Origin of the sequence: Devosia rhizoryzae (assembly GCF_016698665.1) — a bacterium.
Taxonomy (GTDB): domain Bacteria; phylum Pseudomonadota; class Alphaproteobacteria; order Rhizobiales; family Devosiaceae; genus Devosia; species Devosia rhizoryzae.
Map to the genome: position 1 here is coordinate 3,432,505 of NZ_CP068046.1, position 54,021 is coordinate 3,486,525.

At 62.4% G+C, this 54,021-nt stretch carries 64 protein-coding genes and 1 pseudogene (2 of these 65 cut by a window edge); 31 read left to right on the plus strand and 34 right to left on the minus strand.

Annotated elements, in window-relative coordinates:
- From JI748_RS16825 to fumC, 5 genes are all read left to right on the plus strand, one after another.
- A protein-coding gene (locus JI748_RS16825) for a transglycosylase domain-containing protein (protein WP_201633379.1) crosses the window boundary here: on the plus strand, nt 1-103 show its final stretch. 605 nt of this gene lie to the left of the window's left edge; only the last 103 of its 708 coding nucleotides appear in the window; the start codon falls outside the window, past its left edge; the stop codon is at nt 101-103.
- A 53-nt stretch (nt 104-156) separates the two neighbouring features.
- Nucleotides 157-396, plus strand: coding sequence for a type II toxin-antitoxin system VapB family antitoxin (locus JI748_RS16830; RefSeq protein ID WP_201633382.1), 240 nt, complete (start codon nt 157-159; stop codon nt 394-396).
- Nucleotides 396-791, plus strand: a complete 396-nt coding sequence (locus tag JI748_RS16835) for a type II toxin-antitoxin system VapC family toxin (protein ID WP_201633385.1) — start codon at nt 396-398, stop codon at nt 789-791. Before JI748_RS16830 ends, JI748_RS16835 begins: the two co-directional genes overlap by 1 nt.
- Nucleotides 792-912: 121 nt before the next feature.
- A complete protein-coding gene (rpmF, locus tag JI748_RS16840; protein ID WP_092425495.1) occupies nt 913-1,092 on the plus strand; it encodes a 50S ribosomal protein L32 in 180 nt (59 codons plus the stop codon).
- Nucleotides 1,093-1,206: 114 nt separating this feature from the next.
- Complete coding sequence (gene fumC / locus JI748_RS16845) at nt 1,207-2,607, plus strand: class II fumarate hydratase (RefSeq protein ID WP_201633387.1); 1,401 nt, start codon at nt 1,207-1,209, stop codon at nt 2,605-2,607.
- A gap of 189 nt (nt 2,608-2,796) precedes the next feature.
- On the opposite strand, the gene JI748_RS16850 is transcribed toward fumC, so the two are convergent.
- Entirely contained in the window at nt 2,797-3,270 is a 474-nt protein-coding gene (locus tag JI748_RS16850; RefSeq protein ID WP_201637467.1) for a VOC family protein, read from the minus strand.
- Nucleotides 3,271-3,431: 161 nt separating this feature from the next.
- Here JI748_RS16850 and JI748_RS16855 point away from each other — a divergent pair, with 161 nt between their 5' ends.
- Nucleotides 3,432-3,881, plus strand: coding sequence for a hypothetical protein (locus tag JI748_RS16855; protein WP_164532639.1), 450 nt, complete (start codon nt 3,432-3,434; stop codon nt 3,879-3,881).
- On the opposite strand, the gene JI748_RS16860 is transcribed toward JI748_RS16855, so the two are convergent.
- Both JI748_RS16860 and gloB read right to left on the minus strand, forming a co-directional pair.
- Nucleotides 3,878-4,135: a hypothetical protein gene (locus tag JI748_RS16860; protein WP_201633390.1), complete on the minus strand. Its 258-nt coding sequence runs from the start codon at nt 4,133-4,135 to the stop codon at nt 3,878-3,880. The two genes, JI748_RS16855 and JI748_RS16860, sit on opposite strands and share 4 nt — an antisense overlap.
- 151 nt (nt 4,136-4,286) lie before the next feature.
- On the minus strand, nt 4,287-5,054 hold the full coding sequence (gloB, locus tag JI748_RS16865; protein ID WP_201633393.1) for a hydroxyacylglutathione hydrolase: 768 nt from the start codon (nt 5,052-5,054) through the stop codon (nt 4,287-4,289).
- Between the two features lie 96 nt (nt 5,055-5,150).
- Here gloB and JI748_RS16870 point away from each other — a divergent pair, with 96 nt between their 5' ends.
- From JI748_RS16870 to JI748_RS16880, 3 genes are all read left to right on the plus strand, one after another.
- Nucleotides 5,151-5,882, plus strand: a complete 732-nt coding sequence (locus JI748_RS16870; protein ID WP_201633396.1) for a class I SAM-dependent methyltransferase — start codon at nt 5,151-5,153, stop codon at nt 5,880-5,882.
- A 184-nt stretch (nt 5,883-6,066) separates the two neighbouring features.
- Nucleotides 6,067-7,161 (plus strand): histidinol-phosphate transaminase, encoded by a 1,095-nt coding sequence (gene hisC / locus JI748_RS16875; protein ID WP_201633399.1) that lies wholly within the window; start codon nt 6,067-6,069, stop codon nt 7,159-7,161.
- Complete coding sequence (locus JI748_RS16880; RefSeq protein ID WP_201633401.1) at nt 7,158-8,108, plus strand: prephenate/arogenate dehydrogenase family protein; 951 nt, start codon at nt 7,158-7,160, stop codon at nt 8,106-8,108. The genes hisC and JI748_RS16880 overlap by 4 nt, the downstream gene beginning before the upstream one ends.
- A 140-nt stretch (nt 8,109-8,248) precedes the next feature.
- Here JI748_RS16880 and JI748_RS16885 read toward each other — a convergent pair whose 3' ends face one another.
- Complete coding sequence (locus JI748_RS16885) at nt 8,249-9,220, minus strand: DUF2125 domain-containing protein (protein ID WP_201633405.1); 972 nt, start codon at nt 9,218-9,220, stop codon at nt 8,249-8,251.
- Between the two features lie 129 nt (nt 9,221-9,349).
- Between JI748_RS16885 and JI748_RS16890 the strand changes: the two genes are divergently transcribed.
- The gene (locus tag JI748_RS16890; protein WP_201633408.1) at nt 9,350-9,904 is read left to right on the plus strand and encodes a gamma-glutamylcyclotransferase; all 555 of its coding nucleotides are present in this window, start codon (nt 9,350-9,352) and stop codon (nt 9,902-9,904) included.
- On the opposite strand, the gene JI748_RS16895 is transcribed toward JI748_RS16890, so the two are convergent.
- From JI748_RS16895 to ftsE, 4 genes are read right to left on the minus strand one after another with little or no spacing between them, the layout of a single operon-like run.
- Nucleotides 9,892-10,236, minus strand: a complete 345-nt coding sequence (locus JI748_RS16895) for a hypothetical protein (RefSeq protein WP_201633411.1) — start codon at nt 10,234-10,236, stop codon at nt 9,892-9,894. The two genes, JI748_RS16890 and JI748_RS16895, sit on opposite strands and share 13 nt — an antisense overlap.
- A 50-nt stretch (nt 10,237-10,286) precedes the next feature.
- The gene (locus JI748_RS16900; RefSeq protein WP_201633414.1) at nt 10,287-11,105 is read right to left on the minus strand and encodes a lysophospholipid acyltransferase family protein; all 819 of its coding nucleotides are present in this window, start codon (nt 11,103-11,105) and stop codon (nt 10,287-10,289) included.
- A gap of 1 nt (nt 11,106) precedes the next feature.
- Nucleotides 11,107-12,036, minus strand: a complete 930-nt coding sequence (locus tag JI748_RS16905; protein WP_201633417.1) for a cell division protein FtsX — start codon at nt 12,034-12,036, stop codon at nt 11,107-11,109.
- Complete coding sequence (ftsE, locus tag JI748_RS16910) at nt 12,029-12,691, minus strand: cell division ATP-binding protein FtsE (protein WP_201633420.1); 663 nt, start codon at nt 12,689-12,691, stop codon at nt 12,029-12,031. Before ftsE ends, JI748_RS16905 begins: the two co-directional genes overlap by 8 nt.
- A gap of 212 nt (nt 12,692-12,903) precedes the next feature.
- Here ftsE and JI748_RS16915 point away from each other — a divergent pair, with 212 nt between their 5' ends.
- Nucleotides 12,904-13,818, plus strand: a complete 915-nt coding sequence (locus JI748_RS16915; protein ID WP_201633423.1) for an MJ0042-type zinc finger domain-containing protein — start codon at nt 12,904-12,906, stop codon at nt 13,816-13,818.
- A gap of 11 nt (nt 13,819-13,829) precedes the next feature.
- Nucleotides 13,830-14,240, plus strand: a complete 411-nt coding sequence (locus JI748_RS16920; protein ID WP_201633425.1) for a response regulator — start codon at nt 13,830-13,832, stop codon at nt 14,238-14,240.
- A 118-nt stretch (nt 14,241-14,358) separates the two neighbouring features.
- On the opposite strand, the gene lysA is transcribed toward JI748_RS16920, so the two are convergent.
- The 3 genes from lysA to argH form a co-directional block, all read right to left on the minus strand.
- Nucleotides 14,359-15,618, minus strand: coding sequence for a diaminopimelate decarboxylase (lysA, locus tag JI748_RS16925; RefSeq protein WP_201633428.1), 1,260 nt, complete (start codon nt 15,616-15,618; stop codon nt 14,359-14,361).
- 167 nt (nt 15,619-15,785) lie between these two features.
- Nucleotides 15,786-16,478: a gamma-glutamylcyclotransferase gene (locus tag JI748_RS16930; RefSeq protein WP_201633431.1), complete on the minus strand. Its 693-nt coding sequence runs from the start codon at nt 16,476-16,478 to the stop codon at nt 15,786-15,788.
- Between the two features lie 72 nt (nt 16,479-16,550).
- Complete coding sequence (gene argH / locus JI748_RS16935) at nt 16,551-17,999, minus strand: argininosuccinate lyase (protein WP_201633434.1); 1,449 nt, start codon at nt 17,997-17,999, stop codon at nt 16,551-16,553.
- 25 nt (nt 18,000-18,024) lie between these two features.
- Between argH and JI748_RS16940 the strand changes: the two genes are divergently transcribed.
- Complete coding sequence (locus JI748_RS16940; RefSeq protein WP_233280569.1) at nt 18,025-18,684, plus strand: TlpA disulfide reductase family protein; 660 nt, start codon at nt 18,025-18,027, stop codon at nt 18,682-18,684.
- A gap of 124 nt (nt 18,685-18,808) precedes the next feature.
- On the opposite strand, the gene JI748_RS16945 is transcribed toward JI748_RS16940, so the two are convergent.
- The 5 genes from JI748_RS16945 to JI748_RS16965 form a co-directional block, all read right to left on the minus strand.
- Nucleotides 18,809-18,991: a putative motility protein gene (locus tag JI748_RS16945; protein ID WP_164532624.1), complete on the minus strand. Its 183-nt coding sequence runs from the start codon at nt 18,989-18,991 to the stop codon at nt 18,809-18,811.
- Between the two features lie 34 nt (nt 18,992-19,025).
- A complete protein-coding gene (locus tag JI748_RS16950) occupies nt 19,026-19,670 on the minus strand; it encodes a rhomboid family intramembrane serine protease (RefSeq protein ID WP_201633437.1) in 645 nt (214 codons plus the stop codon).
- Between the two features lie 65 nt (nt 19,671-19,735).
- Nucleotides 19,736-20,326 carry a cob(I)yrinic acid a,c-diamide adenosyltransferase gene (locus JI748_RS16955; RefSeq protein ID WP_201633439.1) on the minus strand — a complete coding sequence of 197 codons (591 nt, stop codon included), beginning with the start codon at nt 20,324-20,326 and terminating at the stop codon, nt 19,736-19,738.
- A gap of 12 nt (nt 20,327-20,338) precedes the next feature.
- Nucleotides 20,339-20,539: a twin transmembrane helix small protein gene (locus JI748_RS16960; RefSeq protein ID WP_164532622.1), complete on the minus strand. Its 201-nt coding sequence runs from the start codon at nt 20,537-20,539 to the stop codon at nt 20,339-20,341.
- 6 nt (nt 20,540-20,545) lie between these two features.
- Nucleotides 20,546-21,460 (minus strand): LysR family transcriptional regulator, encoded by a 915-nt coding sequence (locus JI748_RS16965; protein ID WP_201633442.1) that lies wholly within the window; start codon nt 21,458-21,460, stop codon nt 20,546-20,548.
- A gap of 89 nt (nt 21,461-21,549) precedes the next feature.
- On the opposite strand from JI748_RS16965, the gene JI748_RS16970 reads away from it, so the two are divergent.
- Nucleotides 21,550-22,503, plus strand: a complete 954-nt coding sequence (locus JI748_RS16970) for an NAD-dependent epimerase/dehydratase family protein (RefSeq protein ID WP_201633445.1) — start codon at nt 21,550-21,552, stop codon at nt 22,501-22,503.
- Between the two features lie 108 nt (nt 22,504-22,611).
- Here the strand turns inward: JI748_RS16970 and gluQRS are convergent, their stop codons facing one another.
- Nucleotides 22,612-23,457: a tRNA glutamyl-Q(34) synthetase GluQRS gene (gluQRS, locus tag JI748_RS16975; protein WP_201633448.1), complete on the minus strand. Its 846-nt coding sequence runs from the start codon at nt 23,455-23,457 to the stop codon at nt 22,612-22,614.
- A 21-nt stretch (nt 23,458-23,478) separates the two neighbouring features.
- On the opposite strand from gluQRS, the gene JI748_RS16980 reads away from it, so the two are divergent.
- The 5 genes from JI748_RS16980 (at nt 23,479) to JI748_RS17000 (ending at nt 26,050) form a co-directional block, all read left to right on the plus strand.
- The gene (locus JI748_RS16980; RefSeq protein ID WP_201633449.1) at nt 23,479-24,141 is read left to right on the plus strand and encodes a DNA-3-methyladenine glycosylase family protein; all 663 of its coding nucleotides are present in this window, start codon (nt 23,479-23,481) and stop codon (nt 24,139-24,141) included.
- Nucleotides 24,138-24,803 (plus strand): alpha/beta hydrolase, encoded by a 666-nt coding sequence (locus tag JI748_RS16985; RefSeq protein ID WP_201633452.1) that lies wholly within the window; start codon nt 24,138-24,140, stop codon nt 24,801-24,803. Before JI748_RS16980 ends, JI748_RS16985 begins: the two co-directional genes overlap by 4 nt.
- 87 nt (nt 24,804-24,890) lie before the next feature.
- A complete protein-coding gene (locus JI748_RS16990) occupies nt 24,891-25,448 on the plus strand; it encodes an HNH endonuclease (protein WP_201633454.1) in 558 nt (185 codons plus the stop codon).
- A gap of 51 nt (nt 25,449-25,499) precedes the next feature.
- Complete coding sequence (locus JI748_RS16995; protein ID WP_201633457.1) at nt 25,500-25,760, plus strand: type II toxin-antitoxin system ParD family antitoxin; 261 nt, start codon at nt 25,500-25,502, stop codon at nt 25,758-25,760.
- On the plus strand, nt 25,760-26,050 hold the full coding sequence (locus JI748_RS17000) for a type II toxin-antitoxin system RelE/ParE family toxin (protein ID WP_201637471.1): 291 nt from the start codon (nt 25,760-25,762) through the stop codon (nt 26,048-26,050). Before JI748_RS16995 ends, JI748_RS17000 begins: the two co-directional genes overlap by 1 nt.
- Here JI748_RS17000 and JI748_RS17005 read toward each other — a convergent pair.
- Together JI748_RS17005 and JI748_RS17010 are read right to left on the minus strand one after the other, a co-directional pair.
- Nucleotides 26,047-26,550: a disulfide bond formation protein B gene (locus JI748_RS17005; RefSeq protein WP_201633460.1), complete on the minus strand. Its 504-nt coding sequence runs from the start codon at nt 26,548-26,550 to the stop codon at nt 26,047-26,049. The two genes, JI748_RS17000 and JI748_RS17005, sit on opposite strands and share 4 nt — an antisense overlap.
- 81 nt (nt 26,551-26,631) lie before the next feature.
- Nucleotides 26,632-27,450 carry a DUF72 domain-containing protein gene (locus JI748_RS17010; RefSeq protein ID WP_201633463.1) on the minus strand — a complete coding sequence of 273 codons (819 nt, stop codon included), beginning with the start codon at nt 27,448-27,450 and terminating at the stop codon, nt 26,632-26,634.
- Nucleotides 27,451-27,573: 123 nt separating this feature from the next.
- Between JI748_RS17010 and JI748_RS17015 the strand changes: the two genes are divergently transcribed.
- Entirely contained in the window at nt 27,574-28,383 is an 810-nt protein-coding gene (locus JI748_RS17015) for a thermonuclease family protein (RefSeq protein ID WP_233280570.1), read from the plus strand.
- Nucleotides 28,380-29,852, plus strand: a complete 1,473-nt coding sequence (locus JI748_RS17020) for a M48 family metalloprotease (protein WP_201633466.1) — start codon at nt 28,380-28,382, stop codon at nt 29,850-29,852. The genes JI748_RS17015 and JI748_RS17020 overlap by 4 nt, the downstream gene beginning before the upstream one ends.
- 2 nt (nt 29,853-29,854) lie before the next feature.
- On the opposite strand, the gene JI748_RS17530 is transcribed toward JI748_RS17020, so the two are convergent.
- The 5 genes from JI748_RS17530 to JI748_RS17045 form a co-directional block, all read right to left on the minus strand.
- Nucleotides 29,855-30,058, minus strand: a complete 204-nt coding sequence (locus JI748_RS17530) for a Flp family type IVb pilin (protein ID WP_201633469.1) — start codon at nt 30,056-30,058, stop codon at nt 29,855-29,857.
- 30 nt (nt 30,059-30,088) lie between these two features.
- Nucleotides 30,089-30,496: an 8-oxo-dGTP diphosphatase MutT gene (mutT, locus tag JI748_RS17030; RefSeq protein ID WP_201633472.1), complete on the minus strand. Its 408-nt coding sequence runs from the start codon at nt 30,494-30,496 to the stop codon at nt 30,089-30,091.
- On the minus strand, nt 30,493-31,242 hold the full coding sequence (locus tag JI748_RS17035) for a GNAT family N-acetyltransferase (protein ID WP_201633475.1): 750 nt from the start codon (nt 31,240-31,242) through the stop codon (nt 30,493-30,495). Before JI748_RS17035 ends, mutT begins: the two co-directional genes overlap by 4 nt.
- Before the next feature lies 1 nt (nt 31,243).
- The gene (argJ, locus tag JI748_RS17040) at nt 31,244-32,479 is read right to left on the minus strand and encodes a bifunctional glutamate N-acetyltransferase/amino-acid acetyltransferase ArgJ (RefSeq protein WP_201633477.1); all 1,236 of its coding nucleotides are present in this window, start codon (nt 32,477-32,479) and stop codon (nt 31,244-31,246) included.
- An 82-nt stretch (nt 32,480-32,561) separates the two neighbouring features.
- Entirely contained in the window at nt 32,562-32,798 is a 237-nt protein-coding gene (locus tag JI748_RS17045; RefSeq protein ID WP_201633480.1) for a hypothetical protein, read from the minus strand.
- A 97-nt stretch (nt 32,799-32,895) separates the two neighbouring features.
- Here JI748_RS17045 and JI748_RS17050 point away from each other — a divergent pair, with 97 nt between their 5' ends.
- Nucleotides 32,896-33,504, plus strand: coding sequence for a TetR/AcrR family transcriptional regulator (locus JI748_RS17050; RefSeq protein ID WP_201633483.1), 609 nt, complete (start codon nt 32,896-32,898; stop codon nt 33,502-33,504).
- A gap of 47 nt (nt 33,505-33,551) precedes the next feature.
- Here the strand turns inward: JI748_RS17050 and JI748_RS17055 are convergent, their stop codons facing one another.
- Entirely contained in the window at nt 33,552-34,523 is a 972-nt protein-coding gene (locus JI748_RS17055) for a peptidylprolyl isomerase (protein WP_201633485.1), read from the minus strand.
- Between the two features lie 407 nt (nt 34,524-34,930).
- Between JI748_RS17055 and secA the strand changes: the two genes are divergently transcribed.
- The gene (secA, locus tag JI748_RS17060; protein ID WP_201633488.1) at nt 34,931-37,735 is read left to right on the plus strand and encodes a preprotein translocase subunit SecA; all 2,805 of its coding nucleotides are present in this window, start codon (nt 34,931-34,933) and stop codon (nt 37,733-37,735) included.
- A gap of 56 nt (nt 37,736-37,791) precedes the next feature.
- On the opposite strand, the gene JI748_RS17065 is transcribed toward secA, so the two are convergent.
- The 5 genes and pseudogenes from JI748_RS17065 to JI748_RS17085 all read right to left on the minus strand — a co-directional run.
- The gene (locus JI748_RS17065) at nt 37,792-38,430 is read right to left on the minus strand and encodes a hypothetical protein (RefSeq protein ID WP_201633491.1); all 639 of its coding nucleotides are present in this window, start codon (nt 38,428-38,430) and stop codon (nt 37,792-37,794) included.
- 58 nt (nt 38,431-38,488) lie between these two features.
- Nucleotides 38,489-39,502, minus strand: coding sequence for a L,D-transpeptidase family protein (locus JI748_RS17580; RefSeq protein ID WP_201633495.1), 1,014 nt, complete (start codon nt 39,500-39,502; stop codon nt 38,489-38,491).
- 142 nt (nt 39,503-39,644) lie between these two features.
- Nucleotides 39,645-40,598: an acetyl-CoA carboxylase carboxyltransferase subunit alpha gene (locus tag JI748_RS17075; protein ID WP_201633498.1), complete on the minus strand. Its 954-nt coding sequence runs from the start codon at nt 40,596-40,598 to the stop codon at nt 39,645-39,647.
- Between the two features lie 129 nt (nt 40,599-40,727).
- The gene (locus JI748_RS17080) at nt 40,728-41,627 is read right to left on the minus strand and encodes a site-specific tyrosine recombinase XerD (protein ID WP_201633500.1); all 900 of its coding nucleotides are present in this window, start codon (nt 41,625-41,627) and stop codon (nt 40,728-40,730) included.
- 92 nt (nt 41,628-41,719) lie between these two features.
- A pseudogene (locus JI748_RS17085) lies at nt 41,720-41,854 on the minus strand (histidine kinase); the annotation flags it as partial.
- A 132-nt stretch (nt 41,855-41,986) separates the two neighbouring features.
- On the opposite strand from JI748_RS17085, the gene JI748_RS17090 reads away from it, so the two are divergent.
- Both JI748_RS17090 and aroB read left to right on the plus strand, forming a co-directional pair.
- Nucleotides 41,987-42,568 (plus strand): shikimate kinase, encoded by a 582-nt coding sequence (locus JI748_RS17090; RefSeq protein ID WP_164532602.1) that lies wholly within the window; start codon nt 41,987-41,989, stop codon nt 42,566-42,568.
- 4 nt (nt 42,569-42,572) lie between these two features.
- Entirely contained in the window at nt 42,573-43,682 is a 1,110-nt protein-coding gene (aroB, locus tag JI748_RS17095) for a 3-dehydroquinate synthase (RefSeq protein WP_201633503.1), read from the plus strand.
- Nucleotides 43,683-43,765: 83 nt separating this feature from the next.
- Here the strand turns inward: aroB and JI748_RS17100 are convergent, their stop codons facing one another.
- Nucleotides 43,766-43,996: a DUF378 domain-containing protein gene (locus JI748_RS17100; RefSeq protein WP_201633505.1), complete on the minus strand. Its 231-nt coding sequence runs from the start codon at nt 43,994-43,996 to the stop codon at nt 43,766-43,768.
- Nucleotides 43,997-44,062: 66 nt separating this feature from the next.
- Entirely contained in the window at nt 44,063-44,332 is a 270-nt protein-coding gene (locus JI748_RS17105; protein ID WP_201633508.1) for a BolA family protein, read from the minus strand.
- A gap of 171 nt (nt 44,333-44,503) precedes the next feature.
- On the opposite strand from JI748_RS17105, the gene JI748_RS17110 reads away from it, so the two are divergent.
- From JI748_RS17110 to JI748_RS17125, 4 genes are all read left to right on the plus strand, one after another.
- Nucleotides 44,504-44,998, plus strand: coding sequence for a J domain-containing protein (locus JI748_RS17110; RefSeq protein ID WP_201633511.1), 495 nt, complete (start codon nt 44,504-44,506; stop codon nt 44,996-44,998).
- A gap of 93 nt (nt 44,999-45,091) precedes the next feature.
- The gene (cobS, locus tag JI748_RS17115; protein ID WP_164532598.1) at nt 45,092-46,075 is read left to right on the plus strand and encodes a cobaltochelatase subunit CobS; all 984 of its coding nucleotides are present in this window, start codon (nt 45,092-45,094) and stop codon (nt 46,073-46,075) included.
- Between the two features lie 116 nt (nt 46,076-46,191).
- Nucleotides 46,192-48,081, plus strand: a complete 1,890-nt coding sequence (cobT, locus tag JI748_RS17120; protein ID WP_201633514.1) for a cobaltochelatase subunit CobT — start codon at nt 46,192-46,194, stop codon at nt 48,079-48,081.
- Nucleotides 48,078-49,082, plus strand: coding sequence for an esterase-like activity of phytase family protein (locus JI748_RS17125; protein WP_201633517.1), 1,005 nt, complete (start codon nt 48,078-48,080; stop codon nt 49,080-49,082). The genes cobT and JI748_RS17125 overlap by 4 nt, the downstream gene beginning before the upstream one ends.
- A gap of 123 nt (nt 49,083-49,205) precedes the next feature.
- On the opposite strand, the gene JI748_RS17130 is transcribed toward JI748_RS17125, so the two are convergent.
- Both JI748_RS17130 and rpmB read right to left on the minus strand, forming a co-directional pair.
- A complete protein-coding gene (locus JI748_RS17130; protein ID WP_211200724.1) occupies nt 49,206-49,841 on the minus strand; it encodes a queuosine precursor transporter in 636 nt (211 codons plus the stop codon).
- Nucleotides 49,842-50,070: 229 nt separating this feature from the next.
- On the minus strand, nt 50,071-50,361 hold the full coding sequence (gene rpmB, locus JI748_RS17135; RefSeq protein ID WP_164532594.1) for a 50S ribosomal protein L28: 291 nt from the start codon (nt 50,359-50,361) through the stop codon (nt 50,071-50,073).
- A gap of 211 nt (nt 50,362-50,572) precedes the next feature.
- Here rpmB and JI748_RS17140 point away from each other — a divergent pair, with 211 nt between their 5' ends.
- The gene (locus JI748_RS17140) at nt 50,573-51,355 is read left to right on the plus strand and encodes a DUF3108 domain-containing protein (protein WP_201633523.1); all 783 of its coding nucleotides are present in this window, start codon (nt 50,573-50,575) and stop codon (nt 51,353-51,355) included.
- Between the two features lie 997 nt (nt 51,356-52,352).
- Nucleotides 52,353-54,021: the 5' portion of a helicase-related protein gene (locus JI748_RS17145; RefSeq protein ID WP_201633526.1), read on the plus strand. Its footprint extends 1,358 nt past the window's final position; 1,669 of the gene's 3,027 nt are visible here — the first part of the coding sequence; its start codon is at nt 52,353-52,355; its stop codon lies off the right edge, out of view.

Consider the following 54,021-nt stretch of genomic DNA (forward strand, 5'->3'; position numbering starts at 1 on the left):
CAATGTCGGGCTGTTGCGTCTCGCCGACATCGTCGCGGGCCGGGCGCAGCAATATGGGGAGAGAGCCGCCTGCGTCGGGCCGGGCGGCAGGCTGGCGCTTTGATATCTTGAACCTGCGAGTGATTAGTATATACTCTTTCGACGGAGGTATATACGATGGCATTTTATGTGCGGGATGAGAGTACGGACCGGGCAGTTCGTCGCCTGGCTCAACTCAAGAACAAGAGCCTGACCGAGACTATTCGCGAGGCCGTTGAGTCCGAATACGCGCGCCAGCGTCATGTCGTTCCGCTGAGCGAGCGCCTGGCACCCGTAGTCCAGCACTACCAGTCGTTTCCCGCTCGCGCGGAGGGAGCGGACAAGGCATTTTTCGATGACTTGTCGGGAGATGCCTGATGTTCGTGGATGCCTCCGCCGCGATCTCGATTCTTAGCGGTGAGGAGGATGCAGCGGAATTGGCGGCACGTCTCGACACGGCGCCCGTGGTGATGATGTCGCCGATGTCGATCTATGAGACGGTGGCAGGGCTCGCCCGGAAGCGCCAATGCCCGATCGACGAGGCCGAGGCCATGGTCGACTTTTTTATCTCTGAAACCAGCGCCACTGTGATCGATGTCGATGACAAGGTTGGCCGGGTCGCTATCACGGCGTTTGCCCATTTCGGGAAAGGCCGTCATCCTGCCGACTTGAACATGGGGGATTGCTTTGCCTATGCCTGCGCGCAGGTGCATGGCGTGCCCTTGCTCTACAGGGGCAATGATTTTGTTCACACCGATATCCCTGCGGCCTAGAGCGGCGACAATTGCTCTAGCCAAGCGGGCGCGGTTGCTCTATAGAGCCCACCAATCCTGACAGAGACACGTCTCTGGCCGCTTTTGGCGGCGCAACGATTTTGATTTTCGGAGTACCACCATGGCAGTGCCAAAACGCAAGACCTCGCCGATGAAGCGCGGTTTCCGTCGCTCGGCCGATGCGATTGCCAACCCTACCTATGTCGAAGACAAGGATTCGGGTGAGCTGCGTCGTCCGCACCACGTCGATCTCAAGAGCGGCATGTATCGCGGCCGTCAGATCCTCGCGGCAAAGAACTAAGCCGAAAGGCACTTGGCGCCTATGCGCTAGATCATGTTATTGAGCGGCCGGCCCCCAACAGGGTCGGCCGTTTTCGTTTGCCGCCAGGGAGCGGCCCAGCCGGAGAAGCACTTGATGAGCACGCGCGTCGAATCGGACACCATGGGCACGATCGAGGTCCCGACCGACAAGTATTATGGCGCGCAGACCGCCCGCTCGCTCATGAACTTCGATATCGGTGGCGAGAAGATGCCGGCCGAGATCATCCGCGCTTTCGGCATCCTAAAAAAGGCCGCGGCGCTCGCCAACCACAAGCTCGGTCTCATGGACGAGGCCACCCGGGACCTCGTGGTTGCCGCCGCCGATGAGGTGATCGAGGGCAGGCTTGCCGATCATTTTCCGCTGGTGGTCTGGCAGACCGGTTCGGGCACGCAGTCGAACATGAATGTCAACGAGGTCATCTCCAACCGTGCCATCGAAATGGCCGGCGGCACGATGGGATCGAAAAAGCCCGTCCACCCCAATGACCACGTCAATATGAGCCAGAGCTCGAACGACACCTATCCGACGGCCATGCATATCGCGGCGGTCGAGGCGGTCGAGAACTACCTCTACGAGCGCGTTCAGCTCTTGCGCGACACGCTGGCGCAAAAATCCGAAGAGTTCATGGACGTGGTCAAGATCGGCCGCACGCATCTTCAGGATGCAACGCCCCTGACGCTGGGCCAGGAGATTTCCGGCTGGGTGGCGCAGATCGATTATGCTGTCGCCGCCATCAAGGCGACGATGCCACAGCTCAAGGAACTGGCGCTCGGTGGCACGGCGGTCGGCACAGGGCTCAATGCGCATCCCGACTATGCCGTGGCCGTGGCTAAGGAAATTGCCGAGCTCACCGGCCATGACTTCGTGACCGGCCCCAACAAGTTCGCGCTGCTGGCTGGGCACGACGCCTTTGTCGGCACTTCGGGTGCGCTCAAGCAGCTCGCCGTCGCTTTCATGAAGATTGCCAATGACGTGCGCTGGCTGGCGTCCGGTCCGCGTTCAGGCTTGGGTGAAATCACCATTCCGGAGAACGAGCCGGGCTCGTCGATCATGCCGGGCAAGGTCAATCCGACGCAGTCCGAAGCCATGACCATGGTCGTGGCGCAGGTGATGGGCAATGATGCCGCCATCGGCTTTGCCGCATCGCAAGGCAATTTCGAGCTCAACGTGTTCAAGCCGGTGATCGCCTACAACTTCCTGCAGTCGGTGCGGCTGCTGGCCGATGCGGCGAAGAGCTTTAACGACAATTGCGCCATCGGCATCGAGCCGGACCGCAAGCGCATCAAGCAGCTGGTGGATCAGTCGCTGATGCTGGTCACCGCGCTCAACCGCAAGATCGGCTATGACAATGCCGCCAAGATTGCCAAGACCGCGCACAAGAATGGCGGCACGCTGCGGGAAACGGCGATCGAGCTTGGGCTGCTGACGGGCGAAGAATTCGATGCGGAAGTGAAGCCCGAGCAGATGGTGGGACCGCTCAGGGTTAAGAAGTAAAACCCCCACCCGGCCTCCCCCGAAAGACGGGGGAGGAGCCGCATCGTGTGCTCGGCTTCAGCGGCGGCATACACCGGCCCGCTCCTCCCCCGTTTTCCGGGGGAGGTGGGGTGGGGGCTTCTCGTTGCGGCGCCTAAAGTGCAAAGCCCTCGGGTCGAGCCCGAGGGTGACGATCTGTGATAATATTGACTATCCCCGCACAGCCGCCTCGAGCGCCGCCACGTCGATCTTGCGCATCGTCATCATGGCCTCGAACGCCCGCTTAGCGCCGGAGCCGCCGGCTTTCATGGCGTTGGTGAGGGCGCGGGGGGTGATCTGCCAGGAAATGCCCCACTTGTCCTTGCACCAGCCGCACATGCTTTCCTGGCCGCCATTGCCAACGATGGCATTCCAGTAGCGATCGGTTTCTTCCTGGTCGTCGGTGGCGATCTGGAAGGAAAAAGCATCGGTGTGTTGCGGGCCGGGTCCGCCGTTCAGCCCCATGCAGGGGATGCCCAGGACGGTGAACTGCACCGTGATCACATTGCCGGCCGAGCCGGACGGAAAGTCGGATGGGGCGCGATCGATATCGCCGACGACGGAATTGGGGAAAGTCTGGGCATAGAAGCGGGCCGCCTCTTCGGCGTCCTTATCGTACCAAAGGACGATGGTGTTCTTTTCGATTGGCATCAGGTTCTCCTCGATCTGCGCTGCCACCGATCGACAGCTTCATGCCGACGACGGTTGACGGGACGGGAATTGAACGCCCCTCCCGATCTTTTTCCAAGCTCTTCCGCGCAACGCCTCCTTCTGGCATCTTCCCTCTACTCTCACCGAGGCCAGCCATGAGCGAAACCGTCGTCCTGCCCACCCATCCTCTGCGCCCGCGCGGCAACAGCTTCATCGTGCCGCTGCTGGTCGTGCCGTTTCTGCTCTACAACCTCGTCGTGTTTCTGTTTTTCGGCGGCAATCCGGTCAATTGGGGCGCTGGGCTCTTTGCCATTCCGATGCCGTCGGGCATGCCCTGGGCGGTCACCGCAGGCGATCTGCTGCTGGTTGTCGGCATCATTATGCTGTTTGTCGAAGTGCTGAAATCCACCGGCACATCGCGAAACTCTATCATCGAGCATATGCTCTCTATGGTGCTGTTCGTCGTGTTCCTGATCGAATTCCTGCTGGTCGGCGCCGCGTCGAGCTCGGTGTTCTTTTTGCTCATGGTGATGAGCCTGATCGATGTGGTCGCGGGCTTTACGGTCTCGATCACCAGCGCCAGCCGCGACGTTTCGATGAGCTAGACGACAACAGTCTTGCGATAGCCGGCCGGCATGCGGCGCTCGGCGATCCGGGCGCCGTTATTGTAGGCGCTGGTCGCCGCTTCCGGCGTGCCCTGGCGGCGAGCGCGTTGCGGTGCCATGCGGTCTCGCGCGGCGATGAGTTGGCTGACGAAGGCCGCAGTCGGAGCGGAGCGTGCGAGCGAGGGTCGCGGGTCGACCGTGCCGGTGGTGACCGGCAGTGCGCTCAGGGTTTCGCTTTGATCCAGATCCGACATCACGCTGTACCATCCAGGGCCGCCCTGTCCCGTTATGGGGCAGAGGCAGCGGCGCCTGCTCGCTAAGGGGCAAGCGCCATGCCAGATGGTAACAGCTCGTTAAGAGATTTCGATCCCTGGGCTTGGATCACTTCACAGGGAAATGGCGCGCCTAGAAGTTGTCCTTGCCCTTGCGGATGGCGGCGAACACCTCGGAAGGCTCTTTGCCTTCGAGCCCGTAATAGGCCGCGAGTTCGGGTGCATCGGCGCGAAGGAAGGGATTGGCGCGTTTGTCTTCGCCGAGCTTGAACGGGATGGTGGGCTTGCCTTCTGCCCGCAATGCATCGACATCGGCAGCGCGCTGCTGCAGGGCGACGTTGTCGGGGTCCACCGAGAGGGCAAAGCGGGCATTGGACTGCGTATATTCGTGTCCGCAATAGACCAGCGTCTCGTCTGGCAGGTCGCGGAGGCGCTTGACGCCTTCCCACATGGGCCCGGGCTTACCTTCGAACATGCGGCCGACGCCGAGCGAGAAGAGCGCGTCGGCGGAAAAAAGGTGCCCACCGTCGCGGTCGTAAAAGACGATGTGGCCCAGCGTGTGGCCGGGCGCATCCATCACCTCGAAGGTTGTTTCGCCGAGCGTCACCACATCCCCGTCGCCCACGAGTTCATCGAGCCCCTCGATCTTGTCGGCCTCGGCGCGCGGACCGACGACGCGGGCGCCGAAGGCGGATTTGAGCTCGGGAATGGCTTCCACGTGGTCGATATGGTGATGGGTGATGAAGATGTCGGAGAGGGTCCAGCCGCGGCGGGTCAGTGCGTCGCGGATGGCCTTGGCTTCGGGCGCGTCGATGGCGGCGGTGCGGCCCGTGGCCTCGTCATGCACCAGGTAGCCGTAATTGTCTTGGCGGGCGGGAAAGACGTCGACGATGAGGGCCATGGGCATATCCTTTGGTTTGGCTGCAAGCTAGGGATGCCTCCTGCGGATGGCAAGCCGGGGTTGGACAAGCGGCGGGCGGTTTCCTAAGTTTGCCCAATGACCAGCGATGTCTCGCGCCTTATCGGATATTACAAATCGCCGCTTGGCCGGCTGTCGCGCGCCTTGGTGCGCGAGCAGGTCACGGATTTGGCCGGCGATGTGCGCGGCAAGCGGGTTCTGGGGCTTGGCTTTTCGACGCCTTATCTCCGCTTTACGCTGGAGAAAGCCGAGCGCGTCCTGGCCTTCATGCCGGCGCGGCAGGGGGCTTCGGCCTGGCCGCGTGAGGGTCCGTCCCATACCGTTCTCTGCGATCCGCTGGAAATGCCGCTGACCGATGCCGCGGTCGATCTCACCATTGCCATTCACGCGCTCGAGCATGTGGCGGATGCCGAAGAGCTGATGCGCGAGCTGTGGCGGGTCACGGCGCCCAATGGGCATCTGCTCTTGGTGGTGCCGCGGCGGCGGGGCATCTGGGCGCAGCGCGACAATACGCCGTTCGGCCAGGGCAATCCTTATTCCGGAAGCCAGCTCGAAAAGCTGCTGCGGGATCATAGTTTCGTACCGGAAGCCTGGCGCGACGCTTTGTTCCTGCCCCCGTTTCAGTCGCGGTTCGTTCTGAAATATCCGCGTTTTTTCGAGCGGTTCGGGCGCCTCTTCGGGCCGGCGATGAGCGGGGTGATCTGCGTGCGGGCGCGCAAGGAGGCATTTCCGGCAGTGCCGCGGCGCAAGAAGGCCGAACGCTATGTGCGCGTGCCGGGTCTGTCGCCGGCAACGGCGCGGTCGGGGTAGAACCCCCACCCAGCCTCCCCCCGCAGAAGGGAGAGCAGTCCGGCCGTTGGTTTAGACTCTATCGAGCTCCTCCCCCGACTTACGGGGGAGGCCGGGTGGGGGTATTGGCAGATTGCGACACCCTTTGCTTTCGACCCTCAACCCGCCTATGGTCCGCGCGAATTTTCCGCCGCAGACTTGTCCAATGTCCGATCCCGTTCGTCCCCTCCCGCAACCTGGCATTCTCGATATTGCGCCCTATCTGCCCGGCAAGGCCGGGGCGCCGGGAAGCAAGGCGATCAAGCTTTCGGCCAATGAGTCTCCGCTTGGGGCCAGTCCCAAGGCCATCGAGGCCTTTGCCGCGGCCGCGCAGCAGCTCGAAATCTATCCGGAAGGGTCGTCGCGCCTGTTGCGCGAGGCGCTGGGCGAGGTGCATGGGCTCGATCCGGCGCTGATCGTTTGCGGCAATGGGTCGGATGATCTCCTCCACCTTCTGGCGCAGACTTATCTTGGCGAAGGCGATGAGGCGGTGATGAACCGCTATGGTTTTTCAGTTTATCCGATCATCACCCAGGCAGCCGGCGCCCGCATCGTCATGGTCGACGAGACGGATTTCACCGCCGATGTCGACGCGCTGCTTGCCTCCGTGACGCCGCGCACCAAGGTGGTGTGGCTCGCCAACCCGAACAACCCGACCGGCACCTATTTGCCCGATGCGGAAGTACGGCGGCTGCATGCGTGGCTTAGTCCCGACATTTTGCTGGTCATCGACAATGCCTATGCCGAGTATGTCACCGCGGACGATTTCACCGTCGGCAGCGATCTAGTGCGTGAGGCCGACAATGTCGTCATGGTGCGCACCTTTTCCAAGATGGGGCTGGCGGCCGCGCGGATCGGCTGGATGTTCGGGCCGGCGCATGTGGTCGATGCCATTCATCGCATTCGCGGGCCGTTCAACGTCAACCTGCCGGCGCAGATGGCAGGAGCGGCTGCAGCGCGGGACACCGAATTCACCGAGCGGCTCAAGAGTTTCAACGCGCAGTGGCGCGACTGGCTGACAGCGGAGCTCGACGGCAACCATATGCGCGTCATTCCGAGCCAGGCGAATTTCATCCTGGTGCAGTTTCCCGATGCCGAGCATGCGGCTCTGGCGTTCACGACCTTGCTGGAGCGGGGGCTGGTGGTGCGCGAGGTCGGCGCCTCCTACGGCATCCATGATGCCTTGCGCATTTCGATCGGCAGTGAGCAAGCCATGCGCGGCGTGGCTGGCATTCTACAGGCTTTGGTGAAGGTCGGATGAGCGCACAATTCAAGAAACTTGCGCTGATCGGTATCGGCCTGATCGGGTCCTCGATCGCGTTAGCGGCGCGCCGGCATCGTCTTGTAGAGACGATCGCTATCGCCACGCGGCGGGCGGAAACGCTGGACGAGGCGCGGGCGCTTACTCTGGGCGACATCTATACGCTCGATGCCGCCGAAGCGGTGCGCGGCGCTGATCTCGTGATCCTCTGCGCTCCGGTTGGCGCCTACGAAGCCTTGGCCAAAACAATTGCGCCGGCGCTGGAGCCGGGTGCGATCTTGTCCGATGTCGGTTCGGTAAAGGCGCATGTGCACAAGGTCGTCGGGCCGTACGTGCCGCCCGGCGTCGCTTTTATCCCCGGTCACCCGCTGGCGGGGACCGAGCATTCCGGGCCCGGAGCAGGCTTTGCGGAGCTTTTCAGCGGTCGCTGGTGCGTGCTGACGCCGGGACCGGAAGTGCCGCAGGAGCAGACCGACAAGCTGGTCGGCTTCTGGCGCGCCATGGGCAGCAATGTGGAATGCATGGATGCGGCGCATCACGACATGGTGCTCGCCATCACCAGCCATGTGCCCCATCTGGTCGCTTATAATATCGTGGGGACCGTGGCCGATCTTGAAGCCGACACCAAGTCGGAAGTCATCAAGTTCTCGGCCTCGGGCTTCCGCGATTTTACGCGTATCGCTGCGTCCGACCCGGTGATGTGGCGCGACGTCTTTTTGACCAATCGCGATGCGGTGCTTGAAATGCTGGGCCGTTTTCTCGAGGATCTTTCGGTGCTGCAACGCGCGGTACGGACCGGCGACGGTCCGGCGCTGGAAGAAATGTTTACCCGCACCCGCGCCATTCGCCGCTCGATCATCAATGCCGGCCAGGAAACCGCAGCTGCCGATTTTGGCCGCCCGCATGAGGCGGCGCCGGCAACTTTAAGAGAGAGCGACGAGGCTTAAGGCTCCTTCTTGTTCCTCTCCCCATCGGGGAGAGGTGGCTCGGCGTAGCCGAGTCGGTGAGGGGGATCTCTCCACCCTCGCTGAAGCATCCCCCTCATCCGGCGCTGCGCGCCACCTTCTCCCCGAGGGGGGGAGAAGAATCAGAAAAGGCTCGGCAGGGCGGAGATGGGCACGAGGCCTGAGCTCAGGCCGCCGTTGGCGAAGCTGAGCTGGTTCTTGTGGCGGCCGTCTTCGCCCGGAACGCCGAGAACCAGGGTACGCCAGGGCTCCTGGATGAACGGGCCGATGCGTTCGGCGACACCTTTGGAGTCGATGGCGAGGGACCCGGTTGGATAGCCCGCTTCGTCAAGCGCGAGGTCACCGGTGGCCGAAAGATCGGAAACGCCATCATTGGCGCGAACGGCAACGAGGCTGAGCTTGCCGCCGGCCTGCTGCCAATCCTCAAGCAGTGGCGCGGCACCCCAGTTGCGGATGTCGTCGGGCAGGCCGGTGAGCTCAGCCTCGATCTCGGCCGTGGTCTGCGCCAACTCGATGCCGGGCACTTCAACGTCGCTGGCGCTGACATAGGCGGCGAGCGCGGCACGGCCGGTGGCGGGGTCATGGAGTTCCGGCATGTCGAGGAGGTGCGCTTCGAGGTGCCCGCTCTTGCTAATCAGGGCATTGCCGAAGAGCGTGTCGTTCCAGCTCAGCCCGTCGCCTTCAACCGACAGCCGGGCGATGCGCCAATTCTCGATGCGAAGGCTGGCATCCAGTGCGGTCCAGCTCACTTCATTGCGCCCGCCGGTGAAGGCGTCGGAAATTTCGGCGGGGCCCGCGGCGGACGCCAGCACGTGGTTGGGACGATAGGCGAGGACGCTGGCGCGCAGATCGGGAACGGTCACCATCAGATCGCCGCTGACCAGCGTGGCGCCGGCACAACGGACGTCGAAGTTGAACGGATAGCCGCCGATGTCGAGCGTCGCACAGGTGAGCTGCGGCGCCGTTTCCCCGTCGGCCAGAGCCAAAGCATCAACCTGCGTCTTGATCTGCGACGAGACAAAGAGCCAGGCGCCGCTCCACAGAACGACCAGGGTCAGAAGGATCGAGCCGAGAATGATGATTCGCTTTTTCATGGCTTCGTCTTACCCTTGTGCCGCCCGTGTCAGAAGCGGGTTTGCGCCTTGCCGCGGATTTGCCATCAATGCCGGGTCTGGCATTGTCGCCGGGAGACGGGCACTATCGTGATCAAATCGGGTCAAGCCATGACGTCGACGCAAAGCAATACAGTCTGGGTTTTCGGCTACGGCTCGCTGATCTGGAACCCGGGCTTTGTGTTCGTCAGTTCGCAGCTCGGACTTTTGCGCGGCGCGCACCGGTCCTTGTCGATCATTTCGCATTATCATCGCGGCACGCGTGAGCAGCCAGGCCTTGTGTTCGGTTTGACGCGCGGTGGTTCCTGCCGTGGCATGGCTTTCGAGGTTGCGACGGAGAGCTGGGCCGAGACGCGCGCCTATCTCAATGCGCGTGAACTGGTGACTTCGGTTTATCGCGACGTCATGCGCCCGGTCGTGCTCTCCGATGGCCGTCGTGTCATGGCGCTGACCTATGTGGTGGACGAGGCGCATGAGCAGTTTGCGGGGGTGCTGACGACGGAGCAGCAACTAGCGATGATCCGCGCCGGTGTCGGCATTTCGGGCCGCAATGTCGATTACGTGCTCAATACTGCGCGTCATCTCGAACAGCTCGGCATCCGGGACCGGGCGCTGATGGAGCTGGCGGACGCGCTGGAAACAGGGCTTGAAGGTCAGGCCGCCTGAGCGGTTATGGCTTGCACGGGATAAGCATTTTCCAGATCCCAGATGGCGGCCATGCGGTCGTGCGGCGCGGGCATGCGCAGGACTTCGGTGGCGCAATCAAGCGCCAGGCGGCAGCGGGTGCGGCTCATTGGATCGGCAACTAGTTCTTCAGTTGACCCGACCCAAAGCGGCAGGCCACCCTTGGCGATCACATAAAGATCGGTTTCGCGCATGGCGAAGTTTTCGAGATTGTCATGGGTCAGCTCATAACGCCGTCCCGAGCGTCCCTGCCATTCCGACCTGCGGCTCCGGCCGCTGTCGCCCCGCTCGAACACTACCATCATCGGCACCATGGTCGCTCTCCCGTTCTTAAGAACAAAAGTAGAACGTATTTTATGGAACGTCAAGCTGCGGTGTTCTTACGCAGAAGATCGAAACGCTGCTTGAGCCGATCGTCGAGCGGACGCGCTATCCCCGATTCCAGCGCTTCGAGAGCCAGGCGGTTGCTTTCGGCCTCGATGACGGAGCGCAGCCGCTCGGTGAAGACGTCGGGCGGAAGGCCGGGTTCGATTGCCGGAAGAAAACGCGCCTTGGCGGTGCCGGGCCAGATTATAGGACTATTGCGGCCCCAGTAGAGGCCCGAGTTGAGGGCGACCGGCACAACCGGAACACCGAGCGTCGTGTACATCCGGACAATACCCTGGCGGTATTCGGCCGGGGCTAAGGCAGCCTTACGGGTGCCCTCTGGATAGATGACGATCTGGCACCCACGCTCGGCGGCCGCCTTGGCCTGCGCCAACATCTGCGGAATGGCTTGGGCGCCGCGTTTGCGGTCGATCTCGATGCAATCCAGCGAACGCGCGGCCCAGCCGAAGAAGGGGATTTGCATCAGCTCCTTCTTGGCGATGTAGGCGGGGCGGACGAGATGGGGAAAGATCGCAAAGATATCCCAGTCCGATTGGTGCTTGGAGCCGACGATCGAGCCGCCGGGCGGAATGTTTTCGGCGCCTTCGACTTCGGTCCGCACACCGCAGATGACCCGCAGCAGCACAAGGCTCGAAGCGCACCAGTATTTGGCGATGCCCCAGCCGAAAGCCGTGCGCTCGGCAAAGAGCCCGACCGTGCCCGCGATCAGCGCGCAGATCGTCGTATTGCCGATAAAGAGGGCGTAAAAAATCGCCGTGCGAACGGCCTGGATGGCGGTGCGGATCGACTGACCCATTTCAGGAAGCCTCGCTCAAGTAACGCCGCACCGTCGTGCGCGAGGTCACCGCGGTCAAGACCGCGATCACTGGTACAACCGCAAGAATGAAGACGAGGCCGGTCCAGCCAAGGAGGAAGTCACCGAAAAGAACGCCGACCTGCGCGGTGGCCTCGCTGGGAAGGACGCTGTTGGCAGCGGTGCCGATGACGAGGAAGAAGAGGATGGCCAGCAGCGCGCCCAGGATCCCGCCCTGGAGGCCGATCGAAAGGAAGCGCCCCTGGAAGGCACCGGCGATGAACTTGTTGGAGGCGCCGATGAAGTGGAGAACGTCGACGATCTCGCGATTGGAGGCCATGGCGCCGCGAGTGGCGAAGACGATGGCCAGAACCGTGGCAACGCCGATGAGCCCGAGGATCAGGAGGCCCGAGATTACCACCGTGCCGGCCATGACATTGAGCTGTTCGCGCCATGCGGCGTGCGTGTCGAGACTGGCGCCGTTGATGGCTTGGAGGTTGCGCTGCAGCTGCTCGACATCGGCGTCCACGGGGTCGGTCAGCTGCACGACGATGAGGCGCGGGATGTCGATGGCGGAAAGATCAAGGCCGGCACCGAGCCATGGCTCGAGCAGGGCCTGGCTTTCTTCCACCGTCAGGGCGCGCGCGGCGCCGACGCCCGGGGTCGATTGCGCCAGCGACACGGCGGTGCGCAGATTGGATTCCATCACCTCGCCCTCGACCGGGCGCAGCTGAATGGTCATTTCGCGGCCAACGTCGGCAGACCAGGCAATGGCCGATTTTTGCACCAGCACAACGCCGCCAAGCGTCACGGCGGACAAAAACGCCATGATAGTGATCAGCAGCAGCAGCGTGCGGCCGGCCACGGACTTTTCCGGCACGATTGGCGCGGCGCCGCCACGGCGCGGCAGCAGGCGAAGCAATTGCCTAATCATGGATGGTCAACTCCCCCTTGTTGAGCACCATGCGCGGATAAGAAAAGCGATCGAGCAACGGCAATTCGTGGGTCGCCAGAATAATAGTCATGCCCAGCGTGCGGTTGAGCTCGGCGAATAGGTGCACGAGGCGGCTCGAAAGGTCTGGGTCGACATTGCCGGTGGGCTCGTCGGCGAGCAGCACTTTTGGCCGGGCGATCACGGCACGGGCGATGGCGGCGCGCTGTTTTTCGCCGCCCGAAAGGAGCGTTGGGAGCGCATGCATGCGTTCGCCGAGACCGACCCATTCGAGAAGTTCGACCACATTGGGCCGGTATTCGCTTTCCGGCTGGCCGAGGACGCGGAGGGGCAGGGCGACGTTTTCGAAGGTCGTCAGGTGATCGAGGAGGCGAAATTCCTGGAACACGATGCCGATGTGGCGGCGCAGCTGCAGCAGCCGGTCTTGGTCGAGCTTGCCCACATCCTCGTCGAACATGGTCACCCGGCCGCGGCTGGGCTTGAGCGCCAGAAGCAGCATGCGCAAGAGCGAAGTCTTGCCGGCGCCGGACGGTCCGGTCAGGAAATGAAACGAGCCGGGCTCGATCGAAAAGGTGAGGTCTTTGAGGATTTCCGGACCATTGCCGTAGCGCAGGCCCACATCGGAAAATTCGATCAAGAACGGGTGCTCCCAGTTCACACCGGCGGTGTGGCGGCGCCAAGGGCGAATCAGCCTTTTGCCGCATCATAGCAGCCGTGACCAAGTCCTGCGGCTCTGGCCAGCTTTGGCTGGGGGAAAGCGGCACAATTTTGGTGAAATCAGGGGTTTGAGGAGTTTTAACCCGGGTCCGTTAGGGTCGCGGTTTAAAGCCCAAGGTTTTTCCGCCCTCCATGATCATCACCTGTCCGCATTGCCAGACCAAGTACCAGGTGACCTTCGAGGCCATCGGCTCGGCAGGGCGCAAGGTGCAATGCGCCCATTGCGGGCAGGCCTGGGACCAGCGTCCGCTGGCGCCAGCCGAGCCCGAGATCGAGGATGATCGGCTTTTCGACCAGATGGCGGAAGATGCACTGGACGAAGTGATGGCCGCCGAAGAGCAGGCCGTTGCCGCCGAAAAGGCTGCCACGCGGCCGCCGGCGCCTGTTGCCGAAACTGCCCCGCCACGCGCGCCCGATGCGGCCGAGTTGCGAAAGCGGCAGGCCGCGTTTTCGCGCCGGCAAAGCGCGGTGAGTTCGCGGCTGCCATTGGCGCGGCTGCGGCGGGCGGCGCGGGTGGTCGGTGTCGTGCTATGCGCCAGTCTGGGCGTCGGTGCCTATTTCGGACGCGCTCAGTTGGTGGAGCGCTATCCAGACCTTGCGGGCGTCTATGAAGCCATGGGCATCGGCGTCAATGTCGTGGGTCTCAACTTTGCCGAGGTGGCAACGCTCAAGACCTTGTCGAACGGCAGCGAAGTGCTGATGGTTTCGGCCCAGATCGTGGGGCTGCAAACGCAGCCGGTGCCGGTGCCGCCGGTCGTGGTGAGCCTCCTCGATGACGGGGGCCGCGCCATCTACGAGTGGAGCGTCGTGCCGCAGGTGCCTGACCTGATGGCTGGCGAGCGCGCCACGTTCGACACCCGCCTTTCGCAGCCGCCAGGCGAGGCCGTGCGTGTGCGCCTGAGCTTTGCCGGCGACTCAGTGCAATCGCCTGTGCAGGCTGGGGGGCATGAAACGCCCTCTGCTGCTGCGCCGGCCGAGCCATCACACGCTCCACCCGAGCCGAGCGCGCCCGCAGCGGCGGCGCATGGCGCCCCTGAACACCACTAAAGAGAAGACCCTTGGCCCGTATCCTCCTCGCCGAAGACGATCCTTCCGTTCGCGCCTTCGTGGTCAGTGCCCTCACCATGAAGGGTCACGAGGTCGTCGCCGAAGAAGATGGCGGCCTTGCCGCCGAAACAGCCGATGCCGAGGGCGGGCGCTTCGACCTGCTGCTTTCCGACATAAAGATGCCCGTGATGGACGGCATCGCCCTCGCGCTCCATGTCGGCGCGCTCTATCCGGACGTCACGATCCTCTTGATGACCGGCTTTGCCGACCAGCGCGAGCGCGCCCATGGGCTCGATGCGCTGATCTACGACGTCATCACCAAGCCGTTTACGTTGGCGGATCTCCTGGCCAAGGTGGATGACGCGCTGGCGGGCAAGCCCGTCGAGGTGGTGAGCTTGGGACGGCGGGAGTTGGGGGAGTAGGCAGACCCCCACCCAACCTCCCCCGGAAGACGGGGGAGGAGCTCGATCGAGTTAATCCCACCAGCCGGACTCCTCCCCCTCCTTCAAGGGGAGGTTGGGTGGGGGTTCTAGGAGACCCTTAAACCCAGTCCGGCACGCTATCGAGCGCCAGCAATTCCTCTAGCGACTTGCGGGGGCGGATGACGTGCCACCTTGCTCCGTCCACCAGAACTTCAGGGATCAGCGGGCGGGAATTATAGGTCGAGGCCATGACCGCGCCATAGGCGCCGGCGCTCATCACGGCGAGAAGGTCGCCTTCCTTGACGCCGGCAATGGTGCGGCCCTTGGCAAGGTAGTCCCCGGTTTCGCAGACCGGGCCGACGACGTCGCCGGTGATGGGCGGCAGGTTGGATGGGTTGACGGGCTGAATGTCGTGATGCGCCTCGTAAAGGGTTGGGCGGATGAGGTCGTTCATCGCGGCATCGACGATGATGAAATCGGCCTCGCCGGTCTTCACATATTCGACCTTGGTGACGAGGATGCCGGCATTGCCGACAAGCAAGCGACCTGGCTCGATGACCAGCGAACAGCCGAGTTGCCCGACTTTTTCGCGCACCATGGCGGCATAGGCCTCCGGCAGCGGCGGCGCGTCTTCTTCGGGGTCATAGGGGATGCCGAGGCCGCCGCCGACATCGACATGTTCGATGTGGTGGCCATCGGCGCGGAGGACGCCGACAAGCTCGGCCATCAGCGCGAAGGCGTCACCGAACGGTTCGAGATCGGTGATCTGGGAGCCGATATGCATGTCGACGCCGACGGCTTCGATATTGGGCAGTGCAGCGACGCGGCGATAAACGTCGCGCGCCCGCACGAAGGGGATGCCGAACTTATTCTCGCTCTTGCCGGTCGAGATCTTGGCATGGGTTTTGGCATCGACATCGGGATTGATGCGGACCGAGACGCGAGCGGTCAGACCCATGTCGGCGGCGATCAACGACAGGCGTTCAAGCTCAGGTTCGCTTTCGACGTTGAAGCACTTGATGCTGACCTCGAGGCCGCGCCGCATCTCGGCAACGGTCTTGGCGACGCCGGAGAAGACGATCTTGTTCGGGCTGATGCCCGCGGCCAGGGCGCGCTCGAGCTCGCCCAGCGAAACAACGTCGGCGCCACAGCCTTCCGAGGCCATGAGCTTGAGCACGGCCTGGTTGGAATTGGCCTTCATGGCATAGGCCATCAACGTCGGAATGCCCGCAAAGGCTTCGCGCAGGACGCGCACATGGCGGCGGAGCGTGGCGCTGGAATAGACGTAAAAGGGTGTGCCGACTTGTCCCGCCAGAGCGTTGATGTCGACGTCCTCGGCATAAAGCACGCCGTCGCGGTGATTGAAGTGGTGGACCATTCGTCGGTTCCTGCCTTCCCTCTCCCCTTGCGGGAGAGGGTGCCCGGAGGGCGGGTGAGGGGTGGCGCTCGAGACCCCTCATCCGGCGCTGCGCGCCACCTTCTCCCGCGAGGGGAGAAGGGGGTCCGGTGCGTGTCTAGTGCAGAGCCGGAAAAAACAAAAGCGGCTTAGCGCTCGAAAGCGGTTTCGATCCGGTCGGCAACCAAGTATTGCAGGCGCCAGAGATGCGGGTCGTGGATGCCCATCTGTTCGAGATGGTCGACGGTCTGGTGCAGGTATTCGGCCATGGAGCCGCGGCTGCCTGTGGCCTTGGCGAGGACATCGGCGACTTCGGCTTCGCTGAGACCGGAAACATAGCGGCCGGATTGGCGATCGATGCAGAAGGTCAGCGCCCGCATGCGGTGGTCGCCGCTTTGCACGGTAACCCAGCGGGGCGGAAAGGCGGAAGGCAGCCAAGCCATTTCGCGCTCGAACAGCTGGATCAGGCACTCTTCGACGCGATTGGCCGGCAGGCGATAAGCAACGCCCTTGCAAGCGCCGCCACGGTCGAGTGCCAGCATGAGGCCCGGATTTTCGTCGCTGCCGCGCCAGCGATTGTTCCAGCCGAGGCAGAAGGCCCGGTGCCAGCCGCGGACCACGCCGGTGCGCATCTCGACGAAGTCGCAGGCCGGTTTCCAGATCAGCGAGCCATAGGCAAAGACCCAGATTTCGCCGGGATCATCGATCTGAGCCATGAGCCGCGCGATGGTGGCACGATGATCGTCGACGGTCGCCGCATGATAGCCCTCGGGCGGCGCCGGCATGTCCTCGGTGGTCTCGGGCGGCTGCACATAGGCGACGTGACGGGCGGTAAGGCGCATCTGTCGCGGGTTCCGGGGCATTGGCGATCCAAATCAGTCCAAAGATCGGATCAGACTAAAACGATGTCCAAATCATTCAACCCCGCCATCGCCATGGCCGCCATGCTTGCGCTTAGCCAAAGGTTTGGGCTCGTGGGTTTCGCCGGTCAGCTGGGACTTCCAGCGCGCGGCTTGTTCGAGGACATTGGCGGGCGCCGTGCCGCCATAGGATTTGCGAGCGGCGACCGAGGCTTCCACGGTCAGCACCTTGTGGATGCGCGAATCGATGCGCTCATCGACCTGCTTGAAGTCCTCGATGGTAAGGCCTTCAAGCCCGCAGTTCTTGCCTTCGGCCAATGCCACGATCTGCCCGGTGATGTGGTGGGCGTCGCGGAAGGGAATGTTGAGTTCGCGCACCAGCCAATCGGCGACGTCGGTGGCGGTGGAGAAACCTGCCGAGGCCGAAGCGCGCATGCGGTCGCGATTGGGCTGCATGTCACCGACCATGCCGGTCATCGCGGCCAGCGACAGAGACAGGGCATCTAGAGCGTCGAAGGCGACTTCCTTGTCTTCCTGCATATCCTTGGAATAGGCGAGCGGCAGGCCCTTCATGACGACGAGCAAGGAATTGAGTGCGCCCAGGATGCGGCCGATCTTGGCGCGAACCAGTTCCGCAGCGTCCGGATTGCGCTTTTGCGGCATGATCGAGGAGCCGGTGGTGAACTTGTCCGAAAGCCGGATGAAGCCGAACTGGGCGCTCGACCAGATCACCATCTCCTCGGCAAAGCGGGAGAGATGCATGGCACAGATCGAGGCGGCGGCGAGGGTTTCGAGAATGAAATCGCGGTCCGAAACCGCATCGAGCGAGTTGGCGGTCGGCCGGTCGAAGCCGAGCGCTTGGGCCGTTGCAAGGCGGTCGATGGGGTAGGGGGTGCCGGCCAGCGCTGCCGAGCCCAGCGGATTTTCGTTGAGGCGTTTGCGGGCATCTTCGAGCCGGCCGGCATCGCGGCCGAGCATTTCGACATAGGCGAGAAGGTGGTGGCCGAAGGTCACCGGCTGGGCGTTCTGGAGATGCGTGAAGCCGGGCAAAATGGTTTCGGCTTCTTCTTCGGCCCGGGCCACAAGACCAAGCTGCAATGCGCGGATCTGGCCGACCAGCGTGTCGATATAGTCGCGCACATAGAGCCGGAAATCGGTGGCGACCTGATCATTGCGCGAGCGCGCCGTGTGGAGGCGTCCGGCGGCATCGCCGATCTTTTCGCGCAGGCGCGATTCGACGTTCATATGGATGTCTTCGAGCGCCCGCGAAAAGGTGAAGCTGCCACCCTCGATTTCGCCGAGCACCTCGTCTAACCCTTGCAAGATGGCGTCGCGATCGTCTCGCGTCAAAATGCCCATGGCTTCGAGCATTGTCGCATGGGCCTTCGATCCGGCAATATCCTGGCGATAAAGGCGCTGGTCGAAACCGATCGAGGCGTTGATTTCTTCCATGATGGCGTCGGGTCCGGAAGCGAACCGGCCGCCCCACATCTTGTTGCTCATCTTTATGCCTTTTTCGGAGTTGCCCATGTCGAATTCCAGCGCAGCCCAAACCGGTCGCAAACGCTGGATGCTGCCGGTGACGCTGGCAGGTGCGGTCTTGGCGCTAGCTATAGCTTCGTGGATTTATCTGGGCAATGCCGCCCAGGCCATGTCTTGTCCGGCACAGGGTCCTGCCGCGCAGGTGATCGACGCGGCCGCCACGGGTGAACTTGCGGCACTGATGGGAACCGGAACCGGCCGCGGCTATCAGGACATGGCGTTCAAGGACGCGTCGGGGGCGGACAAGACCATCGCCGATTTCAAGGGCAAGGCGCTGCTGGTTAATTTCTGGGCCAGCTGGTGCGTGCCCTGCCGGGAGGAAATGCCGGCGCTCGATGCGATCGCGACGCAGTACAATTCGGACAAGTTCGAAGTGCTGCCGATCAATCTCGATATCGGCGAGGGCGGCCTCCTCAAGGCGCAGGAGTTTTTGGCCGAGGGTCAGTTCCAAAACCTGCCACTTTATGCCGACAACACTTTTGCCGCTTTCGATCGGCTGAAGCGCGAAGCGGTGGCGGTGGGCCTGCCGGCGACATTGCTGCTCGATGCCGACGGATGCGAGCTGGCGGTCCTGCAGGGACCGGCGGAGTGGCACAGCCCGGATGGCGAGGCTGTGGTCAAGGCGCTGATGGGGTTGCGGGGCTAAACCACCCCTCATCCGGCGCTGCGCGCCACCTTCTCCCGCAAGGGGAGAAGGAAAACGAGATGGTGCCTCATCAGCCTTCTCCCCCTGCGGGAGAAGGTGCCCGAAGGGCGGATGAGGGGGTATCTCAGGCCTGCTTGTCGACCTTGAGGCCCTGGCCCGGCGGTGGGGCGCTGGGGGTGGAGCCCATCAGCATGGTGATGAGGTTCATCTCCATTTCGTGGCTCTTTTTGGCGACGGCAATCTGGACCGATTGCTGCGTCTGGGCAGCGCGGGCGGTCAGGAGATTGCTGGCGAGGTCGGTGTTCATCGCCTGATCCTATGCCGTTGGCGTTAAGATCTCGTCAGCGCCCGCCCCAGAGCACGACGCCTTTTCGCCGCAGCAGCGGCGCCAGCACCACGCCCGCCGCAAAGCCGCCGATATGGGCCCACCAGGCCACAGGCTCATCGGAGCCGACCAGAACATAGAAAAACTGGCTGGCGATCCAGAAGCCCAGCATCCAGAAAGCAGGAACCGGCAGCGGGATCAGCCAGACAATGCGCGCGAGAACAAAGACGCGGGCATGGGGATAAAGCAGCACGTAAGCGCCCATGATGCCGGCCACGGCACCGGAGGCGCCGATCAACGGGCCATTGCCATTGATGTTTAAAAGAAGATGCGCGAGCGCGGCCAGCACCGCGCAGGCAATGTAGAAAAAGAGGTATTTGGCGTGGCCCAGCGCGTCCTCGATATTGTCGCCGAAGACCCAGAGAAACAGCATGTTGGTGAGGAGGTGCAGCCAGTCGGCATGCAAGAAGGCGTAGGTGACGAGGTTCGCCCAATCCGGCAGCCACGGCACCGGCTGGGGATAAAGGTCGCGCACGACGATCGGGATCATGCCGAAGTTGATCGCCGCTGCCTCAAAGGCGGCGGGCGGTAGCGTCGACTGGATCAGGAAGATCAGAACCGTGAGCGCAATCAGCCCATAATTGACGAAGGGCAGGCGCACATGGCGGATCGGATTGCTGTCGTGGAGGGGCAGAAACAGGGCAAACTCCTTCAGGGGAAGGAAGCTCAGCCCTTCTTGTCCACGTCACCATAATTGCCCGGCACCCACAAGACATCGGCAGCGCCATTGTTGTTGGCAACCCGCGACAGAACGAACAGCAGGTCCGAGAGGCGGTTGAGGTATTTTATCGTTTCCCGATTGGTGTCGGGCTCGGCTTCGACCAAAGCGGAGACGAGCCGCTCGGCGCGCCGGGTCACGGTGCGGGCGATATGAAGGCTTGCGGCCAGCGCCGAACCGCCGGGCAAAACGAAGCTGGTGAGCGGGGTAAGATCGGCATTGAAGCGGTCGATCGTGGTTTCGAGCCATGCCGTCTGCACCGGACGGACGCGAAGGCTGGGATATGGGGCGGCCGGATCGTCGGTGCCGGGCGTTGCGAGGTCGGAGCCGACGTCGAAGAGGTCGTTCTGCACGCGGGCCAGTACCGCGTCGATTGGGGCGCTGGCATGGAGCCGGGCCTGGCCAAGCGTGGCATTGGCTTCATCCACCGTGCCATAGGCCTCGATGCGCAAGTCATGCTTTAGCCGCCGTGGACCGCGCACCAGGCCCGTCGTGCCGTCATCGCCGGTCTTGGTATAGATGACGTTGAGCTTGACCATGAAAAGTAGCTCTTAGCCGCCGCGGCCGCCGAAGAAGAACAGTGCGCCCAGCAGCAACACAAGGGCTACGGCCTGGCCGATGACGCGCAGGCGCATCAGGCGCTGGCTGGTATTGCCGGGACCGCCCTTGAGCATGTTCCAAAGGCCCATGCCGAGAACGATGACGACGAAAAGCAGCGCGAGCGCAATGGCGATATTGAGGAGCGTTTCCATCTTTGCCTAAGGGTTGGAGAGAGGAGCAGGTGCTTCATTGATATAGGCAAGGAGGCCGCTCGCCACTGCGTCATAGATGGCACGAATTCGGTGCGAGGTGAACAATTCCCTGTGTGTAGTGAGCCAGATCGGCATGGGCGGGATGTGCAGATCGATCGGGATCACGACGAGGCCCGGGGTTTGCCGTGCCAGCGTCTCCTGCCCGAAGCCGATGCCGAGCCCGGCGCGGATCAGCTCCCACAGATGGGCCTGGTCATCGGAGCGGATGACGAAGTTCTCCCGCTTGAGCTCGAAGCCGAGCCTGCGCGCATGAAGGATGATGGCGTCGGAGCGATCGAAGCCGAGGAGGTCATGTTCCCAGAGGTCGGCGATTTCCTTGGGCATGCCGCGGCGGGCGAGATAATCTTCATGCGCGACGGGGACGAGGGGGATGTCGCCGAGGTGCCGCGTCACCAGTTCCAGCTGCGTCGGGCGGAACATGCGCACGGCAATGTCGGCCTCCCGCATCAGGAGGTTTTCAGCGGAATCGGAGGGCACGACCTCAATGCCGATGCGAGGATGGGCCGTGCGGATGGCGCCCAGAATTTTGGGCAGGACATAGTTGGAGATCATGAAGCTTGCGGTGATACGCACCGTGCCGCCGGTATCATCCTGCGCGCCTTCGGCAAGGATTGCCGCCTCGGCCAATGAGTTTTGCGCGCGTTGCACCGGCTCATAAAGGCGAAGCGCCGTTCCGTTGGGTTTAAGCCCGTTTAGTGTCCGCTCGAAAAGGGGAATGCCCAGGTTTGCTTCCAGCGTTTCGATGTGCCGGCCGATCGTGGGCTGGCTCATGCTGAGATGTCGCGCGGCGGCCGAGAGCGAGCCCCCAGAGATCACGGCAGCAAAGCTGCGCCATAGCGCCCAGTCTGGTTCTCTATTCATGATTGAATGCTCGACCCACGCTTCTGGCTAATCGCCATTCATTCTTGTAGCGACCATCTTGGGCTCCAGCAACACAAAGGAGCTTTGAGATGAGCAAGGGTAAAGTCACCGTCCTCGGCAGCAATGGCCATATCGGCAACACCGTGATGTGGGCCTTTCGCGATGCCGGCTGGGACGTCACCGGGCTCGGCCGGGTCAACCGCAAGCCGGTCCCGAACACGCGCTTCGTCAAGGGGGATGCCGACGACATCGCGGTGGTGAAGGCTGCGATCGCGGAAGCCGACGTCGTCGTCAATGCGCTCCATCTTCCCTATGACAAGTGGGGCAATAGTGCTGCCGAAGCGCAGCTTCAGGTCGTGCTCAATGCCCTAGAGGAAAGCGGCAAGACGCTGATGTTTCCCGGCACGATCTACAATTATCGCGCCTCTGACCGCCGGCTGACGCCAGACCTGCGGCAAAGCGGAGAAAAGGCGCGCGGACGCATTCGGGAAAACCTCGAGCGCATGATCCGCGCGGGTGCGGAAGCGGGTCATTACAAGGCAATCATCCTGCGTGCCGGGGATTTTTTCGGGCCCGGGCAGCGCGGCGAATGGTTCGAGCAGGCCATGCTGATGGATGCGAGCAAGGGCAAGATTTATCATCTCGGTGACTTGGACAAGCGCCATTCCTGGGCCTATTTGCCGGACCTGGGCCGGGTATTCGTGGCGCTGGCGGAGCAGCGGCATGCGCTGGGCAGGTTCGAGAACTTCCATTTTGCCGGCCATTGGGTCAGCCATGGCGAGATCATGGCCGCGACGGAAGCCGCGCTCGGCCGCGAGCTCAAGGTCACTCCCTTCCCATGGTGGGGCATCCGCCTCGTCGGCCTCGTTAACCCGATCATGCGTGATCTTCATGAGATGCGCTACATCTGGAGCAACGAGATGGAACTCGTGGATGAAAGGCTCGATGCATTGCTGGGGCCGAGCTTTGCAACGCCCTATGAGGTGGCGGTGAAGGCGACGGTGAATGAGTTGATGGGGGCGAAGCAGGCGGCGGCTGCTTGACCGAGTGCCCCCACCCCGCCTCCCCCGTAAGGCGGGGGAGGAGCACCATCTCGCCAAGTCTGCGATCGGACTCCTCCCCCTTCTTAAGGGGGAGGCTGGGTGGGGGTGCTAAAACTTCACCGCCCGCCTCACATCCTCAGCCGTCCACCCCTCCGCCCGCAAATCTCTTAAGCTTTGCGAGCCCTTCGACTTGCTGAGCTTTTCTCCATCATCCCCCAGCAGCAGCCGGTGGAAGAAGTAGATCGGCGACTGCAAGCCAAGGAGCATCTGCAACAGGACATGAATGTCGGTCGCGGCCTCAAGATCGCGACCGCGCGTTACATGCGTGATGCCCTGCGCCGCATCGTCCACCACGACGCTGAGGTGATAGCTCGTCGGCACGTCCTTGCGCTGCAGCACGACGTCGCCCCAGCGCTCGGGCCGGGCATATCGGACTTGCGGTCGGTCAAGCACTGTGGGGCCGACCACGGTGAAGGTCAGCATGCCGACGCGGTTCAATGCCTTCTCGATATCGAGCCGGAACTGAACCGGATCGCCGCGTTCAAGCCGCTCGATACGCGCGGCGTTGGAGAGATGGCGGCAGGTGCCGGGGTAAAGCGGGGCGCCGTCGGGATCGGTACCAACGGAGGCTTCGGCGATCTCGGTCCGGCTGCAGAAGCAGGGATAAAGCAGGTCCATGTCGCGCAGCCGGTTGGCGGCGTCGGCATAAAGTTCGAAGCGTTCGGACTGGATCAGGACCGGCTCGGGCCAGTCGAGATCGAGCCAATGGAGATCATCGAGAATCGCTTCGGTAAATTCGGGTTTACAGCGGTTGAGGTCGATGTTTTCGATGCGCAGATGGGCAGTGCCGTCCAGTTTTTTTGCCGCGTCCCAGGTCACTAACGCCGACAGAGCGTGCCCGAGGTGAAGACATCCATTGGGGCTTGGAGCGAAGCGAAGCTGGGGTTTGGCCATGAGCCATTATAGGAATTCCGAGTGACTGTGACGAGTGAAACCATGCCCCGCATCGATACGCTCGAGGGTGTTGCCTGGCATTTGGATGCCCTCGTGAGCATGGTGCCGCGCCTCGCGCCGATGCGCGACGCCGTTGGCGTGGTCATGCCACGGGTTAACCCGAAACAGTTTGCCGGCATGGCCAAGGTAATTTCCGGGCAGCAGATTTCCGTGCAGAGCGCGGCGGCAATCTGGGGCAGGTTCTCGCTGCTACCCGGCGCGCTCGAGCCCGAGACCTATCTGCTGCTCGATGAAGAAACCGTGCGGGCAGCCGGGTTCTCGCGCAGCAAGTATCTTACCTTGCGCGCGATGTCCGAGGCGGTGGTCGCCGGAGAGCTCGACTTCGATGAAGTCGACAACTTGCCCGGCGATGAAGCCATCAGGCGGCTCGTGGCCCTGCGCGGCATCGGGCCCTGGACGGCAGAGGTATACCTCTTGTTCTGCGCCGCCCATCCCGACATTTTCCCCGCTGGCGACCTGGCTTTGCTCAAAGCGGCTCATCACGGTCTCGGGCTTGACGCTCGCCCGACCATCAAGGAAATGATCGTCATTGCCCATGACTGGTCGCCGCACCGCTCGGTCGCGGCGCTCTTGTTCTGGCGTTATTTCGCTGCTCTCAAGAACCGAGAATCGAGCCTTCTATGATCAAGCTCTCCGGCCCCATGCTTGCGCCGATCAATGGCGGTGCGCCCGACAGCGCCGTGGTGCTGCTGCATGGCTATGGCAGCGACGGCAACGACCTCATTGCCATGGCGCCGCACTTCCAGCACCTCTTGCCGGGTGCGCTGTTCGTCTCGCCGCATGCGCCTCATCCGGCATCGATGACCGGCTTCGGCCATCAATGGTTTCCGATCAGCCTTGAGGAAGGGCGGCTGGCCCAGCGGCAGCTCGGCGTTGCAACCGCGCGCCCGGTGCTGGTCGATTTCCTCCACGACCTCTGGGAGCAGACCAGCGTATCGCCGAACCGCACCATCCTGGCCGGCTTCAGCCAGGGCGCGATGATGGCGCTGCATGTCGGCTTGTCGCTGCCCAAGGAAGAAACCCTCATGGGTGTGATCGGCATCTCGGGCGCATTTCTGCCGCCGGACAATTTCGGCGATCCGTCCCTGGCTCGTCCCCCGGTCTGTCTTGTGCATGGCGACCGGGACGACGTTGTCTCACCCGAGCACAGCGCAAATGCTAACAGTCTGCTAACCAAGTCCTTCCCAGTGCTACGATATCACGTAAGCCGGGGGACTGGGCACGGCGTTTCGCCGGATGGAATCGCCTTCATTGCCAAGTTTATTGAAGAGATCACGAACAAATAAGCCTCGCTGCTGCTTCACACGCCCGACACAAAGGGCTTAGTATAAGGGGGCTATGGACTTACGCGATTCCCGTTTCGGGAGCCTCAAGTGACTATCCATGTGTCGCCTGAGACCTGTCCCGCTCTTGTATTGAACGCCGATTACCGGCCGCTCAGCTATTATCCATTGTCCTTATGGTCTTGGCAGGACGCGATAAAAGCGGTGTGCCTTGATCGGGTGAACATCGTTTCCGAATACGAAACGAAAATCCATTCGCCCAGCTTCGAGATGCGGCTGCCCAGCGTCGTTTCTCTTAAGGACTATGTCAAACCGGCACGGCATCCCGCCTTCACGCGCTTTAATGTTTTCCTGCGCGACCGTTTCCAGTGCCAATATTGCGGTTCGCCGCACGATTTGACCTTCGATCACGTCATTCCGCGCTCGAAGGGCGGTCTCACCACCTGGGAAAACGTCGTTGCCGCCTGCGCGCCGTGTAATCTGCGCAAGGCCAATCGCTTGCCCAGCGAAATCAAGATGTTCCCGCATCAGGCGCCTTACGCGCCGACCGTGCACGACCTCCACAACAATGGCCGCGCCTTCCCGCCCAACCACCTGCACCAAAGCTGGCTCGACTACCTTTATTGGGACATCGAACTCGAACCGTGATCTTGTCTCGTGAATATCCAATAACTATTATTGGGTGAGCAGGAGACGAACATGGCTATTAGTGCAGATCTTGGTGAGGCCTTGGAGAAGGTGGTCACCGACCTTGTCGAGAACGGACGCTACAACTCGAAAAGCGAGGTGTTGCGCGAAGGTGTTAGGCTTGTGCAGGAGCGGGAAGCGCGGCTGCGGGAGCTTGAAAAAAAGATCGCTGCAGGCCAGGCAGATGTCGATGCTGGACGCGTAAAGCCTTTAGAGGAAGTATTTGACCGGCTGATGGCCAAATACGACGCTATGGCGAAAGCTAGCAGTTGATGAGGGTGCGATTATCGCTCCTTGCAGAAAGCGACATAGAGGCAATCGCCGACTACATCGCTCAGGATAGCCCCAAACGGGCACTGAGTTTTACAAGTGAGCTACGCTCTGCCTGTATGGGGCTTGGCGAAGCGCCGCTGCGTTTCGCATTGCTGGAAGTTGCACGACACCGAGGCTACCGCCGCCGCATCCACGGCAACTATGTGATTGTTTATTCGGTAGGCGCAGAAGTAACCATAGTCCGCGTCGTATCCGCAGCCGCAGACTTGCAGGCAATCTTTAACGCCTAGTTGCGCCTGTCGCGGCGGTACTGGAACACAATCGAGGCGATCAGCAGCACGACGATGGCTAGCGAGATCAATGCGTTGTAGCCGGCGAGCGAGAGCCCCAAGAAGCGGAACTGGACGACGTCGCAGCCGATGACCGGCTTGAGGTCGTTGAGTGCGTCGAGGCTGAAGTCGGAGCCGAGGCCGGAGCATGCGGTGGGGCCGGGCCAGAAACCCCATTCGACGCCAGCGTGGAAGGCGCCCATATAGGTGCCCCAGGCGAAAATGGCGAGTACGATCGCCATGCCGATATACCAAACCGGCAAGGGCAGCCTGTTCCAGAGCACGAGGATCAGCGCCAGGAGCGGCAGGCCCCAATAGTAGGCGAGGCGCTGTTCGAGGCAGAGTTCGCAGGGCACGAGGCCGCCGATATATTGCGATCCCAGCGCACCCAGGATGGCAGCGAGGCCAAGAAGAAAGGCAAGACCGGCAGCGATCTTGTCGAGCGGGCGGGCAGGGGACATGGCGATGATCTCAGGTGACGCTGCGATGGGAAGGACTTAGCGCCCGGCTGTGGCAAAAGCCAGATGGCAACAGGCTCGTGATTATTGCTCGTCTACGGCTTTCTTGAGGGCCATGGCGTTCTGCGGCGCGTGCAGTTTGTCCTCATGGACGAAGTAGGCGAAGACGTCGCGGCCAGGCTCGCGCCATGTCGCTATCTCCTTGGCCCAGCTTGCAATATCGGCATCTTCGTAGCCGCTGGCGGCTTCGCGTGCCGGTCCCTGCAGGCGGCAATAGGCGAAGTCCGCGGTAAGTTCACGGCCCGGATTTTCGAGCGTATCGGCGATGACGCGAGCGACGTTGTGTTGAGCGAACAATGCGTTCGCTGCAGGATCATCAAAGCTTTTGTGCCGCGGCTCGATGGCGTGACGGATCGGTCCGATATCACTTGCGCCGAGATAGGGCTCGGATTTTGCGCCATCAGCCTCGCTGGCGAGAGCGAGGTAGGAGGCGCTATCTCTCGGTAAGAGCTCGAGAAAATCGGAGAGCACCTGCGGATCGAAGGCTAGGTTGGGCGGTAGTTGCCAGACGAAGGGGCCCAGTTGATTGCCGAGGGCCAGCGGGCCGGAGGCGAAGAAGTTGGCGAGTTCCTGGCGGCAGTTCTTGAGGCGGCGAATGTGGGTGACGAGTTGCGGACCCTTGATGGAAAACTTAAAGTTTTCAGGGGTTTCGCTGGCCCATTTCTGAAAGCTGGCAGGTTTTTGGTTGGCGCGAAACGTTGCGTTGATCTCGATTGTGGTCAGGTGGCTGGCGGCGTAGCTCAGCTCTTTTTTCTGAACGAGGCCTTGGGGGAAGAAGGTGCCGCGCCAGGGTTCGAACACCCAGCCGGCGGTTCCGGTGCGGACTTCGCCTCGATTTGTCATTCGCATCCCCTCTTTGAGAAGAGAGTGTCGCGACAGATCGGTGTTAGCAATAGGCCGCAAATTGGTAATCATTTTTTGCCTTATTTGAGTGCATGGTGAACGAAGAGTTTCCGGGGGTGTTGTGTGCGCCGATCAACCATCGTTTCTTTTGCCGCAGCGATCCTTACGGGTCTCAGCGCGGCAACCGCTGGCGCGTGTGATGACCTGCGAATGGCGCGCGGTGGCGTGGTCACCGAGGTGGTCGACGGCGATACGGTGATCCTCGATTCTGGGCTGGTGGTGCGCATGATCGGTACGCAGGCGCCGAAACTGCCCTTGGGCAGGGAGGGATATCCGACCTGGCCTTTGGCGCCCGAGGCAAAAACCGAGCTCGAGAACCTGGCGCTCAACAAGACGGTGATGCTGGGCTATGGCGGCGAGGAAAAAGATCGCTATGACCGGGCGCTGGCGCATGTCTTCGTTGAAGAGGGCGGCGACGCCATCTGGGCGCAGCAGCATATGGTCGAGAATGGCCTGGCGCGGGTTTATTCATTTCCAGACAACCGCAAATGCCTTGATCAACTGTTTGCGGCAGAGGCAAGGGCGCGCGTAGAGCGGCTTGGAATCTGGACCGATCCCTATTACAGCGTGCGGGCGGCGGATCGGCCGGCTGATTTGCTCGACCGAGTGGGCGACTATGAATTGGTGGAAGGACGCGTGCTCGTTGCCGAACGCAGCGGATCGCGCGTCTACCTCAATTTCGGGCGCTTCTATAAGGAAGATTTTACGGCCGTGATCGAAGCGCCGGCGCTGCGCCTTTTTGCGGCTGACGGTTTTGATCCGTTGATGCTGGAAAACGCCTTTGTGCGCATTCGCGGGTGGGTGGATGACCGGGATGGTCCGCGCATCGAAATAACCCATCCCGAACAGATCGAGGTTCTGGCGAGGCAATGACCACGCTTTTGGGCAAGAAGGTTTGGCGCATGGGAATGCTGGCGGCGCTGCTGCTGGCCTTGAGCGCCTGCACGTCGCTGACCGGCTCCAACATCAATGTGGCGCGCACGGGTGACAATCCGGCGCCGACCGTCGTACCGGAAGGTACCGACCCCAATGATGACGTACTGGGCCGGCGCGAGCATCCTCGGATCGTTGCGGCCTATGGCGGGGTCTATGAAGACCGGCAGGCCGAGATCATGGTTGCGCGGATCGTCGGGCGCCTCCTTGCGGCTGCCAACCAGCCCAATGTGCAGTTCCAGGTCACCATTCTCGATACGTCCGAGGTGAATGCTTTTGCGCTCCCCGGCGGCTATATCTATGTGACGCGCGGTATTCTGGCACTGGCATCGGATACGAGCGAGCTGGCGGCCGTGCTATCGCACGAGATAGCGCACGTGACCTTGCGCCATGCCCGTGCCCGCACCGACAAGACGCGCAACACGCAGATCGTCGATCGGGTCATCACCGGTATTCTGGGCGGCGACACATCGACCGACGCAACGGCCAACCGGACGCGCGAGCAGCTTGCGGCGTTCAGCCAGAACCAGGAGCTCGAGGCCGATGCCGAGGGCATCAAGTTTGCCGGTAAGGCTGGCTATGACAGCCAGGCGGCGGCGCGCTTCCTGGGCGTCATGAGCCGTTTCGCAGCCTTTTCGGCTGGCGACACCGGCGATGGCGGGTTCCTGTCGTCGCATCCTTCAACGCCATCGCGCATCCAGACGGCTTCGAGCCGCGCGCAGGGTCTGTTCGGGTCATCGGCGGCCGGAGAGACGGATCGGGAAGGTTATCTCTCGGCCATTTCCGGCATGACCTTTGGCGACAGCCCGTCGCAGGGCTCGATCATCGGCCAAAGCTTTATTCATCCGGCCTCCAAGTTCACCTTCACGGTGCCGCAGGGCTATGCGCTGCAGAACTCGCAGAGCGCCGTGGTGGGTGTTGCCGGTGACGGTGAAGCCGTGCGCTTCGATAGCGCCGTGGTGCAGCCCAATATGGCGCTGACCGATTATCTCAAGTCCGGCTGGATCGCCGGGCTCAAGGCCGACACGGTGCAGTCGCAGAGCTTTAACGGCATCGAGATGGCTTCGGGCCTGGCGCAGACGGACCAATGGTTCTTCCGGGTCGCCGTGATGCGACTCGATGGCGAAGTCTATCGCTTTATCTTTGCCGCCAAGAGCGACAGCCAGCGCTTTGCCAGTGGCGCGCAGCAGACGCTGCAGAGCTTCCGCCGCACCGATGCCAATGATCTGGGCAAGATCCGTCAGTTGTCGATCCGGCTGGTCACGGCCAAGGCCGGCGACACGGCGGACAGCGTGGCTACGCAGATGGCCAACATCGCTGGCGGGCGCGACCTCTTCTTTATTCTCAACAACCTTTATCCCGGCGATCCGCTGGTGCCGGGGCAGCGATACAAGATCGTCAGCCGCTAAGGCTAGCGTATGGAATTGGCGCTCTGCTCAATCGCCGAGCCGGCGCTGCCAACGCCATCGCTGCCAAAGAGATTGGTCACGGCGCCGCCAAAGACGATCATGCTGCTGATGAGGGCTACGGCGATAAGCCCGGCGATCAGCCCATATTCGATTGCCGTCGCACCGGCATCATCGCGCATAAACCGAACACTCAACAGCTTGAGCATGGCCGCTCCTGAACAGGCGCCTTGAGGCGCTCACAAAAGATCGCAGAGCGCTGCAATCAAAGGCTCGTCTGCCGGTGGCATAGGGTAATCGCGCAGGGACTGAGGCCTCACCCACTTGAGGGCCTGGTGCTCCCGGGCTTGCGGCGTGCCCTGCCATTTTCGGCAAACGTAAAGTGGCATCAACAGGTGAATGTTTTCGTAAGAGTGGCTGGCAAAGCTCAGGGGCGCGAGGCAGGCCTCCTTGGTCTCGATTGCCAGCTCTTCGCCCAGTTCCCGGATCAGCGCGGCTTCCGGCGTTTCTCCAGGCTCAACCTTGCCGCCAGGGAATTCCCACAGACCGGCCATGGACTTGCCTTCAGGACGCTGGGCGATCAGCACGCGACGATCAGCATCGACCAGGGCGCAAGCGACAACCAGGAGGATTGGTTTGGCCGTCACTTCGGAGCTCCGGGAATGCGATAGTGGTAGTCGTACTGATGGGTGTAGCCGAGGCCCGTGTAGAGTGCCTTGGCGGCCTGGTTGTCCGCCTGGACGTTGAGCGCGGCGACTTTGGCACCCTGGCTCTTGGCCCAGGTTAGGCCCGAGCGCATCATGGCGGCGGCAAGTCCCTGGCGGCGGCGAGCTGGGTCGGTCACGACGTTGCCGGTTATGACGATGCCATTGGCTACGGCCATGATCGAGGAGGCGACGGCTTGCCCATCGCGATGGATGACCACGCCTGCAGCGGGAACCTTGAGCATTCCGAGCAGACCCTTGAGGCCAGCGATCTTGGCTTCGTCATAGTCCTGAAGGCGCTTGGTGGTGGCAAGGAATTTGGGATCGAGCGGGCAAAGATATTCGGCATTGGCATCAGCTTCGAAGTCGCCGAGCTCCATGGCGAAAAGGTTGCTGTGGTCGATCTGCTGCCAGCCAGCCTCATCCAACGTTGCGCCAAGCTCAGGAGCAGCTAGCGGGGTCATGCGGAAGACCGGCTTGATCTTGCGCATGACCATCCACGACGCGGCCGAGATCACGCGGACATCGGCATCTTCGAAATCATCGGGATCAAAGCACTGGGTCGAGTTGGCGCGCTGGGTATAGCCGTTGGTCGCGCGGCGCAGCCAGGAGCCGTCCCACTTCTCCTCGATTCCGGGCCAGGCCAGGAGGCCGGCCCGTTCGAATGCTTCGGGGTCAGGGAGGCTCACATCAGCTCCGATAGTCGCCGTTGATGGTGATGTAGCCGTGAGTAAGGTCGCAGGTATAGACCGTGGCCCGGCCTGAACCGAGGCCAAGCTCGACCGTCATTTCAAGCTCTTCGCCCTTCATGTAGGCGCTGGTGGCAGCTTCGTCGTAGCCGTGGGCACGTTCGCCATCCTTGGCAACCAGGAGATCGCCAAAACGGATGGAAAGCTTGTCGCGGTCGGCCGGCTCGCCGGCCTTGCCGACGGCCATGACGACGCGGCCCCAATTGGCGTCTTCACCGGCAATGGCGGTCTTGACCAGGGGCGAGTCGGCGATGGCCTTGGCGATGCGGAAGGCGGAGGCGTCGGTGGTGGCGCCTTCGACATGGACCGAGACCTGCTTGGTCGCGCCTTCGCCGTCGCGAACGGTGAGAATGGCGAGTTCGAAGAGAACGTCGGCGAGGGCAGCGCCAAAGACTTCGGCACGCGGGTCATCGAGGCTGTTGATGGCATCGACCGGCGCCTTGCCGGTGGCAAAGGCAAGAAGCGTGTCTGAAGTGGAGGTGTCGCTGTCGACGGTGATGGCGTTGAACGTGGTCTGCACATGCTGGCTGAGCAGCGCCTGCAGAACCGGGGCCGCGATCGGCATGTCGGTAACGACGAAGCTCAGCATGGTGGCCATGTCCGGCGCGATCATTCCCGAGCCCTTGGCGATGCCGTTGATCTTGACCTCGACGCTATCGATGTCGAGCACGGCGCCCGAGAGCTTTGGAAAAGTGTCGGTGGTCATGATCGCCCTGGCCGGCTCAATCCATGGCGCATCGACGAGACGGGTGGCGGCCTCGTCGAGCTTGCCGTCGAACTTGCTCGCGTCGATCAATTCGCCGATCACCCCGGTCTGGGCGATGAAGACTTCCGAGGGTGCGCAGCCGAGGGCTTCAGCCGCGACCTTGGTGATGTAGCGAACGCTTTCACGGCCCTTCTGGCCCGTGAAGGCGTTGGAATTGCCGGAGTTTACGACCAGGCCGCGGGCCACGCCGCCTTTCAGATTTTCGCGGCAGAGCTCGACCGCGGCGGAGGAGGTGGCTGATCGGGTGAGCACACCGGCGGCCACCGTGCCTTCATCGAAGGCCATCAGCAGCACGTCGGTGCGGTTCTTGTACTTGATGCCCGCTTCAGCCGTGGCGAAGCGAACGCCGGCGATCGGCGGCAGATCCGGGTAGGATTTGGGAGCGAGGGGAGAAACCGGATGGGCAGCCATGAAGCATCACCTTAGCCAAGCAGGATGCGCTTCGTGTGCCCGAAACATGTGACGGGCGCAAGGCTGAGGCGAGGTTCCTGGCTCAGGCCGTGATGCGCTTCTTGCCGGCAATGAAGGCACCGAAGCGTGTGGTGATGAAGGGCACGATGAAGAAGACGATGGTGGTGGCCATGAAGGGCACGAGGACGAGGCTACGCTGCCAGAATTCCCAGCCTGGCGTCATCATGGAGACGAGCGTCGCGTAGATGACGACGACGGGATAAACGGCAAATGTCATGAGCAGGGCCATGCGGGCCTTGGCGGCGAAAGAGAGATGCATGAAGAACTCCAACGAAACGATGCGTTTCGATATGTAACGAAACGAGCCGTTTCGTTCAAGTCTTTTCTTCAGCTCTTTTTTGCCCCATAGTGCCGGCATGGAAACCGAGACCGAAGACCTTAGCCGCCGCTCGATCGGCGCCCGCCGTAATCCTGCAAGCCAGGAGGCCATTCTCGACGCTGCCGAAGCGGTACTGCGGGAAGGTGGCATTGCGGGATTTTCGATCGAGGCGGTGGCACGGCGAGCAAGGGCGGGGAAGCCGACTATCTATCGCTGGTGGCCCAATCGCACGGCGCTGATGCTGGATGTTTACACGCGCTTCAAGAATGCCCGTGCCTTTCCGGACACCGGAACGCTGCGCGGCGACCTGGTCGCGTTCCTCGACAATCAACTGCTCGGATTCTGGAAAGACAGCCTCTGTGGCACGGTTTATCGCGCGGTGATCGCCGAGGCTCAAAGCGATGCGGGTGCCGAAGAGGCATTGCAGGCCTATCAGGCGGATCGCAAGCAGCGTGCCCTGGTTCTCGTGGAGCGCGCCAAGGCGCGCGGCGAGGTGCCCCAGGATGTCGACGCGGCGTTGATCATCGATCTTGTGGTCGCTTATGCCTGGCACCAGTTGCTGGTGGGCCATGTGGCGCAATCGATGGGCAAGGTCGAGGCGGTCGTCGATACGGTTCTGCGCGGCACTCCCGGCTACCGGGCATAAAAAAAGCCCGGCGCATGGCCGGGCTTTCGCATTCGATTTGGGTGATCTTACTGCGCGGCCGGTTCGGCAGCGGCACCGGAGGCTGCTTCGGCTTCCATGGCTTCCTGAGCGTCGAACTTTGCCTTGAGGTCGGGATCGGCGATGTTGACGGTGACGCCGGCCATCAGCTCATCGACCTTGGTAACGAAGGCCTGCTGGAGGAGCTGCTGCTGGATCTGCGGGGCAACCTGCTCAAGGGCCGGCGGGGCGGACTGGCGCTTTTCCTCAAGGCGGATGATGTGCCAGCCGAACTGGGACTGGACCGGAGCGGAGATGTCGCCCGGATTGGCCAGCGCATAGGCGGCTTCCTCGAAGGGCTGAACCATCATGCCGCGGCTGAAGAAGCCGAGATCGCCGCCATTGGCTGCGCCGGGATCGATGGAGTTTTCCTTGGCGAGGGTGGCGAAATCGGCGCCGCCATCGAGTTCGGCCTTGAGTTCGTTGGCGCGTTCCTCGGTTTCGACGAGGATGTGGCTGGCGTGAAGTTCGTCGGCCGGCTGGAACTGGGCGACATACTTGTCGTATTCGGCCTGCACGGCTTCGGGCGTCACGGCACCGGCAATGGCGTCGGCAAAATAGGCGCGGCGCAGGGCGCGTTCTTCAAGGTAGGCCTGGCGCTGGGCAAAGAGCGGGGTCTGGTCCATGCCGGCGGCGCGCGCGGCATCAGACATGACCTTCATGTCGATCAGGATGCGGACGAGGAAAGCGCGGCGCTCTTCAGGCGGCATCTGCGCGAGGTCCTGCGCCATGTCTTCGGCGGCAAAGCCGAGATCGGCTTCGGTGATGTCCTGGTCGCCGACCGTTGCGACCACGGCATTGGGGTCGATCTCGGCCGGTGCTGCCGGTGCAGCTTCGGCGGGGGCGGCGGCGCCGGCCGGCGGGGTTGCGGCGTCCTGGGCGATCGTCGCCACAGCCGGCGCGGCCAGCATCAGCGCAGCGAGGCTAAGGGCGCGGGTCAGGCGCGAGGAAGTGGTCAGCATCGGGGATTTGTCTCCTTGGCCGGGCCCAGGACGGGCGATCCAGCATGGTCGAAAAGCAGTTCGGACCCGGCTCGCACGACAAGGGGGCTAAAATGTGCCGCCAGCATCGCGATCCGTTCACTCGATCGTGGTCGGCAAAGGCGTAAAGCCGAAGGATCATGGGAGGTGTCGCCGATTTCGGATACGTTGACAAGCCTTGGCCCCCCTCCTACATCTCACCCGCTTTTACGAAAGCATGCGCCTCGTGCCGCCTTCACCACGCGCCGGGACATGCGGACACTCCACACAGGGAACCGGAAGGGTTTCCCCAAGTTGTGACGAGGCGAAAATGGGGTCTGCTGCCGCGCCCGCCTGACGCTGGCTGCCCACCCCGACGCCCCGCCGCCCAACACAAGGACCTTACGAATATGGCACTTGCTGCGTTTGCCCGAAAGATTTTCGGGTCGCCGTCTGACCGTCAGGTCAAGCGGTACCAGGGCAAGGTGACGGCGATCAATGCGCTCGAGCCGGACCTGGTCAAGCTCAGCGATGACGAATTGCGGGCCCGCACCGCCGACTTCAAGGCGCAGATCGAGCGCGGCGCGAGCCTCGACGATCTCGTGGTTCCGGCCTTTGCTACGGTGCGCGAAGCGTCCAAGCGCGTCCTGGGCATGCGGCACTTCGATGTGCAGATGATCGGCGGCATGGTCATGAACGACCGCGGCATTGCCGAAATGCGCACCGGTGAAGGCAAGACGCTGGTGGCGACGCTCCCGATGTATCTCAATGCGCTGACCGGCAAGGGCGCGCATCTGGTCACGGTCAACGATTACCTCGTCAAGCGCGACGCGGCCTGGATGGGCCAGATCTATGCGTTCCTGGGTCTGTCCTGGGGCACGATCGTGCCGGGTCTTTCGGATGCCGAGCGCAAGGCAGCCTATAATGCCGACATCACTTACGGCACCAATAACGAGCTTGGCTTCGACTACCTTCGCGACAACATGAAATATACGCGCGCCCAGATGGTGCAGCGCGGCCATGAATTTGCGATCGTCGACGAAGTGGACTCGATCCTCATCGACGAAGCGCGCACGCCGCTGATCATCTCCGGTCCGTCCGAAGACCGCTCCGAACTCTATATGCAGATCGATGCGCTGATGCCGATGATCGGCGAGGGCGATTTCGAGCTCGAGGAAAAGCACCGCGCCGCGACCTTTACCGACCAGGGCGTCGAAAAGCTCGAAGCGGCGCTAGCCGAAGCAGGGCTCCTCAAATCCGGCTCCATGTATGACGTCGAAAACGTCGCGCTGGTGCACCATGCCAATTCGGCGCTGCGGGCCCACAAGCTCTTCCGCCGCGACAAGGACTATATCGTCCGCAACGATGAAGTCGTCATCATCGACGAATTCTCGGGCCGCATGATGCCGGGCCGCCGCTATTCGGAAGGCCTGCACCAGGCGCTGGAAGCCAAGGAACACGTCAAGATTCAGGCCGAGAACCAGACGTTGGCCTCGATTACCTTCCAGAATTATTTCCGCCTTTACAAGCGCCTTGCCGGTATGACCGGTACGGCCGAGACGGAAGCGGAAGAATTCGCCGACATCTATAGCCTCGGCGTGACCACCGTTCCGACCAACCTGCCTATCCAGCGCATCGACGAAGACGACGCGATCTTCCGTACGGCGGAGGAAAAGTTCGACGCCATCGCCGACCTGATCAAGGAATGTCAGGAACGCGGGCAGCCGGTTCTGGTCGGCACGACCTCGATCGAAAAATCGGAAATGCTGGCCGATCTTCTGCGCAAGAAGAATGTGGGCCAGATGAACGTGCTCAATGCCCGTCACCACGAGCAGGAAGCCTTCATCGTTGCCGATGCGGGCTTGCCGGGCGCCATCACCATCGCCACCAACATGGCTGGCCGTGGTACCGACATCCAGCTCGGCGGCAATCTCGAAATGCGCATCCAGAAAGAGGCCGAGGGCCTTGAAGGGGAGGCGCGCGAAGCCAAGATCGTCGAGATCAAGGCCAAGATCGCCGAAGACAAGCAAAAGGCGCTGGCTGCCGGGGGCCTTATGGTCATCGGCACCGAGCGCCATGAATCGCGCCGCATCGACAACCAGCTGCGTGGCCGTTCGGGCCGCCAGGGCGATCCGGGGCATTCGAAGTTCTTCCTGTCGCTTCAGGACGACCTGATGCGTATCTTCCCGGTCGACAGCATGGACTCCATGCTCGGCAAGCTCGGGCTCGAACAGGGCGAGTCGATTACCCACCCGTGGGTGAGCAAAGCCATCGAGCGGGCGCAGGGGAAGGTCGAGTCGCGCAACTTCGACATCCGCAAGAACATCCTCAAATACGACGACGTGATGAACGATCAGCGCAAGGTGATCTTCGAGCAGCGTATTGAATTCATGGATGCGACCGACGTCAGCGAGACCATTCTCGACATGCGTCAGGAAGTGGTCACCAATATCGTCGCCAAGTCGATCCCGCCGCGTTCCTTCCCGGAGCAGTGGAACATCGAGCAGCTGACGGAAGCCTGCAAGACCTATCTCAACCTCGACCTGCCGATCGCCGAGTGGGCGCAGGAAGAGGGGATCGACGCCGAGACCGTCGAAGAGCGTATTCGCACCGCTGCCGATCAGTTCATGACAGCCAAGGAAGAGCAGACGCTCAAGGCCTTTGAAGAGGCCGGCACGCCGATGCCCAATGTCATGCGGCAGATGGAGAAGGATATCCTGCTCCGCTCGGTCGACGGGCTCTGGCGCGAGCATCTGGTGATGCTCGATCACCTCAGCAAGGTGGTCGGCTGGCGCGGTATCGCTCAGCGCGATCCGCTGATGGAATACAAGCAGGAAGCCTATGAGCTGTTCCAGGCGCTGCTCGCCAACCTGCGCGAGCTGGTGACGACGCAGATGAGCCACCTGATGATCCAGCCGCGTCCGCCGGCGCAGCCCGCGCCAATGGCGCCGCTTGGTCTCAACACTGCGGGTCTTCGCACCACCCATATCGATCCGACCACGGGCGAGAATGACGCGACGAGCGGCGTCAGCGGCACGGTTCCGGGCAATGCCTTTGCGGCCGGTCCCTTCGCCGATGGGCAGAACGACAGCCAGGATGCAGATACGTCCTTGCGTCCGATCGATCCGGCTTTGCTGGTCGGGGTGTCGCGGAATGCGCCTTGCCCTTGCGGTTCAGGCAAGAAGTTCAAGCACTGCCACGGCGCGTTTGCCTAAGCCGTCATAATGTTCTGAGATTAGGGGCGGCCTTTGGGTCGCCCTTTTTGTTGGGTTCAGCAGCTGACGCGGATTTCGGCGTAGCCCGTCAGGCCTTCGTCGCCGCCCGAGGTCACACCGATGGTGCAGGCGCTGTTGGGGAGGGGCATGGAGCCGCCCGAAGGGATGGTCGTGCCATCGACCAGGGTCATATAGCCATTGTCGATCATGCCGACCTCGACGCTCGCCGGCTGGCCGCAGATTTGGTATTTGTCGCCCATAGCCACAAGCAGGCGCATGCCGACGGGGAGGCAATCCTCGCCTGTGGCGGTGACCGCCGGGGTGGAGGCGGGTGCGATGGGGGGCAGGGTGACAGCGGCGGTCTGCGCTTCCTCGAGCGCCGTCAGACGGTCCGCCAGAGCCGTCAGCTCTTCGCTGGTTGGGCCAGCGGCGGCTGTGGGCTGGCTGCGGGCGTAAAGATCTAGGCTCACGCGCAGCTGCGCCAGTTCGGTCGATAGCCGCAGGATTTCGCGTTCGCCCTGGGCCGAGAACCAGATCGTCGTGCCAAGGGCGCCAAGGCCTGCAAGAGCGCCGATCGTGCCCAGAATAATGGGCAAACGGGATCGCCTCGGCCGGGCGGCTTCCGGCGAACGGGTGTCGGCGGCCATTACCACTTCGGGGCTTTTGCCTGGGGTCTCGCTCGTCGGCTGATCCACGGCGGGTCTCCACATGCGTTCGGGTGGCCATCTCACCCAAGTGCGGCAGCAGTGCGGCCTAGGGGCGCTGCTCGGACGTGGTTGGCATCGCAGCCGGCTGGCTCATGGCCGGAGTCGGGGCCGGTGCCGCGCCGCCGAACATATTACCCACATTGTTGAAGAAACCGCCGATGGCTTGCTCGCGCTGCTGCAGCGCCACCTTTTCGGCCTCCTGCTTGGCCGCGGCCTGCTGGATGGTTGCGACCTGGCTGGCCAGCGCGGCGTCGTCGGCCTGCTGGCGTGCCGTCACGTAAGCATTCTGGATCGACGGCGGGCAGAGGCCCGCAGGGTCGAGCGGGCCGGCCGAGGATGGATTGAAGATGTACTGCTTTTCGCAAACGTCCCAGACCGGCGGGGTCTTGGTGGTTTCGAAATAGTCGTAGCCTTCCTTGATGTCCTTCCAGAACTCGATGTGCTGGCTTGATGCGTGCTGGGCGAGGTTTGTCGGCGTCATGCGGAAGGGGAAGATCTGGAGCTGGAAGCTGGTATTGCCGCCTTTGAAGGTTTCGCGGGCCAGGGCATAGATTTCGGCAATGCCGGCATCGGTCATGGCGTAGCAGCCGACGGACTTGCAATCGCCATGGACCATGAGGTTGGAACCGGAGCGGCCGTTGACGCGGTCGAACTTGTTGGGGAAGCCGGTGTTGAAGGAGAGGTAATAGGCCGACTTGGGATTCATCAGGCCCGGCGTGATCGTATAGAAGCCCTCGGGGCTCTGCCGGTCGCCTTCCTTGAACTTTGGTCCGAGATCGCCCGAATAGGTGCAGATTTCGTAGGTCTTGAAGAGGTTATAGGTGCCGGAGGCGGTCTGCTTCCAGACTTCGAGCACGGATTCCTGTTTGAAGATGCGCACCACCATGCCGCGCTCGGGCGCCGAGCCCATGTTGCGCAAGCCCTGCACGACGCCGCTCGTCAGTGGGCTGTTGTGGCGATTGTTGTCGCCCTTGGCAAAGCTAGCGCAGGCGGCAAGGCCAACAGCCAGCCAGCAGAGGATCACAACAGCGCCGAGGCGATTGAAAAAGGTCGCAGTCACTAGAAATCTGCCCAAACAAAGGACGCCCGCACCGGGCCAATGGTTAGCGCAGAATGACCCAATGCGGTGAACGAAGCCTTTACCACGGGCAGGTGCACTGCCGAAAGCAGTGCATGATCACGCAAGCGTGTGGTGCCGGGTTCTAGAGCGAAGTGCCGATGACCAGGAACTTTTCGCGACGATGTTCGCGCGTTTCGAGGCGCGAACGATTGCCGAAATCCTTGAGGAAGGTCTCGATGGCCGACTTGGCGTTGTCGAGCACCACGGAAGGGTGGCGATGGGCGCCGCCGGTCGGTTCGGGAATGATGCCGTCGATGACACCGAAGCCCAAAAGGTCCTGCGCGGTTATCTTTTGCGCGGTGGCCATGTCCTGAGCGCGCGCGGCGTCGCGGAAGAGAATCGAGGCGCCGGCTTCGGGCGAGATCACCGAATAGATGGCGTTTTCGAGCATCAGCACGCGATTGGCCGTGGCAATGGCGATGGCGCCGCCCGAACCGCCTTCGCCGATGACGATGGCAAGGTTGGGGACACCCAGTTCCAGGCCTTTTTCAGTGGAGCGGGCGATGGCTTCGGCCTGGCCGCGCTCTTCGGCGCCGATGCCGGGATAGGCGCCAGCGGTATCGACAAAGGAGATGACCGGAACCGAGAAGCGGTCGGCCATGTCCATGATCCGGACGGCCTTGCGGTAACCTTCCGGGTTGGCCATGCCGAAATTATGCTTGAGGCGGGTTTCGGTGGAGCTGCCCTTTTCCTGGCCGAGGATGGCGACGGGCTGGCCGTTGAAACGGCCGAAACCGGCCTGGAGGGCCGCGTCTTCGCCGAACTTGCGGTCACCGGCGAGCGGGGTCCATTCGGTGATGAGCTTGGCGACGTAATCTGAAAAATGCGGGCGCTGCGGGTGGCGGGCAACCTGGGTTTTCTGCCACGGGGTCAGCTTGCGGTAAATCTCGACCAAAGCCTCTTCGGCGCGGGCAGAGAGCCGGTTGACCTCCTCGTCGATGGACACGGCCTGGTCGGTTTGTGCCAGCGACTTGAGTTCGGCGATCTTGGCTTCAAGATCGGCAACCGGCTTTTCGAAATCGAGATAAGACTGCATTCCACCGCCCGTAGGGGTCTGATTTTTCGCGCGAAGGCGCTGCTCTTGCGCCCTAAAGTGGCTGGAAAGTGGCGGCGGAGTCCCACCAAGTCAAGCACTGGCTAACGGAGGGTTAGCATTTGCTGCCACTCAAGTGCTACTCGCCAGCGGATGATGGCTCTCCACAAGGGTGCGGAGCTTCTCGTCGAGGACGTGGGTATAGATCTGCGTTGTGGAAATGTCGGCATGGCCGAGCAGCATCTGGACGACGCGCAGATCGGCACCGCCGGCGAGCAAATGGCTGGCAAAGGCGTGGCGGAGGACGTGCGGGGCGATGCGGGCGGAGGAAATCCCAGTGCGGGCAGCCAGGGCCTTTAGATCGCGGGCAAAGACCTGACGAGTGAGGTAGCCGTCCTCGCCATTGGCCGGAAAAAGGTACGGGCCGGGTGGGAGTTTTTCTTTCCAGGCGCGGACGGCATCGCGGGCGCGATCGTTCATCGGCACGATGCGCTCCTTGTTGCCCTTGCCGGTGACGGTCAGAAACGCGCCCTCGCGCATCACGGCATTGCGGCGGAGGCTCACGAGTTCGGAGACGCGGAGGCCCGTGGCGTAGAGCATTTCAAGGAGGACATAGAGGCGCTGGGCCGATTCCTGCTTGGGCCCCTCGGTATTGGCTTCCGTCTCGGCCAGGGTAAGGAGCTTATCGACTTCGGCGACCGACAGGACCTTGGGCAGGGCACGGCGCGATTTGGGGCTGGCGACGATGCGGGTCGGGTCATCGCCGCGCATGCCGTCGGCACAAAGAAACTTATGGAACTGGCGGATGGCAGAGAGACGCCGGGCGCTGGACGACGCAGAAAGACCTTCGGCCTTGAGACGATCAAGATAGGCGGTGACGGTATCGCGCGGGCAATCGAGCAGGGTCTGGCCCTTGCCGGTGACGAAGCCGGAATAATCGGACAAGTCGCGGCGATAGGCTTCTATCGTGTTGGCGGCAGCGCCGCGTTCGGCGCTCATCATTTCGAGGAATGCCGAAATTAGATGGCTCATTGCGCCGGGGTTTCCGCCGGGGTGCTGGTGACATTGGGCTGCAGCAGGGCAGGGCCACCGCCGCTGGTGCCGGTCTCACCGGTTTCGCCTAGAAGTTCGCGCGTGGGGATGCGCTGGCTCACTTCCTTGGGTGTCGGCTCGACAAAGGTCACGAGCGCGAACATGCCGGCATAGACCAGACCGGCCAGAAACAGCAGGGTGATCAGGAGGCGGAAAAGAGTGGGCATAGCGGTCCTGCTTCAATTTGAGCGATATGCTAACCGGTAAATCTTGCCATGTCGTTCCCAACCTTGACGGGGGTATGCTTGACAGGAGCGGCCGGGGCAGTTTGAAAGCGCTATGGGCGGAGGGCATTCGGCGTGAGCAGGACGGAAGGCGGAGCGCGTCAGTCACGCGCCCGGGCGCTGGCCAACCGGCTCGGCGGCAGGCCGCTGGTGCTGGTGGGCATGATGGGCGCCGGCAAGACCACCGTAGGGCGCCGCCTTGCCAACCGTCTTGGACGCAGCTTCATCGACAGCGACGAAGAGATCGAGCGCGCGGCGCAGATGACGATCCCCGAAATCTTCGAGCAGCGGGGTGAGCCCGAGTTTCGCGCCGGTGAAATGCGGGTGATCGCGCGGCTGCTCAAGGAAAACGACGTCGTTCTGGCGACCGGTGGTGGGGCCTTCGTCAATCCCGAGACACGGGCGCTGGTCAAGGCGGAGGCAGTATCGGTCTGGCTCAAGGCCGATCTTGACGTCTTGTTCGAGCGAGTGTCGCGGCGTTCGAACCGGCCGCTGCTGAAGACTGCAGATCCCAAGGGCACGCTCGAAAAGCTGATTGCCGACCGCTATCCGATCTATGAGGAAGCCGATGTCACGGTGATGAGCCGCGACGTGCCGCAGGACAATGTGGCGGCGGACGTTGTTTCGGCGGTACTCGACCATTTGAGAAAGCAGTAGGCGCATGGCCCAGATCGATCACACAGTCCATGTCGCGCTGGGCGAGCGGGCCTATGACATCCTGATCGGGCCGGATCTCCTCGCGGAGGCGGGCGCGATCCTGGCTGACAAGTTTCCGGGACGTCGCTTTGGCATCGTCACCGACGAGAATGTCGCCCGGGCGCAGTTGCCGCGGCTGACGGCGGGGCTCGACAAGGCAGGGCTGCACTACGAGACCGTGGTCTTGCCGGCCGGCGAAGCCACGAAGAGCTATGCCATGCTGGAGCGCGTGGTCGAGGGGCTGCTCGCGGCAAGGCTCGAGCGCGGTGACCTCGTGATCGCGCTGGGCGGCGGGGTAATCGGCGACCTTGCCGGATTTGCCGCTTCGGTGACGCGGCGGGGCATGGACTTCGTACAGATGCCGACTTCGCTTCTGGCGCAGGTTGATAGTTCGGTCGGCGGTAAGACGGGGATCAACTCGCCGCACGGCAAGAATCTCGTCGGTGCCTTCCATCAGCCCAAGCTGGTCTTGGCCGATCTTTCGGCGCTCGACACGCTGGACCGGCGGCAGTTCGCGGCGGGCTATGCGGAAGTGGTCAAATACGGGCTGATCGACGACCCGGAATTCTTCGAGTGGCTCGATGCCAATCTCGGCGAAATTTTCGAGGGCGGTCCGGCACGCGGCGAGGCGGTGGCGCGCTGCTGTGCGCACAAGGCGCGGGTGGTGATCGAGGACGAAAAAGAGACCGGCGTTCGCGCGCTGCTTAACCTGGGACATACGTTTGGGCATGCGCTCGAAAAAGATACCGGCTATGGTGATCGCCTTCTGCATGGCGAAGGGGTCAGCATCGGCATGGTGCTGGCGCATCGATTCTCGACCGAGCTCGGGCTGGCACCGGGACAGGATGCCGGCCGTGTCGTTGCGCACTTGAAGCGAGCGGGGCTACCCACCACATTGGCTGATATCCCGGGCACGCTGGGATCCACACAAGATTTGATGGCGGCGATCGCGCAGGACAAGAAGGTCCAGCGTGGCGCGCTGACGTTTATCCTGACGAAGGGGGTCGGGCAGGCGTTTATCGAAAAGGGTGTGGAGCCGGGGCGGGTTGCGGCGTTTTTGGACGCGGTTAGGTAGCAGGCAATTCCCCCACCCAACCTCCCCCGTAAGGCGGGGGAGGAGTACGATCGAGTTTAGCCCGCCGGCAGAGTTTCTTCCGCTTAGAGGCGGCCGCGCTCGGCGACGACTTCGCCGGTCTGGAAGGCCTTGGAGAAGGGAATGAGCTGGTAGATGGCCGAAAGGCCGACCAGGACGTAAACGATGCGGGCAAGGGCACCGTCCTGGCCGCCAAAGATGGCAGCGACCAGATCGAACTGGAATGCGCCGACCAGAAGCCAGTTGATGCCGCCGATGATGATCAGAAGAAGAGTAACGAGATTAAGCGCCTTCATGGGAGCCCTCCAAAGTTGTGATCTTCCAACTATTGAACAGGGCCTTCGTTCCGGAGTTAACAGGACCTAGGTCTTGTCTGCGGGGACCACTTCGATATTGAGGGCGTGCACGCGCTCCTTCAACTCATCGTCGAGTTCGCTCATGACCGCGCGGTGTTGCGCGACGCGGCTTAGCCCGTCAAAATCCCGGGTCGCGATTCTGACGCGAAAATGGGTTTCGCCGCCTTCCTGCCATCCGGCATGGCCATGGTGGCGATGAGAGTCATCGATCACCTCCAAAAGGAGGGGATGGAAGCGTTCGGTAAGTTTGGTTTTGATTCTGTCCGCCATGGACATGGGGCTTGGCTCCGTTTTGGTGGTCTTTAACTAGGTGCAAAGAAACTGCAATCCAAGATATTCGACTCCATTCGCGTTCGTCCGCGCCGCGAAGAAAAGCCCGAACCGATCGACGTTGTTTGCGACTGGGAAGGGTGCGAAAAGGCCGGCGAGTACAAGGCACCAAAGGGTGTGCGCTCGGAAGGGCAGTATCACCATTTCTGCCTCGAGCATGTGCGGCACTACAACAAGGCGTTCAACTTCTTTGCCGGCATGAGCCAGGAAGAGCTGGACGAAGCGCTGCATTCGCCGCCCAAGACCGAGACCCGCTCGAGCTTTGGCACCGGCAGTGCCGAGGCGGCGCGGGCGGCTGCGCGGCAGGCGGCTCCTCGGCCAGGCGACAAGCATGGCGATCCGTTCGGGGTCTTTGCGCGCTATCGCTACCAGCAGAGCAAGCGGCCGGCGACGGAGCGGGTCAAGCCGCTCAACGAAAATGACCGTCGGGCGCTGGAGACACTGGGCTTTACCGCCCATGCCAAGTCGGACGACATCAAGACGGCCTATAAGAACCTGGTCAAGAAGCACCATCCGGACGTCAATGGCGGCGATGCCTCGTCCGAGGAGCGTTTGCGGGCGGTGATTGCGGCCTATTCGCACCTCAAGAAGGTGGGCTTCGTGGTACGGTAGCCATGCTGCCAAGCCCTACCCGCACCGCGCTAATGCTGCTATAGAGCCACCGCCTTCCCCTTAGATGACCCCTGAAAATCCAAGAGCATTCCGATGACCGAATTCACCAATCTGCCCGATACCGAATACAAGGCGCGGGATTTGTTCGGTATCGATACCGACATGGTGGTGAAGGGGTTCTCTGAAAACAACGGTCACGTGCCGCCGGTCGACCCCGACTACCTGTTCGACCGCAACACGACCTTGGCGATCCTTGCCGGCTTTGCCTATAACCGCCGCGTCATGGTGCAGGGCTACCATGGCACGGGCAAGTCGACCCATATCGAGCAGGTCGCTGCGCGGCTTAACTGGCCGCTAGTGCGCGTCAATCTCGATAGTCACGTTTCGCGCATCGATCTCGTGGGCAAGGATGCGATCGTCCTCAAGGACGGAAAGCAGATCACCGAATTCCGCGATGGCATCCTGCCCTGGGCCGTGCAGAACAACGTCGCGCTCGTCTTCGACGAATACGATGCCGGTCGTCCCGACGTGATGTTCGTGATCCAGCGCGTGCTGGAGCAATCGGGCCGGCTGACGCTCCTTGACCAGAACCGCGTCATCGTTCCGCATCCGGCATTCCGGCTGTTCTCGACCACCAACACCATCGGTTTGGGCGATACGTCGGGCCTCTACCACGGCACCCAGCAGATCAACCAGGGCCAGATGGACCGCTGGTCGATCGTGACGACGCTGAACTACCTGCCGCATGAAAAGGAAGTCGGCATCGTCCTTGCCAAGAACAAGAGCTATGGCGCGACCGACAAGGGCAAGAAGCAGATTTCGAACATGGTGCGCCTGGCGGACCTCACGCGTTCGGCCTTCATCAATGGCGATATTTCGACCGTCATGTCGCCTCGCGGCGTCATCACCTGGGCGGAAAACGCGGTGATCTTCGGCGGCGATATCGGCTTTGCCTTCCGGCTGACCTTCCTCAACAAGTGCGACGAACTCGAACGCCCGGTGGTAGCGGAGTTCTACCAGCGCGTCTTCGGGGAAGACCTGCCGGAGAGCTCGGCCAACCTGGCCGTGATGGCTTAAGCTGCGGCACGACCTCGCCCTTCGACAGGCTCAGGGTGAGGTCTACTGTGACATCTGCGATTTTTCCGTAGACCTCATGGTGAGCCTGTCGAACCACGAGGTCGTGGCTGGATATCATGGCACAACCACCGCGCAGCAAGCTTAATAAGCCCGATATGACCCAGGCCTTCAAATCGGCCATGGGGGCGACGGTGCGCGCCATTGGCGGGCAGAGCGAGCTCGAAGTGAGTTTTACCGCCGACCGGCCGCTGCTGACGTCGGATCGGGCACGGCTTGCCAACCTGCCGCGATTGCCGACGCGGCGCGACATCGCCATTGCCCGCGGGCAGGGCGACGCCATGGCCATGCGGCTTGCCAGCCACGATCCCGATAAGCACCGCAAGCGCGTTCCGATGGACCCGCAGGCGCGCGCCGCTTTCGATGCGCTGGAACAGGCGCGGGTGGAATCGCTGGGCTGTATCCGCATGCCAGGCATGGGCGGCAACATCGCCGAAATGCTGGAAGATCGGCTGTTTCGCGCCAATTTTGCCGAGATCGACGCCAAGGACGATGCGCCCCTGGCCGAAGCGCTGGGCTTGATCCTGCGCGAAAAACTGGCGGGTGTGCCGGTGCCGCCATCGGGGCATGCGCTGGTTGATCTCTGGCGCAGCGAGATCGAGAACAAGGCAGGGACGTCGCTCGATACGCTTTTGACTGCCTACGAGGACCAGGAAGAGTTTTCCAAGGCGGCGCGCAAGGTGTTGCGTGATCTCAACCTCATGTCGGAATCCGACATGGCGGACCCGTCCGATAGTGACGAGGAAAACCAGGAAGAAAACCAGCCCGAACAGGGCGATGCCTCCGACCAGGCGCCTGAACAGGGCGAGGGCGAGAACGAGCAGGAAGATTCGCAGGACGACCAGCAGTCGGGCGAGTCGGAGGAAACCGGCGACGTCGAAGGCATGGAAGCCGACATGGCGGACTCGGACGAGGACGCCGAAGCGGAAGCCGGCGAAGACGCGCCCATGCCGCCGCCGGCCAAGGATGGCGGCACGCAGCTCACCAATCAGTTCAACTATAAGGTCTTTACCCAAAAATACGACGAGATCATCAAGGCGGCCGAGCTTTGTCCGCCCGATGAGCTCGACCAGTTGCGGGCGCTGCTCGACAAGCAGTTGGAAAACCTTGCCGGTGCCGTGGCGCGGCTGGCCAACAAGCTGCAGCGCCGGTTGATGGCTAAACAGAACCGGAGCTGGCAGTTCGATCTCGAAGAAGGATTGCTGGACACGGCACGGTTGACCCGCGTGGTGACCGATCCGCTGCAGGCGCTTTCGTTCAAGGTCGAGAACGATACCGATTTCCGCGACACGGTCGTGACCTTGCTGATCGACAATTCCGGCTCGATGCGCGGGCGGCCGATCACCATCGCCGCGATCTGCGGGGATATCCTGGCGCGGACGCTGGAACGCTGCGGCGTCAAGGTCGAGATCCTAGGCTTTACCACGCGCGCCTGGAAGGGCGGCAAATCGCGGGAAGCCTGGCTTGAGGCCAACCGGCCGGCCAATCCCGGCCGCGTCAACGATATTCGCCACATCATCTACAAGGCGGCCGACGAGCCGTGGCGGCATGCGCGACGCAATCTGGGCCTTATGATGCGCGAGGGGCTGCTCAAGGAGAATATCGACGGCGAGGCGCTGGAATGGGCGCGCAAGCGGCTGATGGGACGGCCGGAACAGCGGCGCATCCTGATGGTGATTTCGGACGGTGCGCCGGTCGATGACTCGACGCAATCGGTCAATGCCGGCAACTATCTCGAGGCGCATTTGCGGCAGGTGATCGAAGACATCGAGACGCGTTCGCCGATCCAATTGGTGGCCGTGGGCATCGGGCACGACGTGACGCGCTATTACCGCCGCGCGGTGACCTTGCTCGATGCCGAAGAGCTGGGCGGTGCGCTGACCGATGAGCTTGCGGCGCTGTTCGACGAAGAATTGCCAGCCCAAACGCGACGGCGGTCGCGGGGATGATGGTGCGGGCCGTTTCTGCCCTTGCATTGTTGCTTTTGGTCCAGCCGGCCATGGCGGTGGATGCGACGGTCAGTGCGGCGCCGGTCACGCGCTTCAAGGGTGCGGCTCTCGACCAGCCCGTGGACGGGCTGATCTTTCGCGGCGGCATTACGCTGCAAAGTCCGGACGATACGTTCGGCGGGCTGTCGAGCGTCACCCAGACCGGGGCAGAGCAGCGGGTTTCCTTTGTCACCGACCGCGGGCAGTTCGTCAGCGGGCAACTGGCCTATGACGAGGCCGACCGGCTGTTCGGATTTATCGGCGTCCAGATCGAGCCGCTGCAGAATTCCAAGGGCGCGGTGCTGCCGCGGCAGTATGCGCGCGATGCCGAGGGCATGGATACGATCTGGCGCGACGGTGTGCCCTATGCGGTGCGGGTCGCCTTCGAGCACCTGACGCGGGTGGCAGATTTTTTGATCACCGAAGGGCGGCCGGGCGGGCCGGCGCGCGAAATACCGATACCCGACTGGCTAAGCGATTTGCGCACCAACGAGTCGCTGGAATCGCTCTGCGTTGCGCCGCCGGCCTCGCCGGTTGCGGGCTCGACTGTTTTGATCGCCGAGTCCGCCGTGGACGAAAACGGCAACCATCGCGGCGAGCTTTTGGGCGTCAACGACAAGGGGCCGATCGGCTATGTCAACTCGCCGGTGGTCAATCCGACCGATTGCGCCTTTCTGCCCAATGGCGACCTCCTGGTGCTCGAGCGCGGCATTTCGATCTTTGCCTTTGTCATGAACCTGCGCCGCGTGCCGGCCGCCGAGGTGCGGCCGGGCAATATTATGGAAGGCGAATTGCTGCTGTCGGCCCAGGGCGGGGAGGTCGACAACATGGAATCGCTGATGGTGCATGTGACGCCCGGCGGCGAGACGCGCATACTCATGGGCTCGGACAACAATTTCAACGACTGGCAGCGAACCATGCTGCTGGAGTTTGCCCTGCCCGAGACGGCCCCATTGCAGTGAGGACGGCCTGCGAGGGCAGGGGTCCTGCGCTTCCGGTGCTCACGTACTGAATGTACGCTCCGCTCCGGTTCTCGGACACCAGCCCTCTCGGCTCATCCTGACTGCAATCTGACCATCTCGTCTTTAGGCCGGATTCGGCATCCGCCGGATGAAAAGGTCTCGAATGGTCTTGTAGGGCGCGAGCAGGGCCAGGGCCATGATAAGCTTGACCAGGAAATCGCCCAGCGCCAGCGACTGCCAGAGCTCGACTTCCGGGCCGATGCCGAGCAGCGGGGCCGGGAAGGCGAGGGACGAGTCTTCCATGCCGAAGAAGCGGTCGATGCCGGCAAAGGCGGGCGCCATGGCCAGGGTGAAAAAGATCACGGTGTCGAGGGCCGAACTCACCAGCGAGGAAAACATCGGCGCATGCCACCAGGCGCCATTGCGCAGACGGTGGAAGATCGAAACGTCCAAGAGCTGAGCGACCAGGAAAGCCGCGCCAGAGGCAATGGCGATGCGCGGGGTCGCGAGCCAGATCGACAGCAGTACTGCGACGGCAAAGCCGGCGACCACGACGAGGCGCGTTTTTTGTGGACCAAAGGCGCGGTTGGTGAGGTCGGTGACGAGGAAGGCCACCGGATAGGTGAAGGCGCCCCAGGTGAGGATATCACCGAGGTTGACGCTGCCCAGGGTGAACTGGACCGGAAACTGAACGAGGACATTGGAGGCGGCAACGGTGGCCACCATGGCGGCCACGGCCACCAGGAAACGAGACAGCATGGGACTGTTCTTTCTGCAGGCCGCAGCCGGCATGAGACCGATGCGGCGTTATAATTTCAAGGTCGTCACCCTCGGGCTCGACCCCAGGGCGTTGTACTTCACCGGCGTCCGAAAAGTATAGAGCCCTCGGGTCAAGCCCGAGGGTGACGGACAGTAAGGGGGGTGGACCAAATAAAAACCGCGTGGCAGTTGGCTACCACGCGGTTCAAAACTTGGGAGAGACGGTCGCTTAGGCGTTGGCAGCCAGAGCTGCGCGGACTTCCTTCTTGATGCCGAGAGCCAGGGGGCTCAGATCGGCGTCGTCCTGCTTGACGAGGAAGGCATCGAGGCCACCGCGGTGCTCGACCGAGCGCAGGGCTGCAGCGGAAATGCGCAGCTTGACCGGGCGCTGCAGCGCTTCGGACTGAAGCGTCACATTGATGAGGTTCGGGAGAAACCGACGACGGTGACGGTTGAGAGCGTGCGAAACGGTGTTGCCCACCATAACGCCCTTGCCGGTAAGTTCGCAGCGACGTGCCATTCTTGTGAATTCCTGTTTGTGTAAAGGTCCTTCGTGGCAGGCGAACCCGCACGGGCCTCGATTGTGGTGAAATCTCGCGGGTCTTTAGGGGAAAGGGGCGCTGGCGTCAACCCGGAGCCGGGCTCAAACGGCTGCGAGCGCCTTGCGTGGCGGCGGAGGGGGCGGCACTTTGAGCTTTAACCCTGATTCGTATTCGAAGCCGAGATAGACCGTGATCCGTTCCGCGCTCCTTGCCTTTTCCCTTGCCACGCCCCTGCTCGCGGCGCCAGTCCAGGCCGCGCCGGTTGATGCCAAGGTCTCCTATGTGGTGACGGTGGGCGGGATCAATGTGGCGCTGGTGGATGTCGACTTCGACGATGACGGGCAGCGTTATGCCTTCGACGTCAAGGCGCGGGTGACGGGACTGGGCTCGGTCGTGGCCAGCGGCACGGCAACGGCCAATATCAGCGGTACTTCGGGCGGATCGAGCCTCCAGTCGGAGCGCTTCCAGCTCGAGACGCGGGCCAATGGGGAAGTGTTCAATGTCGATGTCGGCTTTTCGGGCCGCGATGTGGGTTCGTTTACCGTCAATCCGCCGGTGCTCGATGGCTATGACCGGGTGCCGCTCGAGCGCGGGCACCTGACCAATGTCGGCGATTTCCTCTCCGCCTTCGTGCTCAAGGGGGCGGCGCTCGATCGTTCTCTTTGCGATCAGAACTTCCGCATCTTTACCGGTGTCGAGCGCTTCAACATCGCCATGAGTTTTCTCGACAATGACGAAGCCACCTCGCCGCGTACCGGCTACCAGGGCCCGCTTGTCGCCTGCTCGGTGGATTACCAGCCGGTGTCTGGACATTTCGAGAGCTCGGAGATGACCAGCTATCTGGCCGACACCAGCCGCATCATCGCCTGGTATGCGCCGCTCGGCGCCTCCGGCTATTTCGTGCCCTATCGCGTCATTATCGGCACCTCGATGGGCGACATGTCCATGGTTCTGACCAGCGCCCGCAGCTGAGGGCTAAGTCCCGGAACGGGACGGTCAACGGGTTTATCGATAATTTTGGCGGGTGAAGTGCCTGCAGAAGCGCCCGAGCCCGGTTAACGGCGTGGGCGCTTTTTTGTTTTTGGCGGTAGGGGATTGGGAGGGAAGGGCTCGAGCGACGCGAAATTTACTGCTTGTTCATTGAGGTGAACGGATTTGCGGGGTGTTCTCTGCGCGCTTAGGCCCTTTAGGGTCCCTGCGTCTTATCCAGCCACCATCACTTGTGGAGAACAAAGCGGCACGGCAGGCCGATCCGCGATTCTGTCCCTGTTCGTTCTCAGTTTGCCCCAAGCGTTAAGAAGCAGGCGCTTCGATGGGAGAATGTGTTCCAGAACAGGAGCATGAAGGCACCCCCTTCCGAGCGTCGCTAAGGTGCTGCGCACCTAAGCTTTGCTTGCCTTCCCCTCTGAGGGGGAAGGTAGGGCCGGTGGGATTGGCTGGAGAGTGCCACACCCACCGTGTTCACCCTCCCCCTTGAGGGGAGGGTAGCGTAGCTTGGCCGCAGGCTTAGCGTAGCTAGGGAGGGGGTGCTTGCGATGATGGGGCCTGTCCCATTGCGGCACGTCAATCAGGTTTATTCTCAATTCAGCAGGCTGAACGCGAGGATTTGTGCCGGCCTGCGGATGAAGGCTCGAAAAAAGCGGTGAGCTTGGCTGTTAACGATCTCTCCACCTTTGGCCTTCTGAAGCCAAAATTTACCGGTCTTCAACACTGTTGAACGCAGTTTCTGGGCTGGTGGGCCCGCGCCATGGAGCCGGGTGGTGTGCTTGTGGCATTAGACATTTCCTCCCACCATATCTCGTAGGGAACAAAGCCGCATTGGGTGATTCTCGCCGATTCGATGCCGGTTCGTTCCCATCTCGTTCCGGCGGTTAATGGCGGGGAGCAAGCGTGGCAACTTTGTCCCTTTGCGGGACATTGCGCTGGCGGTACTCGCAAGTGGCGCATGGACCGCTTACATAGGGGCGCAATGAGTTTCGCACCTTCCCATTCGGTCAAGGCCATTCTGGGGCCGACCAATACTGGCAAGACCTATTTCGCCATCGAGCGGATGCTGGCCCATCCCACCGGGATGATCGGCCTGCCGCTGCGCCTTTTGGCGCGCGAGGTCTATCAGCGCGTCGTAGAGCGGGTGGGCGAGCAGGCGGTGGCGCTGATCACCGGCGAAGAGCGCATCGTGCCCGCCAAGCCGCGCTACTGGGTGGCGACGGTGGAAGCGATGCCCATGGACATTCATGTCGATTGCGTTGCCATCGACGAAATCCAGACGGCGATCGACTTCTATCGCGGGCATATCTTTACCGACCGGATCCTCAAGGCGCGCGGCTTTCATGAGACGCTGTTGCTGGGCTCGGGCACCATGGCCAATGTGGTCAGAAAGCTCGTGCCGCATGTCGAGATCATCGACCGGCCACGGTTTTCGCAGCTGACCTATGCGGGGTCGAAGAAGATTTCGCGGCAGCCGCCGCGCTCCGCCATCGTCGCCTTTTCGGCACGGCAGGTCTATGCCATTGCCGAGCTGATCCGGCGCGAGCGGGGCGGGGCAGCGGTGGTAATGGGCGCGCTGTCGCCGCGTACGCGCAATGCCCAGGTCGAGCTTTACCAGAATGGCGATGTCGATTTTCTGGTGGCGACCGATGCCATCGGCATGGGACTCAACCTCGACATCCACCATGTGGCCTTTGCCGACGATACGAAATTCGACGGCCATCAGTCGCGGCCGCTGACGCCATCGGAGCTCGGGCAGATTGCCGGGCGGGCGGGGCGGCACAAGCATAATGGCACGTTTGGGGTGACCGGCGGCACCGAGGGGTTCGACGAAGAACTCGTGGTGCAGCTCGAAACGCATGACTTCGAGCCGATTAAGGTCGTGCAATGGCGCAACAGCGTGCTCGACTTTTCCTCGATCGAGCGGCTGCGCGGGTCGCTGGAAGCGGCGCCGGATGATCGGACGCTGACGCGGGTGCCGGTGGCTAAGGACCAGCATGCGCTTGAATTCGTCGCCCGCAACGAGGGCGCGGCGCTAGCGCGCGGGCATGAAGCGGTCAAGCTCTTGTGGGAATGCTGCCAGATCCCCGACTACCAGGGAATTTCGCCGGCTGCGCATGGCGAGATCGTTACGCGGATCTTCACCGATCTCAGACGAAACCGCCACGTCAACGCGGATTGGATTGCCGAGCAGGTGCGGTTTTGCGACAACAGTGAAGGCGATATCGATACCCTGAGCAACCGGATCAAGCAGATCCGCACTTGGACCTTTGTCGCTAATCGCAAAAACTGGCTTGAAGACCCGGCTTATTGGCGCGAAAAGACACGGGATATTGAAGACCGCCTGAGTGACGCGCTCCATGAGCGCCTAACCCAGCGCTTCGTCGACCGACGGACCAGCGTGCTGCTCCGCCACCTGAAAGACAAACGTATGGTATCTCCTGAAATCAACGGCCAAGGCGAAGTGCGGCTCGAGGGCCATCTGATCGGAACGATCGAGGGCTTCCGCTTCACGCTGGCGCGCAACGATGGCGACATGGACGCCAAGGGTCTGCGCGGGGCTGCCGAGTCGGTGGTGGCGCCGGAGATCCACAATCGCGCCGAGCGGCTCGGCGGAGCGCCGAACGAGGAATTCGTGCTGGCGACGGACG

Coding starts and splice junctions, on each gene's coding strand:
- JI748_RS16885 (WP_201633405.1), bottom strand. CDS start 9,220: ATGAAAAAGCGAATCATCATTCTCGGCTCGATCCTTCTGACCCTGGTC.
- JI748_RS16870 (WP_201633396.1), top strand. CDS start 5,151: ATGACCAGCGATGTCTCGCGCCTTATCGGATATTACAAATCGCCGCTT.
- JI748_RS16835 (WP_201633385.1), top strand. CDS start 396: ATGTTCGTGGATGCCTCCGCCGCGATCTCGATTCTTAGCGGTGAGGAG.
- JI748_RS16955 (WP_201633439.1), bottom strand. CDS start 20,326: ATGGTCAAGCTCAACGTCATCTATACCAAGACCGGCGATGACGGCACG.
- cobS (WP_164532598.1), top strand. CDS start 45,092: ATGACCGAATTCACCAATCTGCCCGATACCGAATACAAGGCGCGGGAT.
- JI748_RS16915 (WP_201633423.1), top strand. CDS start 12,904: ATGATCATCACCTGTCCGCATTGCCAGACCAAGTACCAGGTGACCTTC.
- JI748_RS16830 (WP_201633382.1), top strand. CDS start 157: ATGGCATTTTATGTGCGGGATGAGAGTACGGACCGGGCAGTTCGTCGC.
- argJ (WP_201633477.1), bottom strand. CDS start 32,479: ATGGCTGCCCATCCGGTTTCTCCCCTCGCTCCCAAATCCTACCCGGAT.
- JI748_RS16905 (WP_201633417.1), bottom strand. CDS start 12,036: ATGATTAGGCAATTGCTTCGCCTGCTGCCGCGCCGTGGCGGCGCCGCG.
- cobT (WP_201633514.1), top strand. CDS start 46,192: ATGGCACAACCACCGCGCAGCAAGCTTAATAAGCCCGATATGACCCAG.
- JI748_RS16970 (WP_201633445.1), top strand. CDS start 21,550: ATGAGCAAGGGTAAAGTCACCGTCCTCGGCAGCAATGGCCATATCGGC.
- JI748_RS16860 (WP_201633390.1), bottom strand. CDS start 4,135: ATGTCGGATCTGGATCAAAGCGAAACCCTGAGCGCACTGCCGGTCACC.
- JI748_RS16900 (WP_201633414.1), bottom strand. CDS start 11,105: ATGGGTCAGTCGATCCGCACCGCCATCCAGGCCGTTCGCACGGCGATT.
- JI748_RS16995 (WP_201633457.1), top strand. CDS start 25,500: ATGGCTATTAGTGCAGATCTTGGTGAGGCCTTGGAGAAGGTGGTCACC.
- JI748_RS16930 (WP_201633431.1), bottom strand. CDS start 16,478: ATGCGCCTTACCGCCCGTCACGTCGCCTATGTGCAGCCGCCCGAGACC.
- JI748_RS17075 (WP_201633498.1), bottom strand. CDS start 40,598: ATGCAGTCTTATCTCGATTTCGAAAAGCCGGTTGCCGATCTTGAAGCC.
- argH (WP_201633434.1), bottom strand. CDS start 17,999: ATGAGCAACAAGATGTGGGGCGGCCGGTTCGCTTCCGGACCCGACGCC.
- JI748_RS16880 (WP_201633401.1), top strand. CDS start 7,158: ATGAGCGCACAATTCAAGAAACTTGCGCTGATCGGTATCGGCCTGATC.
- JI748_RS16890 (WP_201633408.1), top strand. CDS start 9,350: ATGACGTCGACGCAAAGCAATACAGTCTGGGTTTTCGGCTACGGCTCG.
- JI748_RS17530 (WP_201633469.1), bottom strand. CDS start 30,058: ATGCTCAAGCTGTTGAGTGTTCGGTTTATGCGCGATGATGCCGGTGCG.
- hisC (WP_201633399.1), top strand. CDS start 6,067: ATGTCCGATCCCGTTCGTCCCCTCCCGCAACCTGGCATTCTCGATATT.
- JI748_RS17000 (WP_201637471.1), top strand. CDS start 25,760: ATGAGGGTGCGATTATCGCTCCTTGCAGAAAGCGACATAGAGGCAATC.
- JI748_RS16985 (WP_201633452.1), top strand. CDS start 24,138: ATGATCAAGCTCTCCGGCCCCATGCTTGCGCCGATCAATGGCGGTGCG.
- JI748_RS16855 (WP_164532639.1), top strand. CDS start 3,432: ATGAGCGAAACCGTCGTCCTGCCCACCCATCCTCTGCGCCCGCGCGGC.
- JI748_RS16945 (WP_164532624.1), bottom strand. CDS start 18,991: ATGAACACCGACCTCGCCAGCAATCTCCTGACCGCCCGCGCTGCCCAG.
- JI748_RS17010 (WP_201633463.1), bottom strand. CDS start 27,450: ATGACAAATCGAGGCGAAGTCCGCACCGGAACCGCCGGCTGGGTGTTC.
- aroB (WP_201633503.1), top strand. CDS start 42,573: ATGGCCCAGATCGATCACACAGTCCATGTCGCGCTGGGCGAGCGGGCC.
- gluQRS (WP_201633448.1), bottom strand. CDS start 23,457: ATGGCCAAACCCCAGCTTCGCTTCGCTCCAAGCCCCAATGGATGTCTT.
- lysA (WP_201633428.1), bottom strand. CDS start 15,618: ATGGTCCACCACTTCAATCACCGCGACGGCGTGCTTTATGCCGAGGAC.
- gloB (WP_201633393.1), bottom strand. CDS start 5,054: ATGGCCCTCATCGTCGACGTCTTTCCCGCCCGCCAAGACAATTACGGC.
- fumC (WP_201633387.1), top strand. CDS start 1,207: ATGAGCACGCGCGTCGAATCGGACACCATGGGCACGATCGAGGTCCCG.
- JI748_RS17045 (WP_201633480.1), bottom strand. CDS start 32,798: ATGCATCTCTCTTTCGCCGCCAAGGCCCGCATGGCCCTGCTCATGACA.
- JI748_RS16960 (WP_164532622.1), bottom strand. CDS start 20,539: ATGGAAACGCTCCTCAATATCGCCATTGCGCTCGCGCTGCTTTTCGTC.
- secA (WP_201633488.1), top strand. CDS start 34,931: ATGGCACTTGCTGCGTTTGCCCGAAAGATTTTCGGGTCGCCGTCTGAC.
- JI748_RS16895 (WP_201633411.1), bottom strand. CDS start 10,236: ATGGTGCCGATGATGGTAGTGTTCGAGCGGGGCGACAGCGGCCGGAGC.
- JI748_RS17125 (WP_201633517.1), top strand. CDS start 48,078: ATGATGGTGCGGGCCGTTTCTGCCCTTGCATTGTTGCTTTTGGTCCAG.
- JI748_RS17080 (WP_201633500.1), bottom strand. CDS start 41,627: ATGAGCCATCTAATTTCGGCATTCCTCGAAATGATGAGCGCCGAACGC.
- JI748_RS16940 (WP_233280569.1), top strand. CDS start 18,025: ATGTCGAATTCCAGCGCAGCCCAAACCGGTCGCAAACGCTGGATGCTG.
- JI748_RS17050 (WP_201633483.1), top strand. CDS start 32,896: ATGGAAACCGAGACCGAAGACCTTAGCCGCCGCTCGATCGGCGCCCGC.
- JI748_RS17105 (WP_201633508.1), bottom strand. CDS start 44,332: ATGTCCATGGCGGACAGAATCAAAACCAAACTTACCGAACGCTTCCAT.
- JI748_RS17005 (WP_201633460.1), bottom strand. CDS start 26,550: ATGTCCCCTGCCCGCCCGCTCGACAAGATCGCTGCCGGTCTTGCCTTT.
- JI748_RS17100 (WP_201633505.1), bottom strand. CDS start 43,996: ATGAAGGCGCTTAATCTCGTTACTCTTCTTCTGATCATCATCGGCGGC.
- JI748_RS17130 (WP_211200724.1), bottom strand. CDS start 49,841: ATGCTGTCTCGTTTCCTGGTGGCCGTGGCCGCCATGGTGGCCACCGTT.
- JI748_RS17020 (WP_201633466.1), top strand. CDS start 28,380: ATGACCACGCTTTTGGGCAAGAAGGTTTGGCGCATGGGAATGCTGGCG.
- rpmF (WP_092425495.1), top strand. CDS start 913: ATGGCAGTGCCAAAACGCAAGACCTCGCCGATGAAGCGCGGTTTCCGT.
- JI748_RS16965 (WP_201633442.1), bottom strand. CDS start 21,460: ATGAATAGAGAACCAGACTGGGCGCTATGGCGCAGCTTTGCTGCCGTG.
- rpmB (WP_164532594.1), bottom strand. CDS start 50,361: ATGGCACGTCGCTGCGAACTTACCGGCAAGGGCGTTATGGTGGGCAAC.
- JI748_RS17055 (WP_201633485.1), bottom strand. CDS start 34,523: ATGCTGACCACTTCCTCGCGCCTGACCCGCGCCCTTAGCCTCGCTGCG.